Genomic DNA, 56,405 nt, shown 5'->3' with positions numbered 1-56,405 from the left:
TGGACCGACAGAGCTTGCTGGTGCTGCTGCAGCGCGCGGATGAGACCATACCGGTGCAGGTGCGCAGCGACGAGATCCTGGCGCCGCTGGAGTGATCCGTCTGTGATCCCCTCAAAACGGCAGTAGAAAAAGCAGCTCGGCCAGATCGGGCTGCCATTGCCACTCCTTCATTCTGACCCGCCCACCGATCACCACGACCCCTTCTTGCTGCAGGCGTCCCGTTTGTTCGGCAAAGCCTGGCGATCCTTTCGGTAACGAGATAGTGCCCGCTGCGCTCAGCACCCGATGCCACGGCAGTACCTTGTCGGTTTCCCGCAGCACCTTGCCCACCAGTCTTGCCCGTCCGGGCAGCCCGGCCAGATCGGCCACCTGACCATAACTGACCACTCGGCCTGCCGGGATCAGGGCGATGATCGCTTCGATACGGGCCGTTTTGTTCAATGGGGATGGACTTGGTTCAATGCTCATAGACCCGATTCGTCAAAAACAACAGAAGCGCCATTGTGGCGCTTCTGTCATGAGGCTGGCAATGATTCAGCCGAAGGTCTGGCTAAGCCCCTTCAGTTGCTTGGCCCGTTCCAGCAGAGCCTGACTGGAGTGATCGACATCCAGCATCTTCTGACTGTTGGCGTGGGAGTACTCGGAGATCTGGTGGATACTGCGGCTGATCTCCTCTACTACCGCTTGTTGCTGCTCAGCAGCGGTGGCGATCTGGGTGGAGTGTTCGGTGACCAGCTCTATCTCTGCCAGCACGGTATGGAGGCTGCTGGCGCCCTGGCGGGTCATCTCGGCACATGCGCGGGTCTGTTGCAGGTTCTCTTGCATCATCCCCTTCCAGCGTCCCAGAGTGTGCTGGATCTGCTTGATGCTGCCCTGGATCTGCTCGGTCGCCTTGTGGGTGCGGGTCGATAGAGTTCGCACCTCGTCTGCGACCACTGCAAAACCACGGCCCTGCTCCCCGGCGCGAGCCGCTTCGATGGCGGCGTTGAGGGCCAGCAGGTTAGTCTGCTCGGCGATGCCCTGGATCTCGCCCATTACACTGCCAATCCGTTCGGATTCGCTGGCGAGCTCCACTGCCGAGTTGAACGCCAGCTCTGCCTGTTTGGCGAGCTGTTCGATCTGTTGCTCGGTCTGGTTCAACTGCTGGTTGGTTTGTTCACAACGATTGCGAGCTTCGTTGACCTGACCGTTGGAGTCCTGAATGTTGCGGGCGATTTCGTGAGCTGTGTTGGCCATTTGAGTCATAGCCGTAGCCATCTGCTGGGTCTGGGCATCTTGCTCGTTGATATCGAGACAGGCCTGATGAGAGGCCTGCTTCAGATTGATGGCCAAGGTTTGCAGAGGTGCCGTGGCATCGTTGATCCGCCCCAACACGGTTCGGATGCGAGCCTGCAGCATCTTGATATGAAAATCGGCAATGGCGCCGGGGTTGTCACCGGAGTAGACCAGCCGGGTCAGACTGTCATATTCGCGGCCCAGCTGCTGCAGATAGTGGGGTAGGGCAAAGAGCTCGCGCCAGTAGGCTCCGCCAATAAGCAACAGGGGCAGCAGCATCAGCAGGACGGTCATGGCCCCTTGGCTGGCGAAGGTCCAGCCCATCAGGCCGAGCAGCAGCAGGGTAATGGCTGGGGTGCGCACTCTGGCAAGAGAGGGAAGGTTGCTGCTGTTGCCTCGCTCGGCCTTGAGCAGGGCTTGGTAGGTCTGAGCGGCGATGCGCTTGAATTGGGGCTCGGGCTTGCAGCGTACCGACTGGTAGCCGCTGATCCTGTTGCCTTCGTAGATGGGGGTGACGTAGGCATCTACCCAGTAGTAACGACCATCCTTGCAGCGATTTTTGACGATGCCGCGCCAGGGTTTGCCCTCCTTGAGACGGGCCCAGAGATCGGCGAAGGCGGCCTTGGGCATGTCGGGGTGGCGTACCAGATTGTGGTTGTGACCGACCAGCTCGTCGGCGCTATAGCCGGCGATGGTGCAAAAAGCCGGATTGGCATAAGTGATCACCCCGCGCAGGTCAGTGGTGGAGACCAGTTGTACGTCGGCAGGAAACTCCACTTCGCTATCCAGGGTATGGACATCTCTGCGGGCCATAGGAATACGCTCCGATGTTCTTGTTGATAATGTTGTCGTTGTTATTGTGGCAGATCTGGAGGTGGCCGCAGGCTCGCGCCAGCAGGAGGCAGACCAGCTTCATTGGGGGCTGGATTTTGCCAATAATGGCGGATGAATGGTAGGGGGAAGTTGATGTTTTGTTGGCTAATCGTAAAAAAGGCGGCCGATTGGCCGCCAAAGTAGAGACAACATTACCTCTGTGGCATCCGGTAGCGCACCTGCAACTGATCGAGGATCTGCAGCTGACCCGGCAGGCGGGCGGCGAAGTGCTCCCAGCCCTTGTGGGCGGGATCGCTCCAGGCCACCTCGGCCGTGGCCAGCATACGCGGGAACAACATGTAGTCGAGACGATCACGACTGGTGATCAATTCTGACCACAAGGGGCTCAGCACCCCGAGGATGTTATCGTTGGCATGGAAATCGGCTGGGGCAGGGTCACACGAGTAGATCTGCTCCAGATTGAGGGTACCCGCCCAGTAGAGGCCGGGTTCATGAATATCGGCGCTCCAGGCGAGATCGAGATAGAGGAACTGGGCGGGTGCCATCACCACCGGATAACCGGCCGCGGCAGCATCCAGCCCCGCCTGAAAGCTGGTCCAGGCACAGATGGCCGCTTTGCGGCTCACCTTGTCGCCATGCAGGATCTCCTCCCAGCCAATCATCTGTTTGCCTCTGGCGGCCAGATAGCGCTGGCAGTGGCGCAGCAGATGGCCCTGCAGCTCGCGGCAGTCGGCGTAGCCCTGCTCGGTCATCAGCAGTTGGCATGCGGGGCTGTCGGTCCAGACCCCGGTCGGCACCTCGTCACCCCCCATGTGGATCTGCGGGCCGGGAAAGAGCTCGCATACCTCGTCCAGCACCGCCTCCAGAAAGCGGTAGGTGCCGGGCAGGGCGGGGTTGAGCACGTTGTCATCGAAATGCTGAACCGAGCGGTAGCGGGAGTGATCCGCCGTTTCGATCAGCAACTCGGGCAGCGCCTTGATGGCGGCGTGGCAGTGGCCCGGAATGTCGATCTCGGGAATGACGGTGATGCCGAGCTCACCGGCATAGCTCACCAGCTCCTTCACCTCGCTCTGGGTGTAGTAGCCGCCATAGGGTTCGGCACCGCCGCTGAGCTGGGGGGCGATCGCCAGATCGTGGCCGCGCCAGGCACCCACGTCGGTCAATGCCGGGAAGGCCTTGATCTCGAGCCGCCACCCCTCGTCATCGGTCAGGTGCCAGTGAAAGCGGTTGAACTTGTAGAGGCTCATCAGCTTGAGCAGGCGCTTGATGGTGGCCGGCGTGTGGAAGTGCCGGGCGCAGTCGAGAAAAATGCCGCGAAAGCCAAAGCGCGGGGCATCCTCCAGCGTGATGCAGGGCAGGCTCTCCCCATGTTGCAGATACCACTGGGCTAGCGTCACCAGCCCATGACGCCAGCCCGTTTCGTCGGCGGCGGCAATTACCACCTCCTGCGGCGTGATGGTCAGTTGGTAGGCTTCGGGGGCCAGTTTGGCCTCGGTCAGCCGGATTTCTGCGTCGTGATCCTGCTCCAGCGCCAGCGATGTGAGTTCGTTGAAGTGGGCCAGCAATTTCGGCACATCGCGGGGGGCGCTGACATGAGCCCGCTCGGCCAGCCGGAAGTTCCCCTCCAGCAGTACCAGATGGGCCGGTTGCGGCACTATACCGGGCAGGGGCTCGACATCCGGCAGGTCGGGGCGGGCTACCGGCGGGTTATCCAGTCCGAGATCCTGCGCTGCCAGCGTCACCGGCAGCAGCTGGGCACCCGTGGTCGCCTCCGGCAAGCTGAGGAAAAAGCCCTGCGGCATGTCGGAGAGCTTCTTGATGGGCGTCTGGCGGCAGCAAAAGCGCAGCTCGCAGCTGCCAGCGTTTGGGACAATCACCTTGTAGCTGCCGCTCTGGCGCTCCAGCTCGCCCCCTTGCAAGGAGTCGGGGTCGATATGGCGAGCCAGACAGAAGTGCAGCTTCCACCGGGTATCCGGCATGCGGGATAGGGTGAAGGTGAACCAGACATCCTCGCCGTCACGTCGGGCGACCTGGGTGTGGATCAGGGGTGTAGACATGGAAAATCCTCTGATTGGGCAAACAGGATGGCGCCATCGAGCGCATCTGCCTGGGGGGGGATCAGGTTGAGCTGGCCGAGACGGGGAGCGAGGCGGGTGCCAATCCCCCCCAGCAGGGCGATCTGTCTGGCACCCTGCTGGGTCATTCCCTCCAGCAGGATCCGCAGCTGTTCGCAGGTTTCGTCCAGCAGCTGATTGGCGAGCTCGTCGCCATCGCTGGCGGCATCGAATACCCAGGGGGCAAAGTGGCCATAGTCCGCCGGAATGGCGCGGGTGGCCCAGCGTACCACCTCGGCCTGATCCCGCTTGAAGCGGTCCATCAGGCGGATTGCGAGGGTGCTGGGGGGCAGAATGCCGTCGTGGCAGAGCAGAGATTGCTGGATGGCGCGCAGCCCGAGCCAGGCGCCGCTGCCTATGTCCGAAATGGGGAAGCCGCGGCCGGAACAAGTACGGATCTGCCCTTCCTGATAGATCAGCCCCACCGAGCCGGTACCGGCGATCAGGATGGCCCCCTCACGGCCACCAAAGGCGCCGAGGCAGGCACCGAAGGCATCGGAGGTGAGCCTGACGCTGGCGAAGGGGAAGGGCATCTCGAGCAGGGCGTGATAGCAGTCGGCCAGCTCGGCGGAGGCGAGCGCCAGCCCGACCCCCATCTGCTGTTCGCACTCTATTCCGAGCCCGGCCGTAAGGCGGGCGCTGGCGATGGCAGCCAGCACATTGGCGTGGGCATGGGGGATGCCCAGCTCCAGATTGGAGCCGGCCGCGCGCCCCTCTCCGAGCAGCTTGCCCGCCCGATCCCGAATGCGGGCGCGGGTGTGGGTGCCCCCGCCATCGACGCCTACCCAGAACTCAATCATGGCGACCTCCCTGCTCATTTCGAGCACTCAGGGCGCTCTGCCAGCTGATGGCAAGGGCAAACCAGGCTGCGTGGGGGATCCACTGCTCGCCCCAGCGCCAGTTCTGATCCAGCCGATCCTTGTACTCCTCCGGAATAAAGGCCACCTCATTTTCGTCATCAAACCCTGAGGTGATGCCGTTGCAGATACCCCCCTGCGCATTGGGATAACCGGCGGTATAGGCGGGGTTGTTGATGCCGTGGCCCGCCAGCATGCAGGCGTTGAAGGGGTTTTGCCCGAGGATCCAGTCGAGTTGGCGCTGACCGTAAGTGATGAGCGGCTGGCTCTGGCGGGGGAAGTGACGGGCGCCAGCAAAGGCCATGGCAGCCAGCGAGGCCAGGCGGGCATTCTCCCCCTGCCACCAGTAACCGGATTCGTTGTTGTGGGGCATAAAAAAGCTGACGCGCGGCGCTTCATCCACCCCTTTGACATATTGGCGGGCGAGGGAGAAGGGGTTGCCCGCACGGGCGCAGAGCGCCAGCTCGGCGGCCAGCGCCTGTTCCACCACGGTCTGTGCTTGGGCCTTGTGCTCCTGCTCCGGCTCTACGCCCAGATATTCCAGCAGCGCCAGCACCGGCAGACCAGCTTCTGCGGCGTGGTAGTAGGGGCGCGAGCCATCCTCGTTGGCCGACCAGTAGTGACCCAGCTCAGGATGAGGGCGCTGGCGGGCGCAGAGCTTGCTGACGCGGGCTCTCGCCTCATTCAGCCACTCGTTGCCGAAGGTGCGGGTCAGCTCCACCGCTGCCAGCAGGGCGCAGTAGTCGTCGATGATGTTCTCGACCCCGTCATCGAGGTAGGCAAGGTTGTGTTCGCACAGATGCAGGTAGCCGCGTTTGGCGGCCTCGGCATAGCGGCTGGCATCGAAGTCGCCGCTGACGCTCTCGCGGGCGGCGCGGGCCAGCGCGGCGATGGCCATGCCGCCCCCTTGGCGAAAACCCGCCTGCCAGTTGGCAGACTTGAGCCCCTGCTGGGTGGCATAGGCGCATAGCTCGCGCTGGGCAGGGTCTTTGCTCCACTTGTCGAACAGGGTCATGTAGAAGAAGCCCGACTCATCCTGCATCCGGCAGAGGAAATCGGCGCCGTGCAGCGCCTCGTCATTGAGCCGCTTGCAGAGGTTCACCCCGTCGATATCGCGGCGCGGGGCCAGCAGTTCGCGGCATTTGAGCAGAGCCCACACCACCATGGGGGTCTGCTGGGGGTTGAGGTAGTTGGCGTAGGAGAGGTGGCTCAGGTACTTGCTCATGTCGCCGCTGGCATCGAACCAGCCGCCGTGCACATCTTTGTGCTGGTCGGTGCCAAACAGGCGGGCGTTGCGGTCGGCCCGATCGAATATGCCGCTGGCACGCTGCCCCTTGAAGTAGTGGATGACATCGGAGAGGCAGTGGCTGGCCAGCAGATCCGGGCCGATGGCAAAGCGGGTGGAGCGGACTATGCCTTGGGCAGTGATCGCCTCCAGCCGATAGTGGCCGGGCTCCTTGAAGGCGGAGAAGTCGGCACGCCAGTAAGCGCGGCCTTGCCAGCTAGGGACGCAGCCAGCCGGTTGCAGCGGGGTTTCAAACAGGATCTGGCCATCATCGAGGCGTTGCAGCCTGACATAGCCGCCGAGATCAGGGGCGGGGGAGGTTTGCAACAGGGCGACCTTGTGTCCGTCGCACTCGTAGCCCACCTGATTGATCAAGAGTTCCATCAAGGTATTACTCCTGTGGTTCACCGCCGGGCGGTGAGGCACATCACGGGGCTGTGGCCGCCCCGTATCGAGGCATGGCCGGACAGGGTTGTCCGGCCGATCTAAGTCTCACCTTCACTCGTAGAGATAGCAGCGCACGAAGTGGTTGTCGGCAAGCCTGGTGATGGGGGGCAGCGCCTCCTTGCAGCGGGGCATCGCCTGATTGCAGCGCCCGGCAAAGGGGCAACCGCAGGATTCCGGCGTCCAGAGCGGGATCTCCCCCTTGCGGCCTCCCTCCAGCTCGGCGTGGATGCTCTTCTCGGGGTCTGGCACCGCCGAGATGAGCAGCTGGGTGTAGGGGTGCTGCGGGTGGTGCAGGATTTCGTCCACCTCGCCCCACTCCACCATGTGCCCCACATACATCACCGCCAGATCTTCCGCCACATAGCGGGCGGTGGCGATGTCGTGGGTAATGTAGAGCATGGAGACGCCGAGCTCGTTCTTCATCTGCTCCATCAGGTTGAGGATGCCGATGCGAATGGAGACGTCGAGCATGGAGGTGGGTTCGTCCGCCAGCACCACTTCCGCCTCCACCGCCAGATTGCGGGCGATGTTGACCCGCTGGCGCTGGCCGCCGGAGAGCTGGTGCGGATACTTGGCCGCCGTCGCCTTGGCGGGGGTCAGGCCGACCTTTTCCAGCAGGGCGTAGACCATGTCGGGCAGCTCTTTCTTGTCGATCACCTTGCTGTGCAGCAGCAGGGGACGGGCGATGTGGTGATAGATGGTGTGGGTCGGGTTGAGCGAACCGAACGGATCTTGCCACACCATCTGCACGCTCTGGCGATAGTCCAGCAGGGCGGTGCCCTTGTTGAACTCCTCCAGATCGTGGCCGCGATAGAGAATGCGCCCGGCACTGAGCTTGTACATCTTGGCGATGATCTTGGCGATGGTACTCTTGCCGGAGCCCGACTCCCCGACCACCGCCAGGGCGCGGCCCCGGTGCAGGTTGAAGGTGATGTCGGAGAGGGCCCGCATCTTGCCACTCTTGATGGCATTGGAGTTGATGGGGAAGTCCTTGTAGAGGTGCTGGACTTCGATGATGGGTGCATCGGTTTTGGCGATTTGCATGACAGACATCCTTAACAGCCAGCGGCCTTGTCCAGATAGATCACGGAATCTTGTTGCAGTCCCTGCTCCTCATAGAGGTGGCAGGCGGTCTGTTGCCCGGGGCGGATCTCGGCCAATTTGGTGTACTCCTGACGGCAGCGATCGTGCACCTTGCCGCAGCGGGCCTGAAAGCGGCAGCCGACCGGCACCTCCAGCAGGTTGAGCGGGGTGCCCGGGATCCCCTCCAGTACCTTCTTCGGCCCGTGCAGGGGCGGGAAGGAGTTGCCCAGCCCTCTGGTATAGGGGTGCAGCGGCGCGGTCAGGATCGCCTTGGAGGGGGCGACTTCCACCAGTTCACCGGCATACATGATGCCGATGCGATCGCAGAACTCCACCATCAGGGAGAGGTCGTGGGTGATGAACAGAATGGAGAAGTTGAACTTCTCTTTCAGGGCATAGACCTTCTGCAGGATCTCCCGCTGTACCACCACATCGAGCGCCGTGGTCGGCTCATCCATGATGAGCAGCTCGGGGTTGAGCGCCATGGCGATGGCGATCACCAGCCGCTGGCGCATGCCGCCGGAGAACTGGTGCGGGTAATCCTTGAGCCGGCTCGGGTGGATATCGACGATGGTGAGCAGCTCCTGGGCGCGCTTGATCGCCTCGTAACGGGTCATGCCGGGGTTGTGGGCCAGCAGCACGTCGCAGAACTGCTCCTCCATCCGCAGCACAGGGTTCAGGGCGTTCATGGCGGACTGGAACACCACCGACACCTGTTGCCAGCGGTAGGAGCGCAGCCGCTCGTCGTTGTAGTGGAGGATATTCTCCCCCTTGAACAGGATCTCGCCACCGCTGATGTAGGCGGGCGGCTTGTGCAGCCGGGCCACCGAGAAGGCGACGGTGGATTTGCCGCAGCCCGACTCACCGGCGAGACCGAAGATCTCGCCCTGTCTGATATCGAAGCTCACCGAGTTGACGGCGCGCACGTCGCCATTTTCGGTGATGTAGTCGACGCAAAGATTGCGTACTGACAGCAGTGGATGCTTGTTCATGCTGTCTTCTCCTGTGCTGTGGCAACCGGAGTGGTGACCGGGGCCGCGAGTTTCTTCCAGCGGCTCAACCCTTTGTGGGAGCGCAACTGCGGGTTGGCAATCTCGTCGATGGCGAAGTTGAGCAGGGCCAGACCGGCACCCAGGGTGGCGATGGCGAAGCAGGGGGCCAGGATCTCCCACCAGGCGCCGACCAGAATGGCGCTGGAGGTCTGGGCGTTGTAGAGCATGATGCCCCAGCTCACCACGGTCGGGTCGCCAAGCCCCAGGAACTCCAGGGTCGCTTCGGTGACGATGGCGTAGATGATGGAGCCGATGAAGCTCACCCCGATGATGGAGATGAGGTTGGGCAGGATCTCTACCAGAATGATGCGCCAGGCCGGCTCGCCCAGCACTTCTGCGGCGATGACGAACTCCTTCTCGCGCAGGGCCAGGGTCTGGGCGCGGATCACCCGCGCGCCATAGGCCCACGATGTCAACCCTATTATCACGGCAATCACCGCCGGTGACGCCTCCCCGATAAAGCTTGCCAGCACCAGTAGCAAGGGGAGGTTGGGGATCACCAGTACCACGTTCATCAGGAAGGTGAGGCACTCATCCACCAGACCGCCGAAGTAACCGGCGGTGATGCCGATGGCGACGGCCAGGGTGCAAACCAGCAGGCCTGCGCTGAAGCCCACCAGCAGCGAAATACGGGCGCCGTTGGTGAACTGGGCCCAGATGTCGTGGCCCATGCGGGTTGAACCCATCACGAACTCGGCACTGGGCGGCTGGTGCGGGCGAGCCACCCGTTTGGTCGGCTCGTTGCTGGCCAGAATGGGGGCAAAGAGGGCCATCAGTACGAAGGCAACCACGATGGCGAGGCCACAGGCAGCCTTCTTGTTGCCCAGCAAGATTTTGAGAATGGTCGGCATACGCATCTTATTTGCCTCCTGTACGCAGACGGGGATCCAGGAAGACGTAGAGCACGTCGGCCAGGAAGTTGAAGCTGAGCATGGTGATGGTCATGATGAGCAGCTGCCCCTGAATGAGCGGGTAGTCGCGGGCCAGAATGCCCTGATAGAGGGTCAGGCCCAGGCCGGGATAGTTGAAGATCACCTCGGTGATGAGGGAGCCACCGATAACGAAGCCGAGCGCCATGGAGAGGGCGGTGACGCTGGGCAGAATGGCGTTGCGGGCACCGTAGTTGAAGATCACACGGTTGCTGGAGAGCCCCTTGGCCTTGGCCATGGTGATGTAATCCTCGCCCAGCAGGTTGATCATGTTGTTGCGCATGGTGATAAGAAAGCCCCCCACCTGCACCACGGCCAGGGTCAGCACCGGCATGATGGCGTGGGTCATGATGCTCTTGATGTGCTCCCAGCCCCAGTCAGCCTTGATCTCCGGGCTGTAGGCGTAGCCGATGGGCAGCCACTCGAGGCTGACCCCGAACAGGAACAGGGCGAGCAGGGAGACCACCACCGGCGGAATGGCCTGCATCACCAGGGTGAGCGGGGAGAGAATGCTGTCCATCCGGCCGCCGCGATACCAGGCCGCGAAGATGCCGACGATGGAACCGATGGAGAAGCTCAGGATGGTGGAGGTGCCGACCAGAAACAGGGTCCAGCCGATGGCACGGCCCAGCACGTCAGAGACCTGCTGCGGATAGAAGCGCACCGAGGTGCCGAGATCCCAGGTGAAGACACTCTTCACATAGGTGAGAAACTGGGTGCCGATGGGGCCGTCGACGAAGCCGAAGGTGGCTTTGAGGGCTTCCAGGGCGGCGGGTTCCATCATGGCGCCAGCGCGGGCAAACATCACGGAGACAGGATCCCCTGGCATGGCACGGGGTAACAGGAAGTTGATGGTGGCGGCTACCAGAAAGGCAACCAGGTAGAAGGAAAAGCGTCTCAGTATGAATCCCATGATGGTACCTTTTACTGCAAGTCTGCCCCGCGTCGGGTATAGCTCCCCCGACCCTGGCGGTGCCTGGCAAGAAGGGGATTAACGGGGAAGATGGCCCCCCGCAGGGGGCCGGGATTGTTTAGCTGTTTGGCTTGAGGGACAACACGTGCAGCAGACGCTCAGGGGTGTCCGGGTGGAGCTGAGGTTTGGCTACCGGGTTATCAGCACTGAACCAGCCGTTGAAGCGCTTGGTGCTGTACTCGTACCAGGTCGGGTTGTTGAAGACCGGAATGATGGTCTGGTTGGCACCAACACGATCCTGGATGGCGAACATGATCTCCTTCTGCTTGGCTGCATCGGCGGTCTGGGTGAAGTCATCGATCAGCTTGTCGAGCTCGGGATCCTTGTAACGGGGCGCGGCGAAGCGGTTGCCACGGTCGCCCATGTTGCGGGAGTGGAACGCAGTCTCGAAGTACTTGTGCGGGTTGGCACCGGCAAAGTAACCCTGCAGGGCAACATCGAAGTCACCGGTGATCAGGTTCTCGGTCCAGACGGTTGCTTCCGGGGTGGCGGTCTTGGCGTTCAGGCCCAGCGCCTGCAGCCCTTCTACACCAATCTGAACTGTGTTGACCCAGTCGGTCCAGCCGTTCGGTACCAGTACCTTGAACTCGATCTTTTTACAGCTCGGGGTGTCGAGGAACTTGTCGCCGTCACAATCCTTGTAGCCTGCCTCTTTCAGCAGGGCCTTGGCCCCTTCCAGATCGAACTTGTTGTACTTGCCGTACTTCTTGTCCACTTCCGGGTTGTTCCAGGAGTCAAAGGCTTTGCCCAGACCTGACGGGTACTCGTTGACGGTGGGGTAGCCGTAGCCCGCGATATCCACCATGGACTGGCGGTCCATCGCCATGGAGAAGGCGCGGCGGAAGTTGATGTCGTTGAAGGCTTCGTTATTGCCCGGGTTCTTGGTCTGGAAGTTGACGTTGAACGCCACGGTACCGGAGGCCGGGAACCAGTATTTATTGTTCTTCGGATCGTTGCCGACGTAGAGGCGCTCGATATCCGGTACGAAGGAGCCGAACCAGTCGATGTCACCTTTCATGACAGCAGCCAGCACCTGGTCGTTGGTGGCCATCTGCGGCATGCGGATACAGTCGATAGCGAGGTTGGCGTTATCCCAGTAGTGCGGGTTGCGGCACTGGGTGTAGAGCTGGGCGGAGAAGTTGTCCACTTCGGTGAAGGGGCCTGTACCAACCGGCTTGTCGTTGGTGAAGGCAACCGGATCTTTCACCGATTTCCACTGATGCTCCGGCACGATAGGTACCAGCACCAGATCGTTCACCACGTTGGTGTTGACCTCGGTCAGGTCGAATTTGACCTTGTTTGGGGCCAGCTTCTCGACGCTCTTGATCTGGGTCCAGATAGAGCGCTCATCCAGCGCCTTGTTGGCCTTGACCAGATTGAAGGAGAAGATGATGTCATCGGCATCAAAGACTTCGCCGTCAGACCACTTCACGCCGTCACGCAGATCGAAGGTGACGGATTTCAGGTCATCGCTGAACGCATAGTTGGTGGCCAGACGATAGACGGGTTTGCCCCCTTGCATATCGTTAAAGATCACCAGCGGTTCATAGATGAAGTGACGGGTGGTGTGCAGCAAGCCCGCTTGCAGGAAGGGGTTGAAGTTCTTGACCCAGGCGGTTTCCTGCTGTGCGACCATGGTCAGCACGGTTTTGTTTTCTGCGGCCATGGCGTTACCGGCGGCACCGGCAAGCATCATGGTTCCCAGCATTACAGCGGTAGAGATTTTGGATACTTTGGCAAGCATATGTTTTCCTTTCTTATTTTTTGGCATTCCCGAGGGTTCGCCTTGTTTTGTGTGAGCACCGGTTTCGCATGCTGATGAAATCGGCCCTCTGTGTTGGTCAGGTGTCTAACCTTTGTCGTTCTGTTTTCCAACGCCCTAAGCAAACCAGAATTAACAGGAAAACAACAACTATTGATTTCGTTGTTTTCGTAAAAATTGACGGTGTTACGTCAATCTCGTCAAAATCGATTTTTATATGTTTAAAATCATTGGTTTGCGTTATTTGCTTTCGCGTAAAAAGTGGCTGTAAAAATGGCGTATATGACAAATTTGTGAATTGGATCTGCTCTCGATTTCGGGGTTGTGCGGGGCTTTGTTTTGCATAAAAAGAAACCAGATTGCCAATTGTGATCCGGCGCCCGTTTAGGGCGCCGTGTCACGGCTTGCGGTTGGCGAGTTGACGCAGGGTCTGTGCGCTGTGCTGCAACTGCTGGCGCTGGTGGTCATTGAGCGGGCAGTGGCCCAGCACATACTCGGTGGTGGCCACTACCGTTTTCCAACGTGGCGACTTGGGCAGGGTGTCCAGACTCAGGTATTTGTCGAGGGTGCGGGTCTGCGGGCTGGATCTGTCCATATAGACCCGCCACAGCTTGCTCTTCTCTGCCAGCACGATTTTGCCCTTGCCGGTCCCCTGCTGCCAGGCATCCAGGGTGAGCTGCATGGTCTCTACCAGCGCACGGCGCAGCGGCTCGTCATCCTGCTGGCGAATGAGGTCGTCGGCCAGCGAACGGAACTCGCCACCCAGGCGGCTCAGCTCGCCCAGCAGCTGTTCATCTTCGATGATGGCTTGCCGCGAGAGGTTCTTGAGGGCGTTCTCCAGCGCCATTATCCGGTTCTCATCCTGACGCAGCTCGGTACTCAGAGTGAGAGCGAAAGCGGCCTGTCCTCCGAGCGTGATAGGCAGGGCACGGGCGTTGAGCACATCTTTTTGCCCGGCCACCAAAAATTCCAGATTGTGTTCCCGTTCGCTGGCAAGGTCGGGCCACTGATGTTGTAGCGGGGTGGCGAGCCACTCATTGAGGGGCTGCCCCTCCATGGCTTCCGGCTCCTGTCCCAGCAGGCGCGCCAGCACCCGGGAGGCAAACAGCACTGTGCCCTGCTCGTCGATAAAGATCATGGGGTCGGCCCCTTCGCCGAGCAGGGCCAGCAGGCGCTGCTGATCCTGATGCAGTCGATCCTGCAGGGTGAGGCGATGTTCGATCTCCTGCTTCAATAGCCGGTTCTCTACCAGCGAGGCGCGTCCGGCCTTGGCCTCCAGCAGTGCCTTGACCCGGGCAAACAGCTCCTCCTTGCAGAAGGGTTTGACCAGATAGTCGTTGGCACCGGCCCCGAAGCCCTCCTCGATATCCTTGGGCTGGTTGAGGGCGGTGAGCAGCAGCACCGGCAGCATATCTTTCGGGTGTTGCTGGCGCAGGCGACGGCAGACGTCAAAACCGGAAAGGGTCGGCATCATCACATCGAGAAGGATGAGGTCCACCGGCTCCTCGGCCAGCTTGGCCAGCGCATCGTGGCCATCGCTGCTGGGCAGAATGCGGTAGCCGCAGGGCTGCAGCAGATGGCGCAGGATGTGCAGGTTGATGGGCTCGTCATCCACCACCAGAATGAGCGGAGCATCCTCGGGGGGAGGGGGCAGATCGTCGCTCTCCCAGTCCGGCAGGATCAGCGGTTGCTGGCGCACCAGCTGATGCTCGATCTGGCGGCTGTCGAGAGTCAGATTGGCCGCTTTGCCGGTGGCAAGGGGCAGGGTAAAGGAGAAGGTAGAGCCAACGCTCGGCTCGCTCTCGACAAACAGCTCGCCCCCCATCAGGTGCACCAGCTGGCGGGTGATGGAGAGGCCAAGGCCGGCCCCCTGCTTGCTTACCTCCGGGCTCATCTGCACCAACGGCTCGAAGATGTGCTCCAGATGATCGGGGGCGATGCCGATGCCGGTGTCGGTGACCTTGATGCGCAGGAAGTTGTTCTCGACGATGGCACTGAGCACCACCTTGCCCTGCGGCGTGTACTTGATGGCGTTACCCACCAGGTTGTAGAGCACCTGTTCGAGCCGCTGCTCGTCGGCCAGCACCGGCGGCAGTTCGGCCGGGCTGATATCCACCAGAGTGAGGGGTTTGGCCTGCACCAGATGCTGGCAGAGGTCCAGCACCAGCCGGATCACCCCTTTTGATGAGACGGGCTGGGAGTGGATCTCCAGCTGGCCGTAGCGCATCTGATGGTAGTCCAGCAGATCATCCACCAGACGGGCCAGGCCGTCGGCGCTTTTGATGATGAGACCGAGCTGCTTTTGTTGCCCTTCGGTCAAATCCTGCTGGCTGGCGAGCATCGACTCGGCCATCCCCTTGATACCGTGAATGGGGGTGCGCAGCTCGTGGGAGGTGTTGGCCAGCAGTTCATCCTTGAGCTTGTCCGCCTGCTGCAGGCTGAGGTTCTGCTTGTGGGTCAGCTTGACCTGCTGTTGCAGCTCCAGGGTCTGCTGCTCGATGAGCTCGATCTTGTCCTTTACCGAGCGCTGCATATGGCGAAACGCCTCGGCCAGCCGGTCAATATCATCGCCGGTTCGCTCGATGGCGATGGGGTGATCCAGCGCGCCGTCGGCCACCTGCTCGGCTGCTTCGGTCAGGGATCGCAGCGGCGCCGTGATGGAGTGGGAGAGCCAGCGGGAGAAGAGGATCAGCAGCAGCACCGAGCCCGCGCCCAGCACAATTACCAGAGTTTCCAGCTGGCGGATCGGGGCATAGGCTTCCCGGGTGGAGATCTCGGCGATAAAGGCCCACTCGGTATCGAACACCTTCACCTGGGTGTAGGCGGCCAGCACCTCGTCATCCTGATAGGAGTGGAACAGCCCGACCCCCTGCTCGCCGGAGAGCGTCTTGGTGATGAGGGGTGTTTGCAGCGGCCGGAAATTGGGGCTGAAGCTGTTCTCGACGCTGAACTCCGGTGCCAGCCAGGCATCGGCGCGCATCCGCTTGTCAGGGCCGATCAGGATGGTCTCGCCGGTCTCGCCCAGCCCCTCCCGCTCCGCCATGATCTGGTTGAGCTTGTCCGGCAGCAGCTCGAAAATCACCACCCCACGCACATAGTCGTACTGCATCACGGGGGCTGCCATGTAGGCGACCACCTGCCCGGTCAGCTCGTTGCGGCCAAAATCGGTGAACTCGAAGATCTGCTGCGGTTTCTGGCCGCCATCGAGGCGGCGTTTGATCTTGGCGAAGGTCTGGCCCAAGCCACTGCCCTGATAAGGTCCGGAGAGCAGATTGGTGGCAAAGTTAGGGTGCTTGGTGACCGAATAGACCACATCACCGTTGAGGTCCACCAGAAAGATGTCGCTGTAGTTGGACTTGCGCACCATGTCGGCATAGCCGCGATGAAAGCGCTGGTGCACCCGGCCATACATCTCGTCGGCGAGGATAAGTGCCGTGATGGAGGGTTCGATCTCCACCTGACTGTCCGGTTTGCGCAGTTGATCCCAGGAGCCTGGCAGATAGCGGGCCTGAGCACGGCTGCGGGCCTCCTGCGGTGTGGTGCCCAACTTCTCGAAGGCGCCGGTAAAGCCATAGAAACGGCCGATACTGTTGCCGGCAAAATCCTGCTGGGAGAAGTTGATGATCTGCTCTTTGAGGTTGTTGAAGTAATCCTCGAGCTGACTCTTCTTGATATTACGAACGGAGACCAGATGGTTGGAGGTCTGGGTGGTGAGATCCTTGCCGTGGCTGTATAGGAAGAAGAGGGTGATGACCAAAAAGGGCACCATGCCCAACATGAAAAAAGCCAGCATTAACTGCGGCCTGAGCCCACGAAGCGTGAAGATCCATTTCATCTTGTGATTTTCAATTGAGAATCCGGTTATTAAGCCGCTCAAGTCTCGAACGAAAGCGTAATCATTTCAACGACTTTATCCCAAATTCGCTTGGTGGGTCACAGCAGGCTGGAGAAAAATGCAGCAAGGCGTTTAAACCCTGAGCAAACAGTTTGCATCATGGCTTAAATTGCGAAAAAGGGGTTGTGCTGGCGCTCGTGGTACGTATAATGCGCCTCGTTGTCAGGCAACTGGCACGAAAGCAGTAACGCGGGAATAGCTCAGTTGGTAGAGCACGACCTTGCCAAGGTCGGGGTCGCGAGTTCGAGTCTCGTTTCCCGCTCCAATCTTCCATCGCACCAACGATGGAACTCACTTTCAAGGCAATCAGTCTTGTCAGCATGGCGCGTTAGCAAAGCGGTTATGCAGCGGATTGCAAATCCGTTTAGTCCGGTTCGACTCCGGAACGTGCCTCCATATTCTATCTGTTTATCTCAATCACCACTCTTTGAGTCTGAGCCTTGGTCAGTATCCTTGCTGTACCAGTAACTGTTCGCAGCCAGCCTGTTTCCACTCGCGCTCGAGATAGTGGCTCACATCCGCCATGTTTTGCCCCCGATATTGAAACTGCACCTCGGCACTGTGCTGGTTGAGATCCGCAATCCGTTGCTTCAGTGTGCCGCATTGCCACAGGCTGACGGTGGGCACGCCCCGTTCGGCCAGCACGATGGCATCTTCCCGATTCAGTTGCCACTCCTCCAGTTGTGCCCGTGTCAGGGCAACCATCAGCACCAGCAGTGCCACTTCCGGCAGTTTCATGCGTGTCTCCCTACTGCATGTTTTTCCCCTGATAACTGTGGCAAAGCGCACGATTTTCGCAAGTTTGTTAACTGTTGGTTAATAACGTAACCCGTTTTCAGTATTTCCCGTTTTTCACTATTTTTTTATAAAAAAATGCGTTGGTGATGTAGTAATCCTACATGGAGTGGGGTAATCTTTGTTCAGTGGTCTTACCAGCAAGGAGTTACATCATGTTTCATCCCTTTTCCCTGACTCAGATTATTCTTCGTCGCATTTATGTATTGCTGGTGGGCATTCTGGCTTTCCCCGTGATGCTGTTTCGCAGCGATCGTGCCCGCTTCTACAGCTATCTGCACCGGATCTGGAATAAAACCAGCACCAAACCGGTGTGGCTCAAAATGAGCGAGCGTGGCGAGCGGATCTTCTACTAAACCCCATTCGCACCATGTGCAAAAAGAGACAGCCAAAGCTGTCTCTTTTTCTATCTGCTTGCCGCAACTCCTGGCTCCCAATACCACTCCGATTGTTTATTTATTGTTTCTTTAAAGTTGCATCCAGCCCTGCCTGTTGGCGGGTTTTTTTTATGTCTGACGCATCTTTTTTGATGGAAGCTGTGAAGAAGATTAACGGGATGAAAGCACCATATGGCACTTTACTCGTTCATTAATGGGTGGTCGTCTAGAAATTTTCAATGATGAAATAGCTGTTTAAAATCAATTCATTGAGTGTTTATATTGGGTTTTTTAACTCTTTTTGTGTTTTTTTTGAAAGGGAATATCCCGTTTGCCGGTTCTATTGCAGGTACCCGGTTGCGACAAATCGGGGATATCAGCAACATCCAACGACATCAAAAGGAACATGAACATGAATGTTAAAAAAAGCACTGCTATCGCCTCCGCCATGACCGGTCTGCTGGCGCTGGGCGCCCAATTTATCGCGGCACCAGCAATGGCTGCCGATGAAAAGGAGAAGTGCTACGGCGTGGTCAAGGCCAGCAAAAATGACTGTGCGACCAAGAGCAGCTCCTGCGCCGGTACTGCCAAGGAAGATGCTCAGGGTGATGCCTTTGTGGTGATGCCCAAAGGGCTGTGCGAGAAGCTGGTCGGCGGTTCGCTGCAACCCAAGTAAGAGACATCGGGCAGGGGATGGCCAACGGGTCGCCCCCTGCATCCTCTCTGATTGGCGAAAGCGAGTCTTGCGATGAACCCTTTGATTGGTATCGGATTACGCACTCCCCATTACGATGAGATCCGGCAAACCCTGCCGGCAGTCGGTTGGCTGGAGGTGCATAGTGAAAATTACTTCGAACGGCACAGTCACGGTTTTCAGGTGCTCGCCGAACTGGCGCAGCACTACCCCGTCAGTCTTCACGGCGTTGGCATGTCCCTCGGTTCTGCCGACCCGCTCGATCCGCACCATCTGCAGCAGTTGTCGACACTGGCCGCGGCGATCAAACCGGTACGGATCTCCGAACATCTCAGCTGGGGCAGCATTGGCGGGCGTTACTTCAACGATCTGCTGCCGGTGCCCTATACCCGCGCCTCCCTGCGCAACATGAGCGACAAGATCCAGCAGGTACAACAGACCCTGGGTTGCCGCATGTTGATTGAAAATCCCTCCTCCTATCTGCAACTGGCCGGGGAGATGAGCGAGTGGGAATTTCTGGCCGAGCTGCAGCAGCGCAGCGAGTGCGGCATTCTGCTCGACCTCAACAATCTCTATGTCAGTGCCTTCAATCACGGTTTCTCTTGCGATGAGTATCTGGCGGCGATCGATCTCGCCACCGTCGGGGAGATCCATCTGGCCGGTTATACCGAGAAGCAGCTGCCGGAAGGCTCCCTCTATATCGATACCCACAGCGCCCCTGTGGTGGCGCCGGTCTGGGAACTCTATCGCCAGATCTGCCGCAAGCAGGCCATTCCCACCCTGATTGAGTGGGACCTCGAGATCCCGCCGCTGCCGGTCTTGCTGGCAGAGGCGGCGCAGGCCAGTGCCATTCTGGATGAGGCGCGTGCCATGAGTGCACCACGGGAGGTGGCCCATGGCTGAACTGGCACAGCTGCAACAGCACTTTGCCGATGGTCTGCTGGGGGCGCCTGACGCCATTGCCCCTCACATCAGCTCCCGGCTCTTTTCTGCCGAATCGGTGCTGCAGGTCTATCGCAACCACTTCATCCTGAGCCTTGGCGAGGTGCTGGCGAGCAGTTATCCCGCCGTCAAGACCATGGTCGGGGATGACTTTTTTGCAGCGGCGGCCCGTGGCTTCGTATTGGCCGAGCCGCTCAGGGAAGGGAGCGTCATGCACTATGGCGCCGGATTTGGCCAATGGTTGGCCCGCTTGCCAACTACAACCGGGCTGCCCTGGCTGGAGGAGTTGGCTCAGTTCGAATGGCAGCTTGAGCGTGCCAGTCTGCTGCCGCTGGAATCACGCTGCTGGCCAGCCGAGCGTCTGGCCGCATTATCGCCGCAACAATGGGATCGGCTGCGACTCTTGCCGGCCACGGATCTGCTGCTGGTTGCCAGTGATTATCCGGTGCTGGCCCTGTGGCAGATGGCGCTGCACTGTGGTGAAGCGGTGGAGGTGCTTGATGCCCCCGTCTGGTTGGCATTGAAGAAACAGCCGGATTGCCGGGTTGCGCCCTTGCCCCTGACGGCGGGTGAGTGGGCGCTGCTACAGGGTTGTCTCGCTGGTACGGCGCTGGTCGATCTGCTGGCGGCCGACCCTGCGGCCAGTGAACATCTCACTCGCCTGATAACTCTTGGTCTGCTGGTGGATATGGAGGTAATGCCATGATGGCAAACAAATGGCTGGCGCTGGCCAGCTCGAGTGGTGATTTGCCGCGCTGGAGCAGCGCTGGTGTGCTGTTGCTGGCGCGGCTTTGGGTCGCCTCGGTTTTTTTCACTTCAGGCTGGCTCAAGCTCACGGCGTGGGATTCCACCCTCTATCTGTTTGAATCCGAGTATCAGGTGCCCCTGTTGCCCTGGTTGTGGGCTGCTTATCTGGGGACGGCGACCGAGTTGTTGCTGCCGCTTTTCCTGCTGATGGGGCTTTTTACTCGCCCGGCCGCCTTGCTGCTGTTTGGCTTCAATATCATGGCGGTGATCTCCTATCCGACCCTATGGGCGGGCGGCTTTTACGATCACCAGCTGTGGGGCTGGATGCTGCTGACCCTGATCATCTGGGGCGGCGGTGCGCTGAGCCTAGATTATTGGCTGACTCGTCGCAGCCATTGATTTATCAGTGATTTCTCCAATGACAAAGAGCGCCACAAGGCGCTCTTTGTCATAATGACGGCTGGCGAAATTTCCCATGAGAGAAAAGGAGCAGCCAATGATCATTCGTCAGGCAAGGGCCGCAGATATTCCCGCACTGGTGGCGCTGCGCATGGAGCTGTTTTGTGAGGTCGGTGAGCTGGTGACGCCGCAGGCAGACCCAGTCTTGTGGCATGCCACCCTTGACTACTTTACCCGGGCGATGAGTGAAGAGAGTGCTTTATCCTGGCTGGCTGAGGCCGATACGCAAGAGGGCGGCAAACAGATCGTGGCGGCAGGGACGCTGGCATTATTTGAACGGCCGCCCTATCCCGGCAATCTGGCGGGGATGGAGGGGTATCTGCTCAACATGTATACGCGGCCACAATGGCGCCAGCAGGGGATCGCCACGGAGCTGCTCGATGCCATTACAGCTTTCGCCTGCGCGCGCCAGCTGGGCAAGGTGTGGCTCCATGCCAGCGAGCAGGGGCGTCCTCTCTATGAGCGGATCGGCTTTGTCGCCAATCCGGCCTATCTGGAGTGGGACCTGGCACCTTAATCGATGGGCCCCCGTTATCTCTATGGTTTCTCGTCTAAAGTTCATGCAGATGTGACGTAGTTGTAACCAGGTAATAGAGGGGCAGGGCAGATGTTCAACTTCAAACTCAAAGCGGAATTACAAGCGTGTCAAATGCAGTTGGCCCAGGCCCAGGCATTTATTGATGCAGTAAAAGTCGGTGTCGCTACCATCAGTTTCACTCCAAGCGGCGAGATCCTCGAGGCGAACCCGCTGTTTCTGAGTGTGGTGGGCTATAGCCAGCAGGAGGTGATTGGTAAACACCACCGGATCTTTTGTGATGCCCACTACGCCCAGTCATCCTCCTACGCCCAGTTTTGGGAACAGTTGCGTCAGGGGCATTCCCACAGTGGCATCTACCAGCGCATTGACAAACATGGCAGGGAGTTGTGGCTGGAGGCTACCTACTTCCCGATCAAGGTTGAGGGCAAGGTGGTCAGGGTCGTCAAGATAGCCTCCGATATCACCGAGAGTTATCAGCAGTTGAGTCGTCAGAAAGCGATCATCTCGGCACTCGATCGGGCGCTCGCCATTATCGAGTTCACCCCCAAGGGGGAGATTGTGACGGCCAATCAGAATTTCCTCTCCTGCGTCGGTTACTCCCTTTCGCAGCTCAAGGGGCAGCATCACAGGCTGTTTTGCGATGAGAGCTTCTATCGCGAGCAACCCCACTTCTGGGACGATCTGGCCCACGGCCAGCTCAAGTCGGGGCTGTTCAGTCGCCGTGACAGCCACGGTAACGAGATCTGGCTGGAGGCTACCTACAACCCCATCAAGGATGAGAGCGGCAAGGTGGTCAAGGTGATCAAGTTTGCCAGTGAGGTGACAGAGCGGATCAAGCGCGCCCAGGCAGTGAGCGAGGCGGCCAACATAGCCCAGACCATTTCGCAGGAGACCACCCGCTTTGCCGAAACCGGGTCTGAACTGCTGGCGGCATCGGTTGCCATCTCCAGCGCCATTTCCGAACAGGTGAGTCGCACTTCCGGCCTGATTGGCCAGCTCAATGAGCAGTCGAAAAGCATTGAAGCTATCGTCTCGACCATCAGCAGTATTGCCGAGCAGACCAATCTGCTGGCCCTTAACGCAGCCATCGAGGCCGCCCGGGCCGGCGATCAGGGACGCGGCTTTGCGGTGGTGGCCGACGAGGTACGTCAGCTGGCTGCGCGCACCTCCCTCTCGACCGGCGAGATCGCCAGCGTGGTTCAGAAAAACCGCGAACTGACGGCCCAGATCACTGGCAACATCAATGAGGTGGCCGCCAGTGCCCAGCGTGGCAAGGAGCAGATCGGCGAGGTGAGTGGCGTAATGGCGCAGATCGAGCAGGGCGCCATCAATGTGACCGAGACAGTCTCCAATCTGGCCATCGGCTCCTGACGGTTATTGGTTGTTGAACGAGGCACCGATCGGATGATAATCCCATCGGTGCTTATTTATTGCGCACTTGATATGCCAATCTGAACCCCTCCTGTATCGTCCCGCCATTGTGAATTGTCCTCTTCTGGCCCCTTGATTAGGCTTGCCGCCTCATTTATTTCAGAGCAGGAACAGAACAAGATGGCTTTACAACAGAAGGGGCGGGCAATGGCCCTGCTGGTTATGGTCGCGAGCATGGGGCTGGGCGGCTGTATGGGGCAGATGGGGCTTTCCGGCATGGTGACCAAGGGCAACCTGAGCGTGGTGGATAACCGCTACGGTCGGGCCGGTGTCTTTATGCTGCTTTCCCCTGTCTACGGTCTGGCCGCGACCGCTGACCTGTTCATTTTCAATACCATCGAGTTCTGGTCTGGCAAGAACCCCATCACCGGCAAATCCCCGGCAGTGGTGGACATGAAGGCCAATCCGGTGATCAAGGTGAACCAGCACCTGGATCCGGCCCTCAAGACGGTGCCGCTGGCCATGCTGCCGCAAGGGGTGCGCGAGGTGGAGATCAGCTACCCGGACGAGAGTACCGCCCAGATGGAGGTGCACTATCTGGATGGTCGCAGCAGCATGATGCGCGGCGAGAAGCGTGGTGAGCTGATGGATATCTATTTTGATGGCAAGTTTGTTTCTACCCTGACCCGGTCAGAGCTGGAGCAGATGAGCGAGAACGCCCGCACGGCGGCTTGATCATCAGTGCCTATGCCGACAAGAACGCCCCGCAACTGCGGGGCGTTTTGCATTGGGTCTAGTCCGGCTGCTTGCGATGGGGCGGGGTGAGGATCAGACCCAGCAGGCGGCGCAGGTGAGTCAGCTGCTCGGTCAGCTGGACGTTGAGCCAGAGGTAGCCATTGATGGCCGCCTCGGTATTGGGGGGGAGCGATACCTGGGTCGCCACCTCGTGCAGGCGGGCGATGGTGGCATCTGCGCCGCGACCATCGCCGGTTTGCATCATCAGGGCAAGCTGGTTGATCGCCTCCTCGGTGGCCAGATGGCAGGCTTGCAGCGCAGCCGTGCTCTGCATCAGGAAGTGGCTCTCCCGATCGTTCCAGTAGGTGTTGGCCAGCATCTCAAGAGTGCAGAGGGTGTTGCGCATGGTGACCTGCACCGCATCAAACAGGGCGACGCTGTGGCGCGTCTCCTTGGCCGCAGGGGCCAGCAGGGCCCGCAGTTTGCCGGTCTGTGCCAGCAGTTGGGAGAGATTGTGCTTGAGGCGCGGGCGCTCCAGCACATTGGGGGAGAGGTGAGTGTGATAGAGCCGCCCCGACTGCTGCAGGATCTGGTGCAGTTGCAGCCGCCAGTGGCTGTAGGCGCGCTGGGGATAGATGCTGCAAAAGAGCAGCGCCAGCAGTGAGCCCAGTATCACGTCGGCACTGCGCCACAGCGCCGTCTCTATGTCCCCCGGCATGGCCCCCGTGGTGACTCCCAGGGTGATGCCGATCAGCAGCCCCACATAGGGGCGCTTGCCGAGGGCCAGATAGCCGCAGAGGAACATGATGCACCCGCACCAGATCAAGGTAAGCGGTAGCGAGTAGATCTCGAGATAAAGCGCCACGACCCCGCAACTGGCGCCGAAGATGGTGCCCACCACCCGCTGCAGGGCGCGGGAGAGCACATTGCCCCAAAACGAGATGGGGCCCATCACCACCACCAAGGTTATCAGCGGCCAGGTGCTCTCCGGCAGTTTCAGCTCGCGGGTCAGCAGAAAGGTGAGCATAAAGGCGAGCGCAATGCGCAGGCCATGGACGATCCGGTAGCGGCCATAGACCAGCAGATCGAGTCGGGAGAGGGGGGCATCAAGACGCACGGTCTGCCTCCTGTCAGGTGGGTGACGGGGCGCCGTGCATCCGGCCGACGCCCCGTCGGGATTTAGGCCAGTCGTCCCTGCAAGGGGTGGATCCAGACCCGCTCGCCAATGGCGATCCCGGGTTGGTCCGGTACGATTTCGATCAGGCAGTTGGCATCGGCCATAGAGCTGAGAATACCCGAGCCCTGTGGCCCTGTGGTGCGCACCCTCAGCTGGCCGTTACGGTCCTGATGGAAGATGCCGCGCAGAAATTCGGTGCGCCCCGGACGGCTCTTCATCTTCTCGTCCGCCAGTGCCGAGAGGCGCAGCGGCTGCCACCGCTTGCCCTGTAGGCGGGCGATGGCGGGCTCGACAAATTGCAACACGCAGATCATCGCTGCCACCGGATTGCCCGGCAGGCCGAAGAAGGGGGTCTGCCCCAGCTTGCCAAAGGCGAGCGGGCGGCCCGGCCGCATCTGGATGCGCCAGAAATCGATCTGGCCGAGCTCCGCCAGCACCAGCTTGATAAAGTCGGCGTTGCCTACCGAGACTCCGCCGGAGCTCAGCACCAGATCGGCGCTGGCGGCGGCCTGCTCCAGCTGCTGGCGCAGAATGGTCTTGTCATCGGGAATGATGCCAAGGTCCATCACCTCGCAACCGGCGGCGCGAATCAGGGCCATCAGGGTGAAGCGGTTGCTGTCGAAGATATGGCCGGAGGCGAGCTGCTCGCCCGGTGCCTGCACCTCGTCGCCAGTACTGAACAGCGCCACTTTCAGCGGGGTGCGCACCGTGAGACTGGCTTGACCGAGTGATGCCGCCAGCCCCAGCTGGGGGGCGCCAAGCCAGGTACCGGCCGGGATGGCGACCGCCCCCTTGGCGAGATCTTCCCCGGCGAGGCGCACATTCTGTCCTGCGCGGATCGGGGCGGTGACCGTGACCCACTCACCTTCAATCAGCGTCTCTTCCCGCATCACCACGGTATCGACACCGGGGGGGAGCGGGGCGCCGGTCATGATCTGCACCGCCTGACCGGCCAGCACAGGCTCGTGGCGCTGCTGGCCCGCCAGCACTTCCCCCACCAGCTGCCAGCGACCGGCGGCGAGATCGTCGCTGCGAAGGCCAATACCATCCATCGCCGAGTTGGCATGGGGCGGCACATTGATGGGGCTTATCAAATCGGCGGCCAGCACGGCGCCGTGGCACTGGGCCAACGGTTTGTCGCTGCAGGCCGTGCTCGGGGTGAGGGCCGCCAGAATGGCGTTGCGGGCCGCTTCGACCGAGAGAAAGCCCTTGCCCGCCTCAGGCTCCTTGCTCTGGCAGCCGTCAAGCCAGCGGCAGACGAAGTCGGCGATAGCCGCCAGATCGTTGATATCGAGTCGGGGCAGGCTTGTCTGCTGTTGTTCGCCACTCTGTGGGGGCTGATCGCTGGCCAGCGCGATGATGTCGCCGTCTTCGGGGAAGAGCAGCGGCTTGCCAATCTCGGCGCGGTGCAGCTCGATTTTCGGGAAGTGTTCGTGCTTGAACCCCTCGACCAAGAGCAGATCGAGCTCTGTCTGATCGAAGCTTGCCAGCAGCTGGCGAAAATCGGCTTCGGCCAGTTCCGTCTCAATGATACGAGCATGACGACGACGGGAGGCGACCATCATCTGCTGGGCACCCGCCTTGCGCAGGCGATAGCTGTCTTTGCCCGGCTGGTCGATATCAAAGTCGTGGTGGGCGTGTTTGAGCACCCCGATGCGCAGGCCGCGATCCACCAGCAGGGGGATCAACTGCTCCAGCAAGGTGGTCTTGCCGGTGCCGCTCCAGGCGGCGAAGCCGAGCAGGGGAAGAGTGGGGGCCGGGGTCATGAGGTGACTCCTTGTTGGGGGTCGATAGCCGGGGCGAGCAGACGGGCCTCGTAGGCGGCCAGTTCGGCAGGGCTATTGAGATTGATAAAGGCATCCGGCTGATCGGCAAAGCTCACCACCGCCATATTGTGGCGGGCAAACCAGATATCGATTTTGCGCTCACCCTCTGCCAACGCAGCGGTGAGGGAGGGGAGCAGGGATTTGTGCAGCAGGGCCACCACGGGTTGCAACCAGTCGCCATCGTGGGCAACTACCAGCTCGGTATCCGGGGTCAGGGCGGCGCGAAAGCGGCTCATCAGATCCAGCGGCAGGGCGGGGCCATCGCAAGGGACAAACAACACCCAGTCGTGACGGGCGGCAGCAAGACCTGCCTGCATGCCCGCCAGCGGGCCGAGATAGTCGTTGTTGTCATCGCTGATGACCGGGGCCAGCGCCTGATAGCGGGCCTGACTGCGGTTGGCGTTGATCAGAACCTCATCCACCTGGGGGCGCAGGCGCGCCAAAACATGGTCGATAAGAGGGCGTCCCGCCAGTGCTACCCATCCCTTGTCTTCGCCCCCCATCCGGGTGGCGCGGCCTCCTGCCAGGATCACGGCTGATACGGCAACGGGATCAGAGTGGCTGTCGCTTTTTGAAGTCATGTCGCTCGATGATTTTTAAAGGGGTCGTCTCTTGCAGCTGGCCACGGGCGAGGGTCCATTGCCGCTCGCACAGGTCGGTCAGGGCGTTGCTCTGGTGGCTGATGACGACCAGGCCGCTGCCATGTTCCCGCAGATCTTGCGCCAATGCGGCCATCAGGGCAACCGAATGTGTGTCCAGATTGGCGGTGGGCTCATCCATCAGCAGAAAGGCAGGTTGCAGCGCCCAGGCTCGAGCCATCGCCAGCCGTTGCCGTTCGCCACCCGAGAGAATGCTGATGTGCTCCCGCGCCAGCCCCTCCAGCTCGACCCGGCGCAGCGCCTCGAACACCCGGATCTCGCTGCCGAGCTGTTTATCCAGCGCCCAGGCCACGTTGTCGTGCACCGTGCGATCGAACAGATAGGGAGTCTGGTGCAGATAGGTGACCCGGCCCGGCCCCAGACCCCGCTTGAGCAGCCGGTTGAGCCGCTGTTGCCAGCGCCCCGGCAGATTGGTGTAGCCGCGGGTGGGGGTCAGCAGCCCCGCCAGGATCTTGAGCAAGGTGGTCTTGCCCACCCCGTTGGCCCCGTGCAGCCAGATGGCATCCCCCGGTGCGATGGCGAGCCGGTCAATCTCGAACAGCTGGCGCTCGCCAAAGCGCATCGTTAGCTGGTGGGCGGTCAGGGCCATGGGGTACTCCTGTTGATACGCAGTGGGGGCATGGTCAGTTCTTCAGATAGCTGTGGCCACGGCACGCCGTCAGCAGCAGGTTGAGCAAGAGGGCGAGGGTGAGCAGCACTATGCCGAGCGCCACCCCCTGGGTGAAGGCCCCTTTCTGGGTCTCCAGCGCGATGGCGGTGGGGATATTGCGGGTGAAGTGCAGGATATTGCCCCCCACCATCATGGAGCAGCCCACCTCGGTGACGATGCGGCTAAAGGCGCCGATGATGGCGGCCAGCAGGCCAAAGCGGCACTCGCGCATCAGGCCGATCAGCGCCTTGGGCCAGGAGACCCCCAGGGTCAGGGCGGTTTCCCAGGCGCGCCGATCGCTCTGGACAAACGCCGCGTGGGCCATGGTGGCGATCACCGGGAAGGCGATCAGCATCTGCCCCACCACCATCGCCTGCTGGGTAAAGAGCAGCTTCCAGTCGCCAAAGGGGCCGGCCCGCGACAGCAGCATATAGAGCAAGAGGCCAATCACCACGGTCGGCACCGATTGCAGGGTATTGATGCAGGAGAGCCAGAGCCAGCGGCCGGGCAGCGGCAGATAGGCCAGCGCAAAGCCCAGCAGCAAGGCGGGCAGCAGCACCAGCAGCAGGGCGATGCAGGAGACGGAGAAGGAGACCCCCACCACCTGCCACAGTTCGGTGTCACCACTGAACAGCAGGGCAAGGGCCGCCAGGGTCGTGTCGAGCAGGGTAGGCATCAGGCGCCTCCCTCAGCGAACCGGGGGAGGGCCAGCAAGGTCAGCTCAGCGGTCAGCGTTGCCATTATTTCCCGTTGGCATCCGCCACAAACAGCGCCTGACCCGCCACCTTGAAGTCGCCGATCAACTTCTGGCCATGCTCGGAGATCAGCCAGTTCTTCAGGGTGCGGGCCCCTTCGGTGTTGAGATCCGGGTAGCGCTTGGGGTTGACCAGGATCACCTGATAGGGGTTGAACAGGCGCTTGTCACCCTCCAGCAGTACGGCGAGATCCAGCTTGCTCTGGTAGGCGAGCCAGGTGCCGCGGTCGGTCAGGGTGTAGGCACCGAGCTCCGAGGCCATGGTCAGGGTCGGGCCCATCCCCTGGCCGATGGATTTGTAACCGGCAAACTCGGGTTTGACGTCTGCGGCTTGCCACAGGGTCTTCTCCTTGATGTGGGTACCGGACTCGTCACCGCGAGAGATAAAGGTCTGGCCCTGCTCCTTGATGGCTTGCAGCCCCTTGGACGCGTCGTGCAGTTTGCCGAGACCCGCCGGATCTTTCGCCGGGCCGACGATAACGAAGTCGTTGTACATCAGGTGAACCGGCTCGATGCCAAAGCCCGCATCAACGAACTTCTTCTCGGCAGACGGTGCGTGGGTCATCACCAGATCCGCGTCGCCGTTTTCGCCCATCTTCAGGCTCTGGCCGGTACCGGCCGCCATCACCTGCACCGGATAACCGGTCTCTTTGGTGAACTGGGGCAGCAGCCAGCCCAGCAGACCGGACTGCTCGGTGCTGGTGGTGGTGGCGAGGCGGATCGGCGCTTTTGTGGCATTAGTATCCGCTTCGGCGTGGGCCGCACCGGCGATCAGCAGGCTGGCGGCGAGGGAGAGGGCAAAACGTTTGAGGCTGGTTTTAATCGTCATCGTGATGCAACTTTCAGGGTCGGTGAGAGAGGAAACGACCAAGCAAGCGGGGTGCCAAACTGATTCTGATAACAGAGATTAGCTCTTTGCCCTTAAAAAACAGTTATTTAATGGTGGCAATTAGGTGAGCCGGTTATCGCTTTTAATAATTGGTGTTGGTGCTTTTGATACGGTAAGGACAAAATGTCCCACAAAGGTTCCGGTTATCGGGACATTCTTCGACCTTACCTGTATTCGAGGTACTTTTTTCCATGACAGCCTCTCCCGGTCTCTGGTCTGCCCTCTCCCTGCTTATCGTTGACGATGAGCCCGGCATGCGCAGTTTTCTGGCCAAGGCGCTGGCCAAGCGTTTCGCCCAGATAGAGACAGCCGCCAGTGTGGAGGAGGCGGAAGCCTTGCGCTGCCGCCTTCACTTCGATCTCATCATCGCCGATATCCGGATGCCGGGACGCTCCGGTATCGAGTGGCACGAGGCTATCGAGCCCGGCACCCGTCGCAGCGACATCATCTTCATGACCGGTTTTGGTGATATGGAGACCGCCCTCAAGGCGCTGCGTCTGGGAGCCTGCGACTTTATCCTCAAGCCTTTCAACCTGGAGCAGATGGTGCAAGCGGTGGACAGAGTCATCGAGCGCCGTCAGATGGAGCGGGAGAACCTGCTGTTGCGTCGGGAGGTGAGCAAGCTGTTCCCGCCCACCCTGATTGGCGACAGTGCCAAGACCCGCGAGCTCAAGACGCTCATCGCCAGAGTGGCCCCCTCCAACGCCGCCGTATTGGTGGAGGGGGAATCCGGCACCGGCAAGGAGCTGGTGGCCCGCGCCCTGCATCAGCTCTCTGGCCGGGTGGGGGCCTTTGTGCCCCTCAACTGCGCCTCTATCGCCCCGGAGCTTCTGGAAAGCGAGCTGTTTGGCCATGTGCAGGGGGCCTTTACCGGCGCCCGCAAGGGGCGTGACGGCCTGTTCCGGGTCGCTCATCAGGGGACGCTCTTCTTGGACGAGATCGGCGAGATGCCCCTTGCCATGCAGGCTTCCCTGCTGCGGGCGCTGGAGCAGAAGGCCATTCGCCCGGTGGGGGCCGAGCGCGAATTATCGGTGGATGTGCGCATCGTCGCCGCCACCAATCGCAACCTCAAGGCCGAGGTGGAGGCGGGCCGCTTTCGCGAGGACCTCTTCTATCGCCTCAACGTAGTAGCGCTGCCGGTTGCACCCTTGCGGGATCGCATTGACGACATCCCCGCGCTGGTACACCACTTTACCCGCCAGCTCACCGCCGAGATGGGGATGGGCTCCTTGAGCTGGACCCACGAGGATGTGGTGGCGATGCAGGCCTATCCCTGGCCCGGCAACGTACGCGAGCTGCGCAACCTCATTGAGCGCTGCCTGCTGCTGGGCAAGCCGCCCGCTGAATATTGGCAGAGCGTCAAGCCTGCCGAAGCCGGCGGGAGCGAGGCGGGCTACCCGCTGGAGTGGCCATTGGCGGAGGTGGAGAAGGCTCATATTCTGCAAGTGGTGGCGAGCCATGATGGCAACAAGTCGGCCGCTTCCCGGGTGCTCGGGGTGGCGCGCAAGACGCTGGATCGCAAGTTCAAGGAGTGGGCCATCGAATGATAAAGGGTGATCGGATGGGGTGGCGATGAAACTGACTCTGCTCCCCCGCTGCGTGCGAACCAAAGTGCGCTGGCGCCTGCTGCTGCTCACCTCGGTACCCATCATGCTCACCCTGGTGGGCATGATTGCGCTCACCCTCTACTGGACCCTCACCTACAGCTGGCAGAACCTGCTCACCACGGTGCGCAGCGACCTTGGCGTCGCCCATCATGCGGTCAGCGTGCAGCAGCAGCGTCAGGCCGAGCACCTCGAACATCTTCGGGATGCCTGGGCTTTTCAGCTGCGGCTGCGTGAGTCACCAACCCGGCTGGACGAGTGGGTGATGCCGCTGGCTGCCAACTATGGTCTCGATTTTCTGCGCCTGCGTAGCGGCGCCGAGCTTCAGGCTCTGACGGCGCAGGAGCTGACGACCCTGAATGCCGGACGCAGCGTCAGTCACTTCGTGGTCTGGTCGCAGCAGGAGATGCTCGCCCTCTCCCCGCAACTGGCCAAGCGAGCCGTGCTGTGGCAGCGGGATGGCACCAAAGCGGTGGAGAGCCGGGGGCTGATCAGTCTGTCATTGACGCCTGTGATGGGGCGCGACGGATCCCTTTGGGCAGTGCTGGAGGGGGGGGAGCTGATTAACGGCAGCACCCGGCTGGTGGATGAGATCAAGGGTCAGGTGTTTGCCAAAAACACCCTGCCAGAGGGGAGCATAGGTACGGTCACCCTGTTTCTCGATGATCTGCGGGTGAGCACCAATGTGCCGGTCAGCAGCAGCCGTCAGGTGGGCCGGGCGGTGGGTACCCGGGTTTCGCCGCCGGTGCGCGAACAGGTACTGGGGCGAGGGGATATGTGGGTTGACCGCGCCTTTGTCCACGACGCCTGGTATGTCTCGGGTTACGAGCCGCTGCTGGGAGCCAGGGGCGAGCGGCTCGGCATGCTCTATGTCGGTTTTCTCGAGTGGCCCATTATCCGCACCTACCTCACCAATCTGGTGGAGCTGGGCTCCGGCGTGGTGCTGCTGTTGCTGCTCTCCGGCCTGCTGGTCTATCGCGGCGCGCGGGATCTCTTCTCCCCCATCGAGCGGATGCACAAGGTGGTGCGGCAGGTGCAGGCCGGGGAGTCCGCTCGCATCGGCCCGCTGGCGCTCGATCCTGACCACGAGCTGGCCCAACTCGGTCGCCAGTTTGACGCCATGCTGGACAGGCAAGAAGCGCATCAGCAGCAGATGGCCCGCAGCGCCGACGAGCTGGAGCAGAAGGTGGCCGAGCGTACCCAAAGCCTCGAGCTCAAGACTGCCGAGCTGGAAGATCATATCCATATGCTGACCGAGGCGCGCCAGCAGCTGCTGATCAGCGAGAAGCTGGCGGCCCTTGGCGAGCTTTCGGCCGGTGTGGCCCACGAGATCAACAACCCGTTGGCGGTGATCCTCGGCAATGTGGAGTTGATGAAGCTGGAGCTGGGGGAGGCGGCCGAGCCGGTCAGCGAGGAGCTGGCACTGGTGCTGGCCCAGATCGAGCGCATTCGTGCCATCACCCGCAGCCTGCTGCAATACTCTCGCCCTGGCGATTACGAGACGGCGCCGGTGTGGCAGCACCTCAACCCCATCATCGAGGAGAGCCTGACGCTGGTGCGCTCCGCCCTGCGTCAGCAGCAGGTGGAGCTGGTGGCCGATCTCAGGGCCCAGCAGCCCATCGAGGCGGATCGCCAGCAGTTGTTGCAGGTGCTGATCAACCTTCTGGTCAACGCCAGCCACGCGCTGGGGGAGAAGGGGGAGATCCGGGTCGAGAGCCACGACTGGTTCGATGAGGCGGGCGTGTTGCAGGGGGCGCTGGTGCGGGTGATCGATAACGGCAGCGGCATCGAGGCGGCCATTATCGACAAGATCTTCGACCCCTTCTTCACCACCCGCGCCACCGGCACCGGGCTGGGGCTGGCCCTGAGCCACCGCATCATCAGCCGCTGGGGCGGCGAGCTGCTGGTGGACTCCACCCCGGGGCAGGGGAGCTGCTTTACCGTGCGGTTGCGCAGCCACGCCCTGCTGCCCAGCGGTAGCGAGCCCGCGAAACTGGAAGGGTGGCGCATCGCCCTCAATGCCGAGGGGCGTGAGACAGGGGATTGATCCCTTTATAAACAAGCCCGTGATAAAAACAGCCCGTCAACATGGTTGACGGGCTGTTTTGTCGGTGGGTGAGTGGTTATTTACTGCGGGCTCCACACCAGCTTGCCGCTTTGGGTCAGGTCATAGCCGCCGAGGCGGGCCGCCAGCTCGCGCCCCTCGGGGGATTGCAGCCAGCCGATCAGCTGTTGCAGCAGGGTGCGAAAGAAGACCCCCTGCGGCATCACCAGATCGAAGCACTCCTGCGACAAGGGCATAAAGCCGAGGCCAAACTCGGTGGCGGTGCTCTGGGCGCCGGGCCCGACGTCGGCATCGCCACGGCTGATGGCGGCGGCCAGCTCCCGCTCGCTGTTGACCTCGAGGGTGCGCTCCAGCCGGGTCAGCGACTCCCCTTGGGTTTGCAGCCACTCCTGCAGGGCGCGCTGGCTGCCAGCCCCCTCTTGGCGCATGGCCCAGCGCCAGTCGAGCGCCTCTTTCGCCTCCTTGGGTTGCAGCCCTTGCCGCAGCACCAGCCCCTGCACCCGCCTGAATCCATGAACGATCACCCATTGCCGGTGGCCCTGATACTGCTGCACCAGCGCCGGGTGGCGCAGGTGCGCCTCCTCGGCCTGCCCCCAGTGGATGGCGCAGAGATCCACATGGCCGCGGGCCAGCATCGCCAGCCCCTGACGGGTGCCGCACGGGGTGTAGCCCACCAGTGCCTGGGTGCCGAGCTGCCGGGCCAAGCGGCTGCTGGCGTAGTGCAGCAGCACATCGTCCGAGCCTGCCAGCAGCAGCCGGTCGTTCATCACCCCCTCGTGGCAGCTGCCGAGCAGCCAGCGATCGAGCAGGGATCGCGGAAACAGCCACTTGCCGGTCGCCTTGGTGGCGGGGATGCGCGCCTCGTTGGCGAGCTGGTAGACCTTCTTCTCGTTGAGATCGAGGTACTCCGCCACCTGCTTCACGTTCATAAATTCGTTCATGGTTTAATCCCGCATCCCGCGCCCGGCCGAACTGGGCGCCAGCACCGGCGGCTTCTCGTCCAGCACGATATGGTCGTGGCCGCTGAATACCTCGAAGTGGCGCCCCTTGGCGCGAGCAATCATGGTGATGCCGAGCTGGCGGGCCAGATCCAGCCCCATCTGGGTGACGCCGGAGCGTGACAGCAGCACCGGAATGCCCATTTGCGCCACCTTGATCACCATCTCCGAGGTGAGCCGCCCTGTGGTGTAGAAGATCTTGTCGTGGCCACTCTCGCCGCACATCCAGAGCTCGCCCGCCAGAGTATCCACCGCATTGTGGCGCCCCACATCCTCGACAAAGGAGAGGATTTCGCTGCCGCGACAGATGGCGCAGCCATGGACGGCACCCGCCATCTTGTAGGTTTCGTTATGGGCCGACAGGGCTTTCAGCAGGGCGTAGAGGGTGCTCTGTTTAAGCTCAGGCGCCGCCAAGACCACCCCTTCGAGCTTCTTCATCACGCTGCCATACATGGTGCCCTGACCGCAGCCGGAGGTGACCGTCTTCTTCTCCAGCGACTCGTCGAGATCGGCTGCCTGCTGGCTGCTCACCACGGCGGCGGCCTCGCTCTCCCAGTCGACGATCACCGATTCGATGGCCGAAATATCCTCGATGAAGCCCTGATTTTTCAGATAACCCAGCACCAGCGCTTCGGGGCGGGCCCCCAGCGTCATCAGGGTTACTATCTCCTTCCAGTTGAGGTAGACCGTCAGTGGCCGCTCACAGGCGATTTGGCGGGTTTGCAGCGTGCCCTGCTCATCCATTACCTCGACGGCCATGGTGAGCTGGGCGGCAGCATTGCTTTTGATAAAGGTCGGTGTCATGGGCCCCTCGCGACCGGTTGCCGGGATCTAAGGGGAGGGATACAGCAAGTTTTGTTCCAGATTTCTGACTGAAGAATAATATGTTTTAAATTTAAGAGATGTTATTGATGTATATTTTTAAGTTTATTTTTGCAGTGCTGCAAAACTTTATTAATTAGACATTTTTAAGTATGCTCTATGGATGATGATATATGTGTTTAGAATGATTATAGATGGAGGGTATATTGAATTCAATTGAGCGATTTATTCTTGGTCGTTTGCTAAAAAAACCAGCGCCGGAGCGAATACCAAGAAGTGGGGATGATGCCAAAAAAGTTGACTGCTATGTAGTCTACTTTAGATCACGTGATAACTCATGGACATTGCTCTGTCATGAAGTATGCCATGGTGGCGTCACAGGAATGTATTGGGAAAATAATATGGAGTTTGGAGTTATATCAATTCCATTTTATCTTCTTGGTGAATATGAATTAGATATAACATATTTTTATGGCCCCTATGATTTACGATATGAATCAATTTTTCAATATTTTTATGAAGGGCTCATACCAGTTGACAAGATAAAGATTTTAATAGGAAAAGGGCATCAGTTCCTTTTTAATAAAAAAGAACTGATTCGTTCTGAGAGAGTCGAAGTACTGAAGCTACTTCTTGAAAAAGAGCTAGATAATAATAGCCATGGTTATTGTACAAGTGCTATTAATTTATCTACGTTGTTATATACAGCACGCTGGGTTTTTCATCCAGATAAAAGTCGTCAGTTAAGATACAATGATCTGCTTCTTAAATCTCTTTTATTAAGTGGTGATTTGGAACGCTGTAATAATGGGTTTAAATTGTCACCACAAGCATTAGTTACAATATCTAATTATGAAGAGGAACAGAGGAAACATAGAGAAAATGTTGCACAGGCTAAGGCAATGAAATGGTTAACAGTTGGATTGATGATTGTGGGTGTAATTCAAGCAGTTATCACACTAAGGGGTAAATAGAAACGTAGGTTAGAATAGCGAAGCATATTCGAACGGTCGCGTATTTGAATTGTTGTTTATCTTGCCCGCCTACGCCTAGATGGAACAATCCATCCCGCCTTGGCCCCACTCTTGCTATGTCTTATCCCATTGTTGGCCGTGGCCGCCCTGAATGTTCTGCTGTGAACCGCTCCGAACGGGGTGGAGCATGGAGGAGGGCGGCCCGGCAGAGACCTTCTGATGGGAGCCGTGACAGTGCAAGAGACAACCAATACCTTGCCCCCGCAGCGCTGGCTGCAACTGGAGTTAAAGGCCATCGACAGCCAGGTTGGCCGCTGGCAGAGCCGCCGTTTCGAGATTGCGGCGCTCCACCCCGCCGAACCTGAGGCAGCCGGTGCCTTGCCCCTTACCCTGTTTCGTGACGAGCGGGGGGATTATCGCTTCAATCTGAGCTCCGGCTCGCCTCGCCTCTTTGTCACCGGAAGCCGCGTGGACAATGGCTTTGTGGCCGATGGTCTGACCCTGAGCCAGACCGTGGCTGCCGCCTATATGGATGGCGAGCGGCAGGTGCTCTCCTGCCCGCTGCCCGAGGCGCTGCAAGCCTGGGTGGAGGCCTTTATCGGCCGCCACGGCGAGCTGCTGGAGGCCCGTCGTAAGGGCAAAAAGGGCAAGGGACGGGCGCAGGATCAGCTGGGTGTCGATACGGTAGATCAAGCCAGCTGTGGCGCCGTTAAAGCCACCGGCCCCGATGGCCGCGAGCGTGGCAGTGACAGCGGAAATCGCGCCCATGAGTGAGTTCCTTAAGCGCTGGTCCTCTCGCAAGCATCAGGCATTGCAGCCGAGGGAAGAGGCTATCCCCGAGGCGATTGCCGCCCCCATCGAAGGCAGTGGCGAAGGTAAAACTCCAGATACATCGCTGGATAGCCCCGTAGTCAGCACTGACAAGGGGAGCTGTGAATCCCTTGCTTTTGAGGGGGTTGAGAGTGGCGAACCGCCGCTGAAAACGGCGCAGCCGGGCAAGGCCAAACTCCCCGACAGGGAGGCGCTGCGGGCCATGTTTCGCAGCCACAAGCCGGATGGGCTCGACGACTACACCCAGGATTTCAGCCAGCCCGAATTGCTGCCTGCGGCCTTGACCGCCGGGCTGCGCAACTGGCTGGTGGATCAGGTGATCGCCCCGGAGAGCGAATCGGCCAATCCGGCCAGCGGGTCTGCTGAACCGGTGGCGGTTGCCAGCGAACCTGCCGCCGAGCAACACGAGCTGGCTGATAACCATTCTCAAACCCACACCGACGTTCGGGACATTTTGGTTTCCCGTGGTGGACAAAATGTCCCAACCAAAGATGGGGAAATGGAACCCTCAGGATCCTGACTCCCTGTCAGTCACTTTTTTTCCGGGGGAGTTGGCTCGCCTCTTGCTCTCTCGGCTTACCAACAAGCGCCCATCCCATGAGGTGGCGCGCACAGGAGCGTATGTGAGCACTGAACAAACATTGCCAAATCTGAGCCCAAATCTGGCCCCAAATCTAGCCCGCGAGGCGGGGGCGACCGAGCATAACGCGCGCGCTCGCGCCTATGCCCTGCAGCATACGGTCAAGACCGACAACCTGATCCCGGCCACTGTCTCTTACCAGAGTCAGGGGCGCCTGCTGCTGGTCGGCCCGGAAGATCGCATTCGCCGTGCTGCCAACCTGCTGCCTGCCGGGGTGAAGCCCACCCTGCTGGTGACCGAAGCGGTGCATGACGCCGAGGCAGCAGATCTCGAAACCATTTTCGATGCCACCGCATCCCTCGCGGCCCTGACCCTGCGCGAACCGAGCCTGACAGGCTATCTGGGGCAGTTCCAGCTCACTGGCCTCAATGGTCAGGGGGAGCGTATTTCTCTGGCGGCGATCTGTTTTACTCAGCAGGCTGCGGAAAATGGCGAACCGCGCTTTGATCTGGTAGCCGATCTGGGCCGCGCTCCGCTTTTTGCGCTGGAGCGCCCGCCGGTCGGTTATCTGCATCTCTTTGATGACCAAGGGCTTGCCGAACGGCTTGCCGAGCTCGGTGCGCTGACCGGCATCTTCGACAAGCCGCGCTATTTTCGCCTCGACTCCGAGGCCTGCGCCTTTACCGCCCGCGGCGTGCCCGGTTGCAGCCGCTGCCTCGATGTCTGTCCGACCGATGCCCTCAAGCCCATCAATGGTCGCATCCAGATCGATCCCCATCTCTGTCAGGGCTTTGGCAGCTGCGCCTCAGCCTGTCCGACCGGGGCGATTGCCTATCACCAGCCCGATGCCAACACCAGCGGAGACTACTTGCTGCGCCTGCTCAAGCACTACCGGGAGGCGGGCGGTGAAGCGCCCCAACTGCTGATCGCCGGTGAAAACGAGCGCAAATGGGTGGAAGCCGAGCTCACCCGCTTGCCCGCCAACTGGCTGCCGGTCTGGGTGGAGGAGAGCGCGAGTTTGGGTATCGAGAGCTGGTTCGCGGCACTCGCCTACGGTGCCAGCACGGTGCGCATTGCGCTGGGTGACGATGCCCCCGCAAGCGTCCGTGCGCTGGTTGAGCGGGAGCTGGCCAGCGCCGCCGTGCTGCTGGCGGGCGCTGGGCTTGCTACCGATCGCATTGCTCTGTTTGACGCAGATGCTGGTGAGCCTGTTTCCGGCCAGCCAACCGTTGCCCTGCTGGAGAAGCCGCTCAAAGGGGACAAACGGGAGAACCTGTTTGCCGCCTTCGATGCCCTCTGGCAGGCCAACGAGGGGAGCCGCGAGCCGCTGGCGGTGCCTCACGGCGCCCCATACGGTAGCGTGGAACTCAAAGAAGCAGACTGCACCCTCTGCATGGGCTGCGTGGCGGTTTGCCCGAGCCGCGCCCTGCATGCGGTTGGGCACACGCCCGGCCTCAACTTTATCGAGCAGGACTGCATCCAGTGCGGCATGTGCGAAAAGGCGTGCCCCGAGCAGGCCATCGTGCTGGTGCCCCGCTTGCAGCCTGTGCCCGAGGCACGCCGCGCCGTCCAGAGCCTCAAAGCCGAAGAGGCTGCCTGCTGCATTCGCTGCGCCAAGCCGTTCGCGCCCGCCTCGATGATCCGCCGCATCCAGCAAAAACTGGCCGGTCACTCCCACTTCCAGAACGAGGCCGCCCAGCGGCTGCTGATGTGCGAGGACTGTCGAGTCAAGGATGTGTTTGCGGCGCTGGCGGCGGATCCCGTCTCCCAGCTCAAGGTGTGAGGGCCAGTGATGAGTGAACAACATAACGAAAAGGCTGGCGAACTGACCATGACCGAACTGGAACAGAGCAGCGCCGATCTCTACGCCCTGCTGGCAAGCCTCTGGCGTGCCGCCCCCCGTGGCGAACAGCTCGCCTGGCTGCAAGGGTTGCAGCCGATGCCGGGCCCCTTTGCCAGAGGGCTGGGGCTGGTGCAGCTGGCGGCCAGCAGCCACCACGAAAACGAGCTTGCCGAGGAGTATCAGGATCTCTTTATCGGGCTGGGGCGCGGGGAGATCGTGCCGTTTGCCTCCTGGTATCTCACCGGCTCTTTGATGGAGCTGCCGCTGGCGGTGCTGCGCGCAGATCTGCAGTCCCTCGGTTTCGAGCGCCAGAGCGGAGTGTGCGAGCCGGAAGATCATCTGGCCGCCCTCTGTGAGGTGATGGCGGTACTGATTGGCGAGCAGCACCCGGAGCGCAACCGCTTCTATGAGCGCCACCTTGCCCCTTGGGTTCTCGCCTGCTGCCGCGATCAGCAACAGGCGAAAGGGGGCAGCTTCTACCGGGCGGTCGGGGCCCTTGCCGAAGATTTCTTCAAGTTGGAAAACGAATTGCGCCTGCCGTTTGGCGCCTGCGTGGTGCCGGGCTGAACGCCCCTGTCTGTGCACAACAAGAGCTGCGCATAACAAGAGCTGCGCATAACAAAACGAGCAGACGAGATATCCCATTGGACGCGAAGCTGGCGCGCAGGCGCCAGCAAGAACAACAACAGAGGTCACAAGAATGAGCGATGAACAGCTGAAAGACCCGTCCCGCCGCAATCTGATCAAGGGAGTTGGCGTGGTCGCCACCATAGGCGTGCTGGCCGGTGCCACCGGTCGGGTGGTGGGCAAAGAGGTGCTGACCCACGACACCGAGCCTGACAAGGGCTATCGGGAGACCCCCCATGTTCACGACTTTTATCGCACCCTGCGCGGCACCGACTGAGCCGGATCAGTGAAGGAGAACTCATGAAACTGACAAAACGTGCCGAGCAGCCCCAGGCGGGCGAGCAGGGCAATCAGGCTGTTCGCGGTCAGGGGCTGACCCGTCGCGCCTTTATGGTCAACTCCGGTCTGGTGGCCGGTGGCGCCGTGGCCGCCGGTTGGCTGGCGCCAGCAATGATGCAGCGGGCCGAAGCCAAAACTGTGGCGGCCGGGGTACCGGTCGAGGTGAAGCGTACCATCTGTTCCCACTGCTCGGTGGGTTGCGGCGTTTATGCCGAGGTGCAGAACGGCGTCTGGACCGGTCAGGAGCCAGCTTTCGATCACCCCTTCAACCTTGGCGGTCATTGTGCCAAGGGGGCGGCCCTGCGCGAGCATGGCCACGGTGAGCGTCGCCTCAAGTACCCGATGAAGCTGGTGGGCGGCAAGTGGCAGCGCATCAGCTGGGATCAGGCCATCGAAGAGGTGGGCAACGAAGTGCTGCGGCTGCGCAAGGAGTCCGGCCCCGACAGCGTCTACTGGCTCGGCTCCGCCAAGCACTCCAACGAGCAGGCCTACCTGTTTCGCAAGATGGCGTCCTTGTGGGGCACCAACAACGTGGATCATCAGGCGCGCATCTGCCACTCCACCACGGTCGCTGGCGTCGCCAACACCTGGGGCTACGGTGCCATGACCAACAGCCTGAACGACATGCACAACAGCAAGTCGATCATGTTTATCGGCTCCAACCCGGCGGAGGCCCACCCGGTCGCCATGCAGCACATCCTGCTGGCGAAAGAGCGCAACGGCTGCAAGATCCTGGTGGTCGACCCGCGCCGCACCCGTACCGCCGCCAAGGCGGACATGTACCTCTCCCTGCGTCCGGGCACCGACGTCGCCTTTATCTGGGGCATGCTCTGGCACATCTTCAAGAACGGCTGGGAAGACAAGGAGTTCATCCGCACCCGCGTCTATGGCATGGACGAGGTGCAAAAAGAGGTGGCGCGCTGGACTCCGGCCGAAGTAGAGCGGGTGACCGGCCTCAACGAGCAGCAGGTCTATGGCGCCGCCAAACTGCTGGCCGACAACCGCCCCGGCTGCGTGGTCTGGTGCATGGGCGGCACCCAGCACACCACCGGCAACAACAACACCCGCGCTTACTGCATCCTCGAACTGGCCCTCGGCAACGTGGGCAAGAGCGGGGCGGGCACCAACATCTTCCGCGGCCACGACAACGTACAGGGGGCCACCGACTTTGGCGTCACCTCCGACTCCCTGCCCGGCTACTACGGGCTGGAAGAGGGCTCCTGGAAGCACTGGGCCCGGGTGTGGGACGTCGATTATGAGTGGATCAAGGCACGTTTTGACAACAAGGCCTACAACGGCAAGTTGCCGATGAACAACAACGGCATTCCGGTCTCCCGCTGGGTGGATGGTGTGCTGGAGAACGCCGATCTCATCGAGCAGGGTTCCAACATCCGCGCCATGTTCTACTGGGGCCATGCGGTCAACTCCCAGACCCGCGGCCCGGAAATGAAGAAGGCGATGCAAAAGCTCGACATGATGGTGATTGTCGACCCGTATCCCACCGTTGCCTCGGTGATGAACGATCGCACCGACGGCGTCTACCTGCTGCCGGCCACCACCCAGTTCGAAACCTATGGTTCCGTTACCGCCACCAACCGCTCCATGCAGTGGCGCGACAAGGTGATAGAACCCCTGTTCGAATCCAAGGTCGATCACGAGATCATGTATCTGCTGAGCAAGAAGCTCGGTTTTGCCGACCAGTTGTTCAAGCACATCAAGGTGGAGAACAACCAGCCGCTCTTGGAAGACATCACCCGCGAGTACAACCGCGGCATGTGGAGTGTGGGTTACACAGGCCAGAGCCCGGAGCGGCTCAAGGCGCACCAGCAGAACTGGCACACCTTCCACAAGACCAACCTCAAGGCCGAAGGCGGCCCGGTCAGCGGCGAAGTGTACGGTCTGCCTTGGCCCTGCTGGGGCACCCCGGAGATTAAACATCCCGGCAGCCATATCCTCTACGACACCAGTATTCCGGTCTCGGAAGGGGGTGGCGGTTTCCGCGCCCGCTTCGGCATCGAGTATCAGGGCGTCTCGCTGCTGGCCGAAGACTCCTGGCCGAAAGGGAGCGAGGTGGAAGACGGTTATCCCGAGATCACTGCCGACCTGCTGAAGCAGCTCGGCTGGTGGGATGAGCTGACCGAGGCCGAGAAGAAGGAGGCCGAGGGCAAAAACTGGAAGACCGATCTCTCCGGCGGTATCCAGCGGGTGGCCATCAAGCACGGCTTCGTCCCTTACGGCAACGCCAAGGCGCGCTGCGTGGTGTGGACCTTCCCGGATCAGGTGCCCAAGCACCGCGAGCCGCTCTATACCCCGCGCCGCGACTTGCTGGCTGACTACGCCACCTGGCCTGATTCGAAGAGCCTGTGGCGCCTGCCGACCCAGTACGCCTCGGTGCAGGAGAAGGATGTCAGCAAGGAGTTCCCGATCATCCTCACCTCCGGCCGTCTGGTCGAATACGAGGGGGGCGGCGACGAGACTCGCTCCAACCCCTGGCTGGCTGAATTGCAGCAGGAGATGTTCGTCGAGATGAACCCGGCGGATGCCAACGACGTCGGCGTGCGCGACGGTCAGGACGTCTGGGTGGAGGGGCCGGAAGGGGGGCGGGTCAAGGTGAAGGCGCTGGTGACCCCGCGGGTCAAGCCGGGGCTCGCCTTTATGCCGTTCCACTTTGGCGGCCACTTCGAGGGCCAGGATCTGCGATCCAAATATCCGGAAGGGTCTGACCCCTATGTGCTGGGGGAGTCGGTCAACATAGTCACCACCTATGGTTATGACCCGGTCACCCAGATGCAGGAGACCAAGGTCACCCTGTGCCGTTTTCGCAAAGTAGGAGCCTGATCCCATGGCCAGAATGAAATTCATGTGTGACACCAAGCGCTGTATCGAGTGCAACGGCTGTGTGACGGCGTGCAAGAACGAGAACGACGATGCCCTCGAGTGGGGCATCCAGCGCCGCCGGGTGGTGACCCTCAACGACGGCCTGCCGGGTGAGACCTCCATCTCCGTCGCCTGCATGCACTGCACCGACGCCCCCTGCATGGCGGTCTGCCCGGCCGACTGCTTCTATCACACCGACGACGGCATAGTGCTGCACAACAAGGATCTCTGCATCGGTTGTGGCTACTGTCTGTTTGCCTGCCCGTTCGGGGCCCCCCAGTTCCCGAAGACCGCCGCCTTTGGCGATCGGGGCAAGATGGACAAGTGCACCTTTTGCGCCGGTGGCCCGGAAGAGGATCACAGCGAGGCGGAGCGCCAGAAGTACGGTGCCAACCGCATCGCCGAGGGCAAGCTGCCCATGTGTGCCGAGCTCTGCTCTACCAAGGCGCTGCTGGCAGGGGATGCGCAGGTGATCTCCGATATCTTCCGCGAGCGGGTTGCCTATCGCGGTGCCAAGGATGCGGCTTGGGGTAATGGCGATGAGCTGTTTCACGATGCCAGCAAGCTGAACAAGCAGGGAGGGGCGGCATGAAAACCTGGCTAATGGCCCTGTTTGCTGCCCTGCTGCTGGTGAGTACCGCAAGTTTCGCCGATGCCGAGAAAGAGGCGGTCGGCTTTGCCGGCGCCGATTACTGGCGGGCGGTGAAGGATGGGCAGGAGGGGGTGACCACCTCCCGCTCGCCGGAGCACGGGGTGCTTATCTCGGTGCCGGGCCAGCTCTGGTTCGAGGTGAAGACCAAGTGGGTGTCGCCGCTCGGTGCCATCGCCATTTTCGGGTCGCTCGCCATGTGTGGCCTGATGTATCTGGTGGTGGGGCAGACCAAGCTCTCCAAACCGCGCACCGGGCGCAAGCTCAAGCGCTGGAGTCGGCTGGATCGGGCGCTGCACTGGACCACGGCGGCCATGTTCCTGACCCTCTCCGGGTCGGGGCTGGCCATCATCTACGGCAAGTACTTCATCAAGCCGGTGGTGAGCCTCGGGGTGTGGGAGAACTGGATCTGGTTTGCCAAGGTGTTCCACAACTATATGGGGCCGCTCTTCTTCCTCTGCCTGATGGGGGTACTCATCAAGTGGTTCCGCCACAACATCGTCAATATGGTGGATGTGCAGTGGTTCATGAAGTTTGGCGGCATGCTCGGTAAGCACAAGGGAAGTCACCCCTCGGCGGGCTTCTCCAACGGCGGCGAGAAGGCGATCTTCTGGCTGCTGATCTGGTTTGGCGGCATCGTCGTGGCGACCGGGCTGTTCCTCGACTTCCCCATCTTCGGCCAGCTGCGCCGTCAGATGGAGTGGGCCAGCTTTATCCATATCGTAGGCGCCTTGATCCTTATCTGCGGCTTTATCTTCCATATCTACATGGGTCTGTTCCAGCTGGAAGGGGCGCTGGAGGGGATGGTGACCGGCGAGGTGGACGAGACCTGGGCCAAGGAGCACCACGACCTCTGGTATGAAGAGGTGAAACACACTCTCGATGAGCCCAAGGCGGGCAAATCAAGCTGATGGTCGACAAAGAGTAAAGAGAAGGGGCGCTGCGGCGCCCCTTTTGATGGCGGGTCGATCGTGATGGCAAATTGATTGAGCGATGCCGCAAACGGCGATGGTTTTTTGGGCCACCTTGAGCAACAGTAACAGGGGTTCCATTCACACAAGGGATGACAAATGATGAGAAAAGCATGGCTGGCAGCGGTATGTGCATCTGCGCTATTCGGTGGTATTGCGGGTGTGGCGCAGGCGGCTGACGGGATCAAGACCCAGCAGGTGCAGTTCAAGAAGGGGGAGTCAGGGGCAACCATCAACGGCACCATTCAAGGTAGCCAGACCCTCGATTACAAGCTGACGGCCAACAAGGGCCAGAGCATGGTGGTGATCCTGACCGGCAAGCCCTACTTCAATATTCTGCCGCCGGGCAGCAAGGGGGAGGCGATGTTTATCGGCTCTACGGAAGGGAACAACTTTGAGGCAACCCTGCCCGCCAAGGGCACTTATACCATTCGGGTCTACCAGATGGGGGCGGCCGAGAGCAGCAAGGCCAAGACGCCGTTCAAGCTGGAGGTGGGCATCAGCGGCTAATGCCAGCAGCTGACAAGCATCACAGAGGTGGCGGCCACAAAGGGCCGCCACCGTTGTTTTATCCCCTCTGTTTTTGCCTCGCCAGGGTTAATAGCCCCCCCGGGCCAGCCGTTCGAAGTAGCGCTTATAACGTCCGCTGGCGATGGCCTGCTGCAACTGCTGATTGAACTGATCCCGCAGTTTGGCTGAATCCGGCATTTTGCGCGGGAACATCACGAAGCTGTCGTTGCGCAGAAAAGGGGTCTGACTGTGGGTGATGAGTGCCGCGCTGGCGGGGTCGAGCTGGCTCTGCAACTCGGCCAGACCGACTCGCAGCTCTTGCGGATAGAGGTCGATCCGCCCGCGCAGCAGCTTGCCGAAATTCTGTTTCACGTCGGTGACTTTCTGTTGGGTTACCTTGCCATCGACCACCATCTTGTCCAGATCTGGCCCGTAGCTATAGGCGATATCGCCCCCCAACCGCATGCCGATGATCTGCTCAAGGCGCTCGGCTTGCAGCTGCCGTGATTTGAGGGAGAAGAAGACAAACTGCTCCTGCAGCACCGCTTCGCTGAACAGAAAATCCTGCTCCCGCTCCGGTTTGTGCATCCAGACGGCGGTGGCGTCGTAGAGCTGGCTGTTGGCCGCCAGCGAATAGACCCGGCCCCAGGGGGCGAAGTGGAACTTCACCTCATAGCCCGCCTCCTTGAACAGATCGCTGATGAGGTGGGCCACGGGACCGTGCTGTTTTGACTGCTCGGAGACAAAAGGGGGCCATTCACCCACGATGATGTTCAGTTCTCTCCCTTGTGCGGCGAGAGCTGACTGGCAGGCAAGCAGTTGTGACAGGGCAAGGAGCAGTATCAGACGCATGGCGAGAGGAGGCAAAAGCTGGCTGAAAAAGTCGAGGGCATCAGGTCACTCCCGGCTGCGGCATGGTGAAACGTTGCGGAATTGATCGCAATGCTAGCATGAGTCTCATTCCTCTCCGTGGATATTTATCACTCGGGGAGCGAGATGAGCGGATTTTGGCCACAGGGTATGCCCAAGCTCACAAAACCGATCGAGTAAACGTCATATGATTGATTTCATTATGAGTCTTGCTCTCCTGCCGAACGGCAATTTCACGTAAATCAAAGAGAATGACTATGGCTACCGGACAATATCTGCTGTGGAAAGATGCACAGGGAGAGGATTTTCGCCCCGTTGCACTGACCGGCACTGATCTGCTTAACAATCGATACCTCAACAAGGGCACGGCCTTTACCGAACAGGAGCGGGCCGATTTTGATCTCGATGGTTTGCTGCCGCCTCAGGTACAAACCTTTGAAGCCCAGCTCGAGCGAGTGTATGAGGGGTTCAAGAGCGCTTGCAGCGATATCGAGAAGTACCAGAACCTGCGTGCTCTGCAGGATCGCAACGAGACTCTCTTCTATGCCCTGTTGTCACGCCATGTGGAGGAGATGACTCCCTACATCTATACCCCGACCGTGGGCAAGGCGTGCCAGGAGTTCAGCCACCGCTTCCAGAAGCCGCGCGGCCTCTACATTACCCCGGACAACGTGGATGACATGGGCAGTCAGGCCCGCCACTTCGATGCCAAATCGATCCGCATCATAGTTGTCACCGACAGCCAAGGCATTCTGGGGATCGGCGACCAGGGTGTTGGCGGCATGGGGATCCCCATCGGCAAGCTGGCGCTCTATACCCTGGGGGCCGGTATTCACCCCGCCTGCTGCATGCCCATCGCGCTGGATGTGGGCACCGACAACCAGAAACTGCTCGATGACCCCATGTATCTGGGTCGCCCCCACAAGCGCATTCGCGGCAAGGAGTACGAAGAGTTCATCGACAAGTTTGTGCAGGGGGTCAAGCGCCACTTCCCCAACGCCGTGCTGCAGTGGGAAGACTTCAGCAAATCCAACGCCTTCAACAATCTGGCCCGCTACCAGCAGTCATTGCCGTCATTCAACGATGATATTCAGGGCACCGGTGCCGTGGTGCTGGCCGGTATTATCGGCGCGGTCAAGGTCAAGGGGGAGACCCTGGGTCAGCAGAACTATCTGGTCTATGGCGCTGGCGCCGGTGGGGTTGGCGTCGCGGATCAGATCTGCGCGGGGATGATCCGCGAGGGGATGGATCCGCAGGCGGCCCGCGATCGCATCTACATTCTGGATACCCAGGGGCTGGTGTGCGACAACCGGGACGGGCTCGACGAGTACAAGCGTCGCTACGCCAAGCCGGGGCTGCTGCTGGCAGGCTGGGATACCGAGGTGCCCGGCAAGGCCAATCTGGCCGATGTGCTGCGTCATGTGCCCATTACCGTGTTGCTGGGTACCAGCGGCTCGGGCGGTGCCTTCCAGGAAGAACACATCCAGCTGATGCTGCAGCATTGCGAGCGCCCCATGGTGTTCCCGCTCTCCAACCCGACCGCCAACTGTGAAGCGCTGCCGGAGGATATCTACCGCTGGAGCAAGGGCAAGGCGATCGTGGCGACCGGTAGTCCCTTCAAGGACGTGAGCTACGAGGGGCAGGAGTTCCGGGTGGGGCAGGGCAACAACGTCTTTATCTTCCCCGGTGTAGGTCTGGCGGCCATCGTCAGCCAGATCCGCGAGATCAGCCCGGATATCTTCACCACCGCCGCCTTTGCGCTGGCCGAGTGCGTAAGCAAAGAGGATCTGGCCAAGGGAGCCGTCTATCCGCGTATTCGCGAACTGCGCAACATCTCGGTGCATGTGGCCACCGCCGTGCTCAAGGATATCGTGCGTCGGGATCCGTCCCACCCGCTGATCGGGCAGGATCTGCATCAGCATATCCTCAACCACATGTGGGAGCCGGTTTACCTGCCCTATCGTCGGGTATAACCGCGTATTCACCGCCCCGATAAAGGGTCGGTAAAGATGACAAGGGGGGAGCGCTGCTACCCCCTTTCGTTTACCCCGTGGCATTCACTAAGTTCGCAATGGTCGCCAGCGCCCTTGCTGATTGCGACAGGCGGTATCCTGCCACTGCTGACTGGCCTGGCCGATATAGAGTTGCTCGCGATAGTCGCGACACCACTCCCCGCTGGCATGGAGGAAGGTGCGTAGCGGCGTGACGCTGCCCGAGTGACGATTAGCCGGATTGAACCAGGTGAGGCTCTGCCCTTTGGTACGGGTTTCCAGCGCCTTGGCAAGGGCCTGATTGGCCAGTTGAACATCTGCCTTATCCATCTGATGGTAAAGCGGCGGAGTGTCGACCGTGGCGCAGCCAGTGAGGCCGAGCAGGAGGAGTGGTAACAGATATCGCATCATGGTTGCCCCTGTTGGCGAAAACCGTTGTTGAGCAGCACCCGCTCCTGCTCATCGGTAAGCACTTGCTGGCGATCATCGACCGTGCCGTCACCTCTTAGTTTGTTGCCATTGGCATCGACGGCATCGACACCGTTGTCATCGATGGTGCCATCACCCCTGAGCTTGTTGCCATTGGCATCGACAGCATCCACGCCGTTGTCATCGATGGTTCCATCACCCCTGAGCTTGTTGCCGTTGGCATCGACGGCATCCACGCCGTTGTCATCGACCGTGCCATCGCCTCTGAGCTTGTTGCCATTGGCATCGACGGCATCCACGCCGTTGTCATCAACGCCATTGCCAAACCCGCGGCCACCCCCATGGCGTTCTCCCCCTGCATGTTTTTCTCCACCAGCATGCCGTTCACCTCCACCATGCTGCTCTCCGCCCGCATGCTCGCCTTGGCCGCCACTGTCATCGCTGCCCCCATCGCTGTCGCTGCCACCGCCGCTGTTGCTGCCGCCGCCGCTGTTGCTGCCTCCGCCGCTATTGCTGCCTCCGCCGCTGTTGCTGCCTCCGCCGCTATTGCTGCCTCCGCCGCTGTTGCTGCCTCCGCCGCTGTTGCTGCCTCCACCACTGCTGCCACCATCGCCATCTTTGTTGTGAACGATCAGCTCATTGGCGATGTAGCTGTGGCTGCCATCGAGCAGCAGATTGAAGAGTGCGGTAGTGGGAGGTGCCTCTATCCAGCAGAGTGACTCAACCAGCAGTAATGCCGGCTGGGGTTGCAGGGCCAGATTGCCCGTCACCATGACAGGTGCCGGGCGACACATTATCTGCATGCCGGTAAATAGCGGCACTACCGCCAGTTGCGGGTTTTCGGTTCGGGTCATGGCCGGTGAGATGGCTGCCCAGCCCCGAGTGGTCAGCAGAGGGTGCTCAGCGGTAAAGAAAGGGGGCAGATCATTGATCCCATAGAGTCTGCGCTTGCCCAGTATGACCCGTTCGACCGCCAGGATCCGGTTACTGCCGCCGTGTTGATCCAGCACCCGTTCATCGACCCGCAGCGTCTCTATGGGGCGGGTGGAACCATCGGCCATCGTGATGCGAGTGCCGGCGATAAAGCAGGACTTGGCATAGGCCTGATTCATTTGCCACTCATTGTGGGCGAAATCATAACTGAACGGGTTTGCAAACAGGGCGAGTGCGATGGCCGAGCCGATAAGCAATCTGCGCTGGCTGGCTTTGAATGGGGGCTGTGACATGGGGACTCCTTGTCCATCTTGATTCACAGGATCCATTATAGAGCGCTCCCAAGCGGCGGCATTTTTGACCATGAGCACAATAAACATGATGGAAAAACGATTGGCGTTCGTCACAATAATGCGTAAAATCGCATACTCGATGCTTGTAGCAACGAATCCCGCCTAAAAAGCCAGTTTCATGCCCTTCCCAAGCAGTAAAAGGTAGCAAGTGACGAATTTGTGTTCATTTCGCGCCTTGAAAAAGTCTTGTGATGACTGAAAAGTGATAAATATCTCCATCAGTTATCAAAAAATTAAGGACATCCATGTTTTCCTTAGTCAAGCAAAGTGTCGCCGGGCTGCAAATCCTGTTTGTCGCCTTCGGCGCCATGGTTCTGGTGCCCCTGCTCACCGGACTGAACCCCTCCATGGCCCTGCTTGGCGCCGGTGTGGGCACCCTGTTGTTCCAGCTCTGCACCCGCCGCCAGGTCCCGATTTTCCTCGGTTCCAGCTTTGCCTTCATCGCTCCCATCATCTACGCCACCCAGACCTGGGGATTGCCATCCACCATGTTTGGCCTGTTTGCCGCCGGTTTCATGTATTTCATTCTGGCTGCGCTGATCCGGGCAAAAGGGATGGGCTTTGTGCACAAATTGCTGCCGCCCGTGGTGATTGGCCCGGTGATCATGGTCATCGGTCTTTCTGTGGCGCAGGTTGCCTGCAACATGGCGATGGGCCGCGCCGGTGGTGAGCAGGTGGTTCCTGCGGGGACTGCGCTGACGCTTGCCGGTATCTCGCTGGCGGTCACCCTGATTGCAGCTGTGTTCTGCAAGGGGTGGATCAAGCTGATCCCCATCCTGTGCGGTGTGATTGCCGGTTATGTCTCGGCGGTGTTCATGGGCCAGGTGAGTTTCGATGGCATGGTGAACGCCCCCTGGCTGGCGCTGCCCCACTTCGAAACCCCGGAGATCAACTGGGCTGCTGCGTTGTTCATGTTGCCGGTAGCCATCGCCCCCTGTATCGAGCATATCGGTGGCGTGTTGGCGATTGGTGGCGTGACTGGCAAGGATTACACCAAGGATCCGGGTTTGCATCGTACGCTGGCCGGTGACGGTATCGGCGTCTGCTTCGCCGGTTTCATCGGTGGCCCACCCGTGACCACCTACGCCGAAGTGACCGGTGCCGTGATGATCACTCGCAACTTCAATCCGGTCACCATGACCTGGGCTGCGGTGTTTGCCATCATTCTGGCCTTCTTCGGCAAGTTCAATGCGTTGCTCACCTCCATCCCGATGCCGGTGATGGGCGGTATCATGCTGCTGCTGTTCGGATCCATCGCTGCCATCGGTCTCAAGACGCTGGTGGAATCCAAGGTGGATCTGGGACTGTCGCGCAATATCGCCATCGTCGCCGTGACTTTGACCGTCGGTGTCGGTGCGCTGGAGATGAAGATTGGCGACTTCGCGCTGGCCGGTGTTGGCCTGGCCTCCGTTGCCGCCATCCTGCTCAACCTGATCCTGCCTGCGCACTCTGAAGAGGGTGTGATGGACGCGGCCAAGGATTGAGTTTCACCAGACGTTCATCGTTGACTTGTAGAAGGCCACCTCGCGGTGGCCTTCTCTGTTTCGGTTCTCTCGCGCCACTTTTCGGCTATGCGGAGCTCGTCTGGAATCTAATTTGGAAGCAGATGAGGGGGTTAGCGCTCTCATTTGACGTATCTCTTTTCGTGACCTTAGCTAAAGGACAGGTTTGGCTCTGAGGTCTCCTCGAGCAGTATGGGAAAATGGATGTTGGCGTTTTCTATCATTTCTCTCCCAGACCCTGGTCATTAAACGATGCGCTTCTGCTTCGCCACAGCGCTGTTGTATGGCAGAGGTTTATCCGCCCCCTCCACACTCCCCTCATGCTGCCCTGGCATGTTTCCACCTCGATTTGTCGTGAGCCTCCCCCGCCGATTGCGTTTCGTTGCGCACTGGCAAAATCCGGATCTGTTTGCTGCTGCACATGGGTGGGCGGCGAGCCGTGAAAGCCGGCATGACCCCAGCGGGTCAGATGTGCACCGCCATCGGTAACGGCGGATGTTCAGGGATGAATGGCAAGCAAAGCGAGGTTGCAATGAACTATCAACTGCTGTGGAAAAGTGCAATTTTTTCAGTCTCTTCCATGATGGCGATAAGCGCAGTTCAGGCTGCACCACTGAACGTGATGACCGAGGATTACCCTCCGTTCAACATGCAGGGGGAGGGGGGCAAGATTGTCGGGCTATCGACCGAGGTGGTCGAAGAGCTGCTCAAGCGTGCCGGCGTCGAATACAAGCTGACCCTGATGCCCTGGAAGCGGGCGTATGAAGATACCCTCGGCACTCCCAACACCGCACTCTACTCCACGACTCGTACCCCGGAGCGTGAGGCGCTGTTCAAATGGGTGGGGCCGCTGGTCAATAACAACTGGGTGTTCTTCTCCAGCTCGACGGCCAATATCACAGTCTCTTCACTGGAAGAGGCCAAGCAGTATTCGGTGGGGGGCTATAACGGCGATGCGGCCGCCGAATATCTCAAGGCCCAGGGATTTGCCAAGTTGCAGCTGGCTGCCAACGATACCGCCAACGTGAAGAAACTGGAGGCGGGCCGCATCGATCTTTGGGCAACCGGCCAATATCTGGCGCCCTATCTGGCCAGCAAGGAGAAAGTAGCTTCACCCAAGCCGGTCTTCGTGTTCAAGGAAACCCAGATGAGCTTGGCGTTTAACAAGGATACGCCCGATGAGCTTATCACCAAGCTTAACGAGATCCTCGCTGCTATGAAGGCGGATGGCACCATCGACAAGATCAATGCCAAGTACCAGTAACAGTACCAATAGCAAGTGCCGCTCAATGGCACTGCGCCGGCTGCCGTAAAACCGGGAGGAAACCATGGATTGGAAAAGTCTGACGTTCAGGATTGCCGTGTTGACCTCCCTGTCGGTGAGTCTGCTATTGGTGTTGTTTGGTGGTTATAACTACAGCTCGGTGAGGGAAGAGAGCTACAGCAAACAGGCTCAGCTGGTCGAGCAGGCGATCAAGCGACTGCAGCTCTCCTTGCCTGGCCCTTTGTGGAATTATGAGTCGGCCTTTATCGAGGCATCGCTCAAATCCGAGCTGGCGGCCGATATGCTCAGCACACTGCTGGTGGTCAACAAGGAGAAGCTGGTGGCCGGGTTTGCCCGCGATGCAGCGGGCACTATTTCCCCTGTAGCGGCCATACCCGCCGATACGGCGGCCTATGGTGGGTATGATCTGGTCTACGACGACAGCGGCCAGAAAAATACCGTGGCCAGATTGCTGGTCGAAACCAGTGATGCGGCCATTCAGGCCAACTTGCGCCAGCAGTTGATCACCACTGTCTGGCAGATCCTGGTACTTGATATCTGTATCATTGCCTTGTTGATGGTACTCATTCATCGCAATGTGCTGAGACCACTTCATCAGATGAATCTGGCGGTGTTCGATTTGGCCAGGGGAGAGGGGGATCTGACCCGGCGTCTCAAGATCCTCCGTCAGGATGAGATGGGCGCGCTGGCCACCAACATCAATCACTTTATTGCCAAGCTTCAGGAGATGGTGGCCGAAATCAACGAGCTCTCTGCTGGCGTGCTGCAGACCGCGGAACGTTGTGACACCCTTGCGGCGGATACTCGGGGCGCCAGTGATGCCCAGCAACTGGAGCTGGATCAGGTCGCGACTGCCATTACCGAGATGAGCCAGGCGGTGCAGGAGGTGGCAGGTAATGCAGTGAAGACTGCTACGGCGACCGATGAGGCCAACCTTTATGTCGAGCAGGGCTACAATCTGGCCGGTCATGCCAATCAGGCGATTCATCAGCTGGTGGGAGAGGTGGAACGGGTGGCGGGGCTGATGCGCTCCCTCTCTACCGAGAGCAGCAGCATCGGCAATATTATCGAAGTGATCAATGGTATTGCCGAGCAGACCAATCTGCTGGCGCTCAATGCCGCCATCGAGGCGGCGAGGGCTGGGGATCAGGGGCGAGGTTTTGCGGTGGTGGCCGATGAAGTGCGAACCCTCTCGGGGCGCACTCGTCAGTCGACCGAAGAGATCAGTGCCAGCATCAAACGGCTGCAACAGGCGACCCAGAATGTCGGTGCCGGGATGCAGTTGAGCCAGGAGCAGGCCTCTCGTGCGGGAGCCGAAGCCGCCGATGTACAGGTATCGGTGGAGAAAATTAAAAACCAGGTCAGTCTGATCCGCGAGATGAACATGTATATTGCCCAAGCCTCGGAAGAGCAACACTCGGTAGCAGAGGCGGTGAGCCATAGCGTGAACCGGATTGCCACCCTTAATAGCGAGAGCGCGGCCAGGGTGGTGCAAGTGGCTGAAGCCAGCAGCGATTTGCGCCAGCTCTCCGGTCAGCTCGATACCCTGCTCAAGCTGTTTCGGGTCTAGAAAGCACATACGCCCTGCGGGGGATCCTCGGTGCGAGCGGTGGTCGCGATCACGCGCGCAACTGGGGTCGTGGTGTTCTCATATTCTGCCATGCAATCCCGGATCGATATTTTCCCTTTACGGGCCCATGCATGACAGTCTGGAGAGCTGTTGTCTACTCACGACACAGCTTGCACCAGGGACCGGTGAGCTCGCAGTACCCGGTCTCGTCGCCATGCTGCCAGCCAAGCCGATGATAGAAGGCCACGGCCGCCGTATTGCGGGTTGCCACCTTGAGTGATGCCGTGCGGGGATTATTTGCCAGACCATGTTCGAGCAGCGCTCGCCCAATCCCCTGACCATGCCAGTCGCTCGCAACGTACAAATGATGCACAAAGTGATCGGGTTGCCATACGGCGATAAATCCGCAGAGCGTCCCCCCTCGCTCAGCCACCCATATCTCTTCTCCCCGGGTCTGCTCGATAAAGTCATCCAGGTGAAACAGGGAGGGGTCTACCCAGTGAAAGGTTTGTCTGCGGCCTTGTAAAAACAGCTTGGCCAGCGGGGTGATATCACGTTCTTCCATGCGCCTGATCATCATGCTCTCCCAAGGGCGGTCACTGTTCCCTGTTGCACGCGGGCAAGGTTATCTGGGGCAAATGACAAGGGTGTGATTAAGGGCTGTCCAATACATTTGTCATGGGGCTATACTGCCGAAGTCCCCTGTATGGATGGCGTGAGGATTGTTGATTTATGGACAATAAACAGATTGAAGGCAACATTTTTGTTCCGGCTCATATCGATGACGTGTGGCACGCCTGGACGACAGAGAGTGGTCTGCGCAGTTTTCTGGCTCCCGAGTGTTTGATGGTAGCCGAACCGAATGGCCCCTTCGAAATCTACTTCAGGCCGGATGCTCCACTGGGTGAACGGGGCAGTGAAGGGTGCAGGGTCATGGCTGTCATGCCCTATGATTTGCTCAGCTTTAGCTGGAATTTTCCGCCCAGTCTGCCCCATATTCGTCAGCAGAAGACTCAGGTTTGTCTGCGCTTTGTGCCGGAAGGGCAGGGCACTCGCCTCTACTTCCTGCAAACCGGTTGGGCCAATGATCCTGACTGGAATCAGGGGTATGCCTACTTTAGGGAAGAGTGGCTGGAGACCAGCCTGCCACGGCTGCAGTACCGCTTTACCCACGGCCCCATCGACTGGAACAACCCGCCCGACAAGGCACAGCTGAAGGCGTTGTCCCAGTAATTTCGGGGCACAGAGATAAAAAAAACCGGCCAAAAGGCCGGTTGAAACAGTTCAGGCTTGTCAGGTGACAAACGTATCCAGCGGATGAGAGTCGCTTTCCACTCCTTGTGAAGTACAACCCTCTTGGTTACGTGCCACTACTATATGCCATCCACACTGAATCGATGCTGAACCACGGATGTTTCAGTTTCACTCCACCTTCCAATCAGATGGTAATCCCCATCGACTGGCGCAGGTAAGCGCCAGCGCCGAGCAGGCCAGGCCCTTCATGGGTGATCAGGAATACCGGAATATCCTTGAGGTAGGATTTGAAACGGCCCTTGTCTTCAAAGGCAACCCGGAAACCGGAACTGGTGAAGAACTCCTGGAAGCGCGGCACTATGCCCCCTGCGATATAGACGCCGCCAAAGGTGCCCATATTGAGCGCCAGGTTGCCGGCAAAGCGGCCCATCAGCACGCAGAACAGGCTCAGGGTGCGGCGGCAATCCAGACACTCGCCCGCCAGCGCACGTTCGGTGATGTCTTTGGGAGCGAACGGCTCCGGCTCACGACCATCGGATTTCACCAGCCCGCGATAGAGATTGACCAGGCCCGGGCCGGATAAGAAACGCTCGGCCGAGACATGGCCCAGTTCGCCACGCATCACCTGCAGCACCGCATCTTCCTCTTCGGTGTTGGCGGCAAAATCCACATGACCCCCTTCGCCCGGCAGGCTCAACCACTGATCGCCCGCCTTGACCAGATGCGCAACCCCAAGGCCGGTGCCCGCTCCATAGATGGCGATGGGTTTGCCAGCCACCGGTGCGGTGCCGCCCAGCTGGATGCGATCCGATTCGGCCAATACCGGTACCGCCATCGAGACCGCGGTAAAGTCGTTGATTACTTGCAGACGCGCCAGCCCGAGATTGCTCTGCATCTCGCTGATGGAGAACTCCCAGCTGTGGTTGGTCATGGCGACCCAGTCACCATTGATGGGGCAGGCGATGGCGATGCAGGCTTCCGCCACCTCGACCTTGTGTTCCTCCAGATAGAGGCGAACCACGGCTTCAAGGCTGGGATGGGCCAGACCTGAGTAGGTCTTTGCCTGAGAGATAGTACCGGTGGCCAGCTCACACAGGGCCAGACGCGCATTGGTACCGCCGACATCGCCGACCAGCGCATGGGTATGCTGCATAACAACTCCTTCGTTACAGGATGGGGACGACTGTGGTGTCCCGACATTATTGTTGGATTATGACGGCCCATTCTATCCGAGCTCAGGCTCACTCACCCGCCGGATCGATACAAACGTGCGCCTGCTCACAGTGTTGTTGCTTTGCAACATTTGTAAGCGGTTTCACAGTGAGGTGACGTTTTGTAACGAAAAGTACGAAATAATTAGAGATGAGTCATACTTTGTACGGCAGGCGTTAGTTGCGATAACCGCTTGTC

At 60.2% G+C, this 56,405-nt stretch carries 50 protein-coding genes, 2 tRNA genes and 1 pseudogene (1 of these 53 only partly in view); 28 read left to right on the top strand and 25 right to left on the bottom strand.

Annotated elements, in window-relative coordinates:
• Positions 1-95, top strand: partial view of a hypothetical protein gene (locus tag G5315_RS09180; protein ID WP_005334891.1) — the 3' portion only. Its footprint begins 70 nt before the window's first position; only the last 95 of its 165 coding nucleotides appear in the window; its start codon lies off the left edge, out of view; its stop codon occupies positions 93-95.
• Between the two features lie 16 nt (positions 96-111).
• On the opposite strand, the gene G5315_RS09175 is transcribed toward G5315_RS09180, so the two are convergent.
• The 11 genes from G5315_RS09175 to G5315_RS09125 all read right to left on the bottom strand — a co-directional run bounded on the left by G5315_RS09175 (position 112) and on the right by G5315_RS09125 (position 16,446).
• Positions 112-468 (bottom strand): MGMT family protein, encoded by a 357-nt coding sequence (locus tag G5315_RS09175; RefSeq protein ID WP_216953104.1) that lies wholly within the window; start codon positions 466-468, stop codon positions 112-114.
• A 66-nt stretch (positions 469-534) separates the two neighbouring features.
• Positions 535-2,088, bottom strand: a complete 1,554-nt coding sequence (locus G5315_RS09170; RefSeq protein WP_216953105.1) for a methyl-accepting chemotaxis protein — start codon at positions 2,086-2,088, stop codon at positions 535-537.
• Between the two features lie 212 nt (positions 2,089-2,300).
• Positions 2,301-4,166 (bottom strand): beta-N-acetylhexosaminidase, encoded by a 1,866-nt coding sequence (locus tag G5315_RS09165; protein WP_421332933.1) that lies wholly within the window; start codon positions 4,164-4,166, stop codon positions 2,301-2,303.
• Complete coding sequence (locus G5315_RS09160; protein ID WP_421332932.1) at positions 4,151-5,023, bottom strand: BadF/BadG/BcrA/BcrD ATPase family protein; 873 nt, start codon at positions 5,021-5,023, stop codon at positions 4,151-4,153. Before G5315_RS09160 ends, G5315_RS09165 begins: the two co-directional genes overlap by 16 nt.
• Positions 5,016-6,749 (bottom strand): glycoside hydrolase family 9 protein, encoded by a 1,734-nt coding sequence (locus tag G5315_RS09155; RefSeq protein ID WP_421332931.1) that lies wholly within the window; start codon positions 6,747-6,749, stop codon positions 5,016-5,018. The genes G5315_RS09160 and G5315_RS09155 overlap by 8 nt, the downstream gene beginning before the upstream one ends.
• Before the next feature lie 114 nt (positions 6,750-6,863).
• Positions 6,864-7,856: an ABC transporter ATP-binding protein gene (locus G5315_RS09150; protein ID WP_139410701.1), complete on the bottom strand. Its 993-nt coding sequence runs from the start codon at positions 7,854-7,856 to the stop codon at positions 6,864-6,866.
• 11 nt (positions 7,857-7,867) lie between these two features.
• Entirely contained in the window at positions 7,868-8,887 is a 1,020-nt protein-coding gene (locus G5315_RS09145) for an ABC transporter ATP-binding protein (RefSeq protein ID WP_019446723.1), read from the bottom strand.
• Positions 8,884-9,804 carry an ABC transporter permease gene (locus tag G5315_RS09140; protein ID WP_005347708.1) on the bottom strand — a complete coding sequence of 307 codons (921 nt, stop codon included), beginning with the start codon at positions 9,802-9,804 and terminating at the stop codon, positions 8,884-8,886. The genes G5315_RS09145 and G5315_RS09140 overlap by 4 nt, the downstream gene beginning before the upstream one ends.
• Position 9,805: 1 nt before the next feature.
• Positions 9,806-10,789 (bottom strand): ABC transporter permease, encoded by a 984-nt coding sequence (locus G5315_RS09135; RefSeq protein WP_005353818.1) that lies wholly within the window; start codon positions 10,787-10,789, stop codon positions 9,806-9,808.
• A gap of 118 nt (positions 10,790-10,907) precedes the next feature.
• Positions 10,908-12,593 (bottom strand): ABC transporter substrate-binding protein, encoded by a 1,686-nt coding sequence (locus G5315_RS09130; RefSeq protein ID WP_005334869.1) that lies wholly within the window; start codon positions 12,591-12,593, stop codon positions 10,908-10,910.
• A gap of 415 nt (positions 12,594-13,008) precedes the next feature.
• Positions 13,009-16,446 (bottom strand): ATP-binding protein, encoded by a 3,438-nt coding sequence (locus tag G5315_RS09125; protein WP_421332930.1) that lies wholly within the window; start codon positions 16,444-16,446, stop codon positions 13,009-13,011.
• A 249-nt stretch (positions 16,447-16,695) separates the two neighbouring features.
• Here G5315_RS09125 and G5315_RS09120 point away from each other — a divergent pair.
• Positions 16,696-16,771: transfer RNA gene (locus G5315_RS09120), tRNA-Gly, on the top strand.
• A 57-nt stretch (positions 16,772-16,828) separates the two neighbouring features.
• Positions 16,829-16,902 (top strand) — tRNA-Cys (locus G5315_RS09115).
• Positions 16,903-16,950: 48 nt separating this feature from the next.
• On the opposite strand, the gene G5315_RS09110 is transcribed toward G5315_RS09115, so the two are convergent.
• Positions 16,951-17,244, bottom strand: coding sequence for a hypothetical protein (locus G5315_RS09110; RefSeq protein ID WP_005347702.1), 294 nt, complete (start codon positions 17,242-17,244; stop codon positions 16,951-16,953).
• 212 nt (positions 17,245-17,456) lie between these two features.
• On the opposite strand from G5315_RS09110, the gene G5315_RS09105 reads away from it, so the two are divergent.
• The 8 genes from G5315_RS09105 to G5315_RS09070 all read left to right on the top strand — a co-directional run bounded on the left by G5315_RS09105 (position 17,457) and on the right by G5315_RS09070 (position 23,164).
• Complete coding sequence (locus G5315_RS09105) at positions 17,457-17,657, top strand: YbfA family protein (RefSeq protein WP_005334863.1); 201 nt, start codon at positions 17,457-17,459, stop codon at positions 17,655-17,657.
• Between the two features lie 433 nt (positions 17,658-18,090).
• Positions 18,091-18,354 carry a DUF2282 domain-containing protein gene (locus tag G5315_RS09100; protein WP_005334862.1) on the top strand — a complete coding sequence of 88 codons (264 nt, stop codon included), beginning with the start codon at positions 18,091-18,093 and terminating at the stop codon, positions 18,352-18,354.
• 72 nt (positions 18,355-18,426) lie between these two features.
• Entirely contained in the window at positions 18,427-19,275 is an 849-nt protein-coding gene (locus tag G5315_RS09095; protein ID WP_204482850.1) for a DUF692 domain-containing protein, read from the top strand.
• Positions 19,268-20,020: a putative DNA-binding domain-containing protein gene (locus G5315_RS09090; protein WP_421332929.1), complete on the top strand. Its 753-nt coding sequence runs from the start codon at positions 19,268-19,270 to the stop codon at positions 20,018-20,020. Before G5315_RS09095 ends, G5315_RS09090 begins: the two co-directional genes overlap by 8 nt.
• On the top strand, positions 20,017-20,460 hold the full coding sequence (locus G5315_RS09085; RefSeq protein WP_421332928.1) for a DoxX family protein: 444 nt from the start codon (positions 20,017-20,019) through the stop codon (positions 20,458-20,460). Before G5315_RS09090 ends, G5315_RS09085 begins: the two co-directional genes overlap by 4 nt.
• A 97-nt stretch (positions 20,461-20,557) precedes the next feature.
• Positions 20,558-21,037, top strand: coding sequence for a GNAT family N-acetyltransferase (locus G5315_RS09080; protein ID WP_421332927.1), 480 nt, complete (start codon positions 20,558-20,560; stop codon positions 21,035-21,037).
• A 90-nt stretch (positions 21,038-21,127) separates the two neighbouring features.
• A complete protein-coding gene (locus G5315_RS09075; protein WP_421332926.1) occupies positions 21,128-22,429 on the top strand; it encodes a methyl-accepting chemotaxis protein in 1,302 nt (433 codons plus the stop codon).
• A 180-nt stretch (positions 22,430-22,609) separates the two neighbouring features.
• Positions 22,610-23,164: a DUF3332 domain-containing protein gene (locus tag G5315_RS09070; RefSeq protein WP_323912856.1), complete on the top strand. Its 555-nt coding sequence runs from the start codon at positions 22,610-22,612 to the stop codon at positions 23,162-23,164.
• 58 nt (positions 23,165-23,222) lie between these two features.
• Here the strand turns inward: G5315_RS09070 and G5315_RS09065 are convergent, their stop codons facing one another.
• The 6 genes from G5315_RS09065 to G5315_RS09040 all read right to left on the bottom strand — a co-directional run bounded on the left by G5315_RS09065 (position 23,223) and on the right by G5315_RS09040 (position 29,058).
• On the bottom strand, positions 23,223-24,281 hold the full coding sequence (locus G5315_RS09065; RefSeq protein ID WP_421332925.1) for an FUSC family protein: 1,059 nt from the start codon (positions 24,279-24,281) through the stop codon (positions 23,223-23,225).
• Positions 24,282-24,343: 62 nt separating this feature from the next.
• A complete protein-coding gene (locus G5315_RS09060) occupies positions 24,344-26,107 on the bottom strand; it encodes a bifunctional molybdopterin-guanine dinucleotide biosynthesis adaptor protein MobB/molybdopterin molybdotransferase MoeA (protein WP_421332924.1) in 1,764 nt (587 codons plus the stop codon).
• On the bottom strand, positions 26,104-26,748 hold the full coding sequence (mobA, locus tag G5315_RS09055) for a molybdenum cofactor guanylyltransferase MobA (RefSeq protein ID WP_111900511.1): 645 nt from the start codon (positions 26,746-26,748) through the stop codon (positions 26,104-26,106). The genes G5315_RS09060 and mobA overlap by 4 nt, the downstream gene beginning before the upstream one ends.
• Positions 26,720-27,415 carry an energy-coupling factor ABC transporter ATP-binding protein gene (locus G5315_RS09050; RefSeq protein WP_421332923.1) on the bottom strand — a complete coding sequence of 232 codons (696 nt, stop codon included), beginning with the start codon at positions 27,413-27,415 and terminating at the stop codon, positions 26,720-26,722. Before G5315_RS09050 ends, mobA begins: the two co-directional genes overlap by 29 nt.
• A gap of 34 nt (positions 27,416-27,449) precedes the next feature.
• Positions 27,450-28,151, bottom strand: a complete 702-nt coding sequence (locus G5315_RS09045) for an ABC transporter permease (protein WP_421332922.1) — start codon at positions 28,149-28,151, stop codon at positions 27,450-27,452.
• A 64-nt stretch (positions 28,152-28,215) separates the two neighbouring features.
• The gene (locus G5315_RS09040) at positions 28,216-29,058 is read right to left on the bottom strand and encodes a substrate-binding domain-containing protein (RefSeq protein ID WP_421332921.1); all 843 of its coding nucleotides are present in this window, start codon (positions 29,056-29,058) and stop codon (positions 28,216-28,218) included.
• A gap of 251 nt (positions 29,059-29,309) precedes the next feature.
• Between G5315_RS09040 and G5315_RS09035 the strand changes: the two genes are divergently transcribed.
• Positions 29,310-30,665, top strand: coding sequence for a sigma-54-dependent transcriptional regulator (locus G5315_RS09035; RefSeq protein WP_111900509.1), 1,356 nt, complete (start codon positions 29,310-29,312; stop codon positions 30,663-30,665).
• A gap of 25 nt (positions 30,666-30,690) precedes the next feature.
• Positions 30,691-32,769, top strand: a complete 2,079-nt coding sequence (locus G5315_RS09030) for a sensor histidine kinase (RefSeq protein ID WP_421332920.1) — start codon at positions 30,691-30,693, stop codon at positions 32,767-32,769.
• An 80-nt stretch (positions 32,770-32,849) separates the two neighbouring features.
• Here G5315_RS09030 and G5315_RS09025 read toward each other — a convergent pair whose 3' ends face one another.
• Positions 32,850-33,716: a helix-turn-helix transcriptional regulator gene (locus tag G5315_RS09025; protein WP_104014986.1), complete on the bottom strand. Its 867-nt coding sequence runs from the start codon at positions 33,714-33,716 to the stop codon at positions 32,850-32,852.
• A 15-nt stretch (positions 33,717-33,731) separates the two neighbouring features.
• The gene (locus tag G5315_RS09020) at positions 33,732-34,589 is read right to left on the bottom strand and encodes a formate dehydrogenase accessory sulfurtransferase FdhD (protein ID WP_421332919.1); all 858 of its coding nucleotides are present in this window, start codon (positions 34,587-34,589) and stop codon (positions 33,732-33,734) included.
• A gap of 224 nt (positions 34,590-34,813) precedes the next feature.
• Between G5315_RS09020 and G5315_RS09015 the strand changes: the two genes are divergently transcribed.
• The 10 genes from G5315_RS09015 (at position 34,814) to G5315_RS08970 (ending at position 44,808) form a co-directional block, all read left to right on the top strand.
• Complete coding sequence (locus tag G5315_RS09015) at positions 34,814-35,581, top strand: hypothetical protein (protein WP_147746097.1); 768 nt, start codon at positions 34,814-34,816, stop codon at positions 35,579-35,581.
• A gap of 219 nt (positions 35,582-35,800) precedes the next feature.
• Positions 35,801-36,355, top strand: a complete 555-nt coding sequence (locus G5315_RS09010) for a DUF3305 domain-containing protein (protein ID WP_100653240.1) — start codon at positions 35,801-35,803, stop codon at positions 36,353-36,355.
• Positions 36,348-36,932, top strand: a complete 585-nt coding sequence (locus G5315_RS09005; RefSeq protein ID WP_111900506.1) for a DUF3306 domain-containing protein — start codon at positions 36,348-36,350, stop codon at positions 36,930-36,932. The genes G5315_RS09010 and G5315_RS09005 overlap by 8 nt, the downstream gene beginning before the upstream one ends.
• A gap of 103 nt (positions 36,933-37,035) precedes the next feature.
• Positions 37,036-38,775: a 4Fe-4S dicluster domain-containing protein gene (locus G5315_RS09000; protein WP_111900505.1), complete on the top strand. Its 1,740-nt coding sequence runs from the start codon at positions 37,036-37,038 to the stop codon at positions 38,773-38,775.
• A 9-nt stretch (positions 38,776-38,784) separates the two neighbouring features.
• A complete protein-coding gene (locus G5315_RS08995; protein ID WP_058058400.1) occupies positions 38,785-39,402 on the top strand; it encodes a TorD/DmsD family molecular chaperone in 618 nt (205 codons plus the stop codon).
• 133 nt (positions 39,403-39,535) lie between these two features.
• Complete coding sequence (locus G5315_RS08990) at positions 39,536-39,739, top strand: transcriptional initiation protein Tat (protein WP_005303194.1); 204 nt, start codon at positions 39,536-39,538, stop codon at positions 39,737-39,739.
• Between the two features lie 23 nt (positions 39,740-39,762).
• Complete coding sequence (locus G5315_RS08985; protein WP_421332918.1) at positions 39,763-42,639, top strand: formate dehydrogenase subunit alpha; 2,877 nt, start codon at positions 39,763-39,765, stop codon at positions 42,637-42,639.
• Positions 42,640-42,643: 4 nt separating this feature from the next.
• Positions 42,644-43,270, top strand: coding sequence for a formate dehydrogenase FDH3 subunit beta (gene fdh3B / locus G5315_RS08980; RefSeq protein WP_005334799.1), 627 nt, complete (start codon positions 42,644-42,646; stop codon positions 43,268-43,270).
• The gene (locus G5315_RS08975; RefSeq protein ID WP_216953131.1) at positions 43,267-44,238 is read left to right on the top strand and encodes a formate dehydrogenase subunit gamma; all 972 of its coding nucleotides are present in this window, start codon (positions 43,267-43,269) and stop codon (positions 44,236-44,238) included. The genes fdh3B and G5315_RS08975 overlap by 4 nt, the downstream gene beginning before the upstream one ends.
• Before the next feature lie 159 nt (positions 44,239-44,397).
• Positions 44,398-44,808: a hypothetical protein gene (locus G5315_RS08970; RefSeq protein WP_013723543.1), complete on the top strand. Its 411-nt coding sequence runs from the start codon at positions 44,398-44,400 to the stop codon at positions 44,806-44,808.
• An 87-nt stretch (positions 44,809-44,895) separates the two neighbouring features.
• Here G5315_RS08970 and G5315_RS08965 read toward each other — a convergent pair whose 3' ends face one another.
• The gene (locus G5315_RS08965; RefSeq protein ID WP_216953132.1) at positions 44,896-45,660 is read right to left on the bottom strand and encodes a substrate-binding periplasmic protein; all 765 of its coding nucleotides are present in this window, start codon (positions 45,658-45,660) and stop codon (positions 44,896-44,898) included.
• Positions 45,661-45,935: 275 nt separating this feature from the next.
• On the opposite strand from G5315_RS08965, the gene G5315_RS08960 reads away from it, so the two are divergent.
• Entirely contained in the window at positions 45,936-47,651 is a 1,716-nt protein-coding gene (locus G5315_RS08960; RefSeq protein ID WP_421332917.1) for an NAD-dependent malic enzyme, read from the top strand.
• Positions 47,652-47,738: 87 nt separating this feature from the next.
• Here G5315_RS08960 and G5315_RS08955 read toward each other — a convergent pair whose 3' ends face one another.
• Positions 47,739-48,080 carry an RT0821/Lpp0805 family surface protein gene (locus tag G5315_RS08955; protein WP_160882465.1) on the bottom strand — a complete coding sequence of 114 codons (342 nt, stop codon included), beginning with the start codon at positions 48,078-48,080 and terminating at the stop codon, positions 47,739-47,741.
• Positions 48,077-49,324: a hypothetical protein gene (locus tag G5315_RS08950; RefSeq protein WP_421332916.1), complete on the bottom strand. Its 1,248-nt coding sequence runs from the start codon at positions 49,322-49,324 to the stop codon at positions 48,077-48,079. Before G5315_RS08950 ends, G5315_RS08955 begins: the two co-directional genes overlap by 4 nt.
• Positions 49,325-49,629: 305 nt before the next feature.
• On the opposite strand from G5315_RS08950, the gene G5315_RS08945 reads away from it, so the two are divergent.
• From G5315_RS08945 to G5315_RS08935, 3 genes are all read left to right on the top strand, one after another.
• A complete protein-coding gene (locus G5315_RS08945) occupies positions 49,630-50,868 on the top strand; it encodes a uracil-xanthine permease family protein (RefSeq protein WP_005347636.1) in 1,239 nt (412 codons plus the stop codon).
• A 550-nt stretch (positions 50,869-51,418) separates the two neighbouring features.
• A complete protein-coding gene (locus G5315_RS08940) occupies positions 51,419-52,150 on the top strand; it encodes a substrate-binding periplasmic protein (protein WP_421332915.1) in 732 nt (243 codons plus the stop codon).
• A gap of 64 nt (positions 52,151-52,214) precedes the next feature.
• Positions 52,215-53,741, top strand: coding sequence for a methyl-accepting chemotaxis protein (locus G5315_RS08935; protein WP_421332914.1), 1,527 nt, complete (start codon positions 52,215-52,217; stop codon positions 53,739-53,741).
• Positions 53,742-53,895: 154 nt separating this feature from the next.
• Here G5315_RS08935 and G5315_RS08930 read toward each other — a convergent pair whose 3' ends face one another.
• Positions 53,896-54,318, bottom strand: a complete 423-nt coding sequence (locus G5315_RS08930; RefSeq protein ID WP_266134392.1) for a GNAT family N-acetyltransferase — start codon at positions 54,316-54,318, stop codon at positions 53,896-53,898.
• Positions 54,319-54,473: 155 nt separating this feature from the next.
• On the opposite strand from G5315_RS08930, the gene G5315_RS08925 reads away from it, so the two are divergent.
• On the top strand, positions 54,474-54,974 hold the full coding sequence (locus G5315_RS08925) for an SRPBCC family protein (protein ID WP_216953138.1): 501 nt from the start codon (positions 54,474-54,476) through the stop codon (positions 54,972-54,974).
• A 205-nt stretch (positions 54,975-55,179) separates the two neighbouring features.
• Here the strand turns inward: G5315_RS08925 and glk are convergent.
• A pseudogene (gene glk / locus G5315_RS08920) lies at positions 55,180-56,151 on the bottom strand (glucokinase); the annotation flags it as partial.
• Positions 56,152-56,405 lie beyond the last annotated feature (254 nt).

The sequence above is a fragment of the Aeromonas sp. 603607 genome, from assembly GCF_049171595.1.
Lineage (GTDB): Bacteria > Pseudomonadota > Gammaproteobacteria > Enterobacterales > Aeromonadaceae > Aeromonas > Aeromonas veronii.
The sequence above is the reverse complement of the archived record's forward strand: the minus strand, read 5'-3'. Positions and strand labels throughout refer to the sequence as shown.

Excerpts from the sequence above, each read along its gene's own strand:
- G5315_RS09010 (WP_100653240.1), top strand. The coding sequence starts at position 35,801 with ATGGGAGCCGTGACAGTGCAAGAGACAACCAATACCTTGCCCCCGCAG.
- G5315_RS09005 (WP_111900506.1), top strand. The coding sequence starts at position 36,348 with ATGAGTGAGTTCCTTAAGCGCTGGTCCTCTCGCAAGCATCAGGCATTG.
- G5315_RS09050 (WP_421332923.1), bottom strand. The coding sequence starts at position 27,415 with ATGGCCCTGACCGCCCACCAGCTAACGATGCGCTTTGGCGAGCGCCAG.
- G5315_RS09075 (WP_421332926.1), top strand. The coding sequence starts at position 21,128 with ATGTTCAACTTCAAACTCAAAGCGGAATTACAAGCGTGTCAAATGCAG.
- G5315_RS09020 (WP_421332919.1), bottom strand. The coding sequence starts at position 34,589 with ATGACACCGACCTTTATCAAAAGCAATGCTGCCGCCCAGCTCACCATG.
- G5315_RS09100 (WP_005334862.1), top strand. The coding sequence starts at position 18,091 with ATGAATGTTAAAAAAAGCACTGCTATCGCCTCCGCCATGACCGGTCTG.
- G5315_RS09035 (WP_111900509.1), top strand. The coding sequence starts at position 29,310 with ATGACAGCCTCTCCCGGTCTCTGGTCTGCCCTCTCCCTGCTTATCGTT.
- G5315_RS08950 (WP_421332916.1), bottom strand. The coding sequence starts at position 49,324 with ATGTCACAGCCCCCATTCAAAGCCAGCCAGCGCAGATTGCTTATCGGC.
- G5315_RS08990 (WP_005303194.1), top strand. The coding sequence starts at position 39,536 with ATGAGCGATGAACAGCTGAAAGACCCGTCCCGCCGCAATCTGATCAAG.
- G5315_RS08930 (WP_266134392.1), bottom strand. The coding sequence starts at position 54,318 with ATGATCAGGCGCATGGAAGAACGTGATATCACCCCGCTGGCCAAGCTG.
- G5315_RS08985 (WP_421332918.1), top strand. The coding sequence starts at position 39,763 with ATGAAACTGACAAAACGTGCCGAGCAGCCCCAGGCGGGCGAGCAGGGC.
- G5315_RS09155 (WP_421332931.1), bottom strand. The coding sequence starts at position 6,749 with ATGGAACTCTTGATCAATCAGGTGGGCTACGAGTGCGACGGACACAAG.
- G5315_RS08975 (WP_216953131.1), top strand. The coding sequence starts at position 43,267 with ATGAAAACCTGGCTAATGGCCCTGTTTGCTGCCCTGCTGCTGGTGAGT.
- G5315_RS09160 (WP_421332932.1), bottom strand. The coding sequence starts at position 5,023 with ATGATTGAGTTCTGGGTAGGCGTCGATGGCGGGGGCACCCACACCCGC.
- G5315_RS09130 (WP_005334869.1), bottom strand. The coding sequence starts at position 12,593 with ATGCTTGCCAAAGTATCCAAAATCTCTACCGCTGTAATGCTGGGAACC.
- G5315_RS09085 (WP_421332928.1), top strand. The coding sequence starts at position 20,017 with ATGATGGCAAACAAATGGCTGGCGCTGGCCAGCTCGAGTGGTGATTTG.
- G5315_RS09140 (WP_005347708.1), bottom strand. The coding sequence starts at position 9,804 with ATGCGTATGCCGACCATTCTCAAAATCTTGCTGGGCAACAAGAAGGCT.
- G5315_RS09105 (WP_005334863.1), top strand. The coding sequence starts at position 17,457 with ATGTTTCATCCCTTTTCCCTGACTCAGATTATTCTTCGTCGCATTTAT.
- G5315_RS09175 (WP_216953104.1), bottom strand. The coding sequence starts at position 468 with ATGAGCATTGAACCAAGTCCATCCCCATTGAACAAAACGGCCCGTATC.
- G5315_RS09030 (WP_421332920.1), top strand. The coding sequence starts at position 30,691 with ATGAAACTGACTCTGCTCCCCCGCTGCGTGCGAACCAAAGTGCGCTGG.
- G5315_RS09025 (WP_104014986.1), bottom strand. The coding sequence starts at position 33,716 with ATGAACGTGAAGCAGGTGGCGGAGTACCTCGATCTCAACGAGAAGAAG.
- G5315_RS08995 (WP_058058400.1), top strand. The coding sequence starts at position 38,785 with ATGAGTGAACAACATAACGAAAAGGCTGGCGAACTGACCATGACCGAA.
- G5315_RS09110 (WP_005347702.1), bottom strand. The coding sequence starts at position 17,244 with ATGAAACTGCCGGAAGTGGCACTGCTGGTGCTGATGGTTGCCCTGACA.
- G5315_RS09125 (WP_421332930.1), bottom strand. The coding sequence starts at position 16,446 with ATGAAATGGATCTTCACGCTTCGTGGGCTCAGGCCGCAGTTAATGCTG.
- G5315_RS09170 (WP_216953105.1), bottom strand. The coding sequence starts at position 2,088 with ATGGCCCGCAGAGATGTCCATACCCTGGATAGCGAAGTGGAGTTTCCT.
- G5315_RS09165 (WP_421332933.1), bottom strand. The coding sequence starts at position 4,166 with ATGTCTACACCCCTGATCCACACCCAGGTCGCCCGACGTGACGGCGAG.
- fdh3B (WP_005334799.1), top strand. The coding sequence starts at position 42,644 with ATGGCCAGAATGAAATTCATGTGTGACACCAAGCGCTGTATCGAGTGC.
- G5315_RS09045 (WP_421332922.1), bottom strand. The coding sequence starts at position 28,151 with ATGCCTACCCTGCTCGACACGACCCTGGCGGCCCTTGCCCTGCTGTTC.
- G5315_RS08945 (WP_005347636.1), top strand. The coding sequence starts at position 49,630 with ATGTTTTCCTTAGTCAAGCAAAGTGTCGCCGGGCTGCAAATCCTGTTT.
- G5315_RS08935 (WP_421332914.1), top strand. The coding sequence starts at position 52,215 with ATGGATTGGAAAAGTCTGACGTTCAGGATTGCCGTGTTGACCTCCCTG.
- G5315_RS09145 (WP_019446723.1), bottom strand. The coding sequence starts at position 8,887 with ATGAACAAGCATCCACTGCTGTCAGTACGCAATCTTTGCGTCGACTAC.
- G5315_RS08940 (WP_421332915.1), top strand. The coding sequence starts at position 51,419 with ATGAACTATCAACTGCTGTGGAAAAGTGCAATTTTTTCAGTCTCTTCC.
- G5315_RS08970 (WP_013723543.1), top strand. The coding sequence starts at position 44,398 with ATGATGAGAAAAGCATGGCTGGCAGCGGTATGTGCATCTGCGCTATTC.
- G5315_RS09095 (WP_204482850.1), top strand. The coding sequence starts at position 18,427 with ATGAACCCTTTGATTGGTATCGGATTACGCACTCCCCATTACGATGAG.
- G5315_RS08965 (WP_216953132.1), bottom strand. The coding sequence starts at position 45,660 with ATGCGTCTGATACTGCTCCTTGCCCTGTCACAACTGCTTGCCTGCCAG.
- G5315_RS09090 (WP_421332929.1), top strand. The coding sequence starts at position 19,268 with ATGGCTGAACTGGCACAGCTGCAACAGCACTTTGCCGATGGTCTGCTG.
- G5315_RS09135 (WP_005353818.1), bottom strand. The coding sequence starts at position 10,789 with ATGGGATTCATACTGAGACGCTTTTCCTTCTACCTGGTTGCCTTTCTG.
- G5315_RS08925 (WP_216953138.1), top strand. The coding sequence starts at position 54,474 with ATGGACAATAAACAGATTGAAGGCAACATTTTTGTTCCGGCTCATATC.
- mobA (WP_111900511.1), bottom strand. The coding sequence starts at position 26,748 with ATGACTTCAAAAAGCGACAGCCACTCTGATCCCGTTGCCGTATCAGCC.
- G5315_RS09070 (WP_323912856.1), top strand. The coding sequence starts at position 22,610 with ATGGCTTTACAACAGAAGGGGCGGGCAATGGCCCTGCTGGTTATGGTC.
- G5315_RS09080 (WP_421332927.1), top strand. The coding sequence starts at position 20,558 with ATGATCATTCGTCAGGCAAGGGCCGCAGATATTCCCGCACTGGTGGCG.
- G5315_RS08955 (WP_160882465.1), bottom strand. The coding sequence starts at position 48,080 with ATGATGCGATATCTGTTACCACTCCTCCTGCTCGGCCTCACTGGCTGC.
- G5315_RS09150 (WP_139410701.1), bottom strand. The coding sequence starts at position 7,856 with ATGCAAATCGCCAAAACCGATGCACCCATCATCGAAGTCCAGCACCTC.
- G5315_RS09040 (WP_421332921.1), bottom strand. The coding sequence starts at position 29,058 with ATGACGATTAAAACCAGCCTCAAACGTTTTGCCCTCTCCCTCGCCGCC.
- G5315_RS08960 (WP_421332917.1), top strand. The coding sequence starts at position 45,936 with ATGGCTACCGGACAATATCTGCTGTGGAAAGATGCACAGGGAGAGGAT.
- G5315_RS09060 (WP_421332924.1), bottom strand. The coding sequence starts at position 26,107 with ATGACCCCGGCCCCCACTCTTCCCCTGCTCGGCTTCGCCGCCTGGAGC.